Annotated in this window: 45 protein-coding genes, 7 pseudogenes and 1 riboswitch (1 of these 53 running past the window's edge); of the genes and pseudogenes, 18 read left to right on the top strand and 34 right to left on the bottom strand. The window is 61.7% G+C overall.

Annotated features, from left to right (window positions below; translation table 11 throughout):
- Positions 1–919, bottom strand: the 5' portion of a protein-coding gene (locus ACS4RR_RS04155) for a LacI family DNA-binding transcriptional regulator (protein WP_456190120.1). Its footprint begins 59 nt before the window's first position; the window shows 919 of its 978 coding nt (coding positions 1–919); its start codon is at positions 917–919; the stop codon falls past the left edge of the window.
- Positions 920–1,278: 359 nt separating this feature from the next.
- The gene (hemA, locus tag ACS4RR_RS04150; protein WP_260111079.1) at positions 1,279–2,493 is read right to left on the bottom strand and encodes a 5-aminolevulinate synthase; all 1,215 of its coding nucleotides are present in this window, start codon (positions 2,491–2,493) and stop codon (positions 1,279–1,281) included.
- A gap of 325 nt (positions 2,494–2,818) precedes the next feature.
- On the opposite strand from hemA, the gene ACS4RR_RS04145 reads away from it, so the two are divergent.
- From ACS4RR_RS04145 to ACS4RR_RS04130, 4 genes and pseudogenes are all read left to right on the top strand, one after another.
- Positions 2,819–3,076, top strand: a complete 258-nt coding sequence (locus ACS4RR_RS04145; RefSeq protein ID WP_017966299.1) for a YMGG-like glycine zipper-containing protein — start codon at positions 2,819–2,821, stop codon at positions 3,074–3,076.
- Between the two features lie 169 nt (positions 3,077–3,245).
- Positions 3,246–5,173, top strand: a pseudogene (locus ACS4RR_RS04140) (autotransporter assembly complex protein TamA).
- A gap of 67 nt (positions 5,174–5,240) precedes the next feature.
- A pseudogene (locus tag ACS4RR_RS04135) lies at positions 5,241–8,264 on the top strand (translocation/assembly module TamB domain-containing protein); the annotation flags it as partial.
- A 321-nt stretch (positions 8,265–8,585) separates the two neighbouring features.
- A pseudogene (locus ACS4RR_RS04130) lies at positions 8,586–12,305 on the top strand (translocation/assembly module TamB domain-containing protein); the annotation flags it as partial.
- A gap of 60 nt (positions 12,306–12,365) precedes the next feature.
- On the opposite strand, the gene ACS4RR_RS04125 reads toward ACS4RR_RS04130, so the two are convergent.
- Positions 12,366–12,803 carry an Lrp/AsnC family transcriptional regulator gene (locus ACS4RR_RS04125; RefSeq protein ID WP_222293001.1) on the bottom strand — a complete coding sequence of 146 codons (438 nt, stop codon included), beginning with the start codon at positions 12,801–12,803 and terminating at the stop codon, positions 12,366–12,368.
- 124 nt (positions 12,804–12,927) lie between these two features.
- Here ACS4RR_RS04125 and rocF point away from each other — a divergent pair, with 124 nt between their 5' ends.
- From rocF to ACS4RR_RS04110, 3 genes are all read left to right on the top strand, one after another.
- Positions 12,928–13,881: an arginase gene (gene rocF, locus ACS4RR_RS04120; RefSeq protein WP_456189730.1), complete on the top strand. Its 954-nt coding sequence runs from the start codon at positions 12,928–12,930 to the stop codon at positions 13,879–13,881.
- Positions 13,882–14,007: 126 nt separating this feature from the next.
- Positions 14,008–15,207: an ornithine--oxo-acid transaminase gene (gene rocD / locus ACS4RR_RS04115; protein WP_260109598.1), complete on the top strand. Its 1,200-nt coding sequence runs from the start codon at positions 14,008–14,010 to the stop codon at positions 15,205–15,207.
- A gap of 296 nt (positions 15,208–15,503) precedes the next feature.
- Positions 15,504–15,980, top strand: a complete 477-nt coding sequence (locus tag ACS4RR_RS04110; protein ID WP_003543427.1) for a chemotaxis protein CheW — start codon at positions 15,504–15,506, stop codon at positions 15,978–15,980.
- A 193-nt stretch (positions 15,981–16,173) separates the two neighbouring features.
- Here ACS4RR_RS04110 and ACS4RR_RS04105 read toward each other — a convergent pair whose 3' ends face one another.
- The 9 genes and pseudogenes from ACS4RR_RS04105 to soxR all read right to left on the bottom strand — a co-directional run bounded on the left by ACS4RR_RS04105 (position 16,174) and on the right by soxR (position 25,632).
- On the bottom strand, positions 16,174–16,410 hold the full coding sequence (locus ACS4RR_RS04105; RefSeq protein WP_017966293.1) for a formate dehydrogenase subunit delta: 237 nt from the start codon (positions 16,408–16,410) through the stop codon (positions 16,174–16,176).
- A complete protein-coding gene (gene fdhD / locus ACS4RR_RS04100; RefSeq protein ID WP_456190119.1) occupies positions 16,400–17,224 on the bottom strand; it encodes a formate dehydrogenase accessory sulfurtransferase FdhD in 825 nt (274 codons plus the stop codon). The genes ACS4RR_RS04105 and fdhD overlap by 11 nt, the downstream gene beginning before the upstream one ends.
- 274 nt (positions 17,225–17,498) lie before the next feature.
- A pseudogene (gene fdhF / locus ACS4RR_RS04095) lies at positions 17,499–20,377 on the bottom strand (formate dehydrogenase subunit alpha).
- A gap of 201 nt (positions 20,378–20,578) precedes the next feature.
- Positions 20,579–22,135 carry a formate dehydrogenase beta subunit gene (locus ACS4RR_RS04090; protein ID WP_260109600.1) on the bottom strand — a complete coding sequence of 519 codons (1,557 nt, stop codon included), beginning with the start codon at positions 22,133–22,135 and terminating at the stop codon, positions 20,579–20,581.
- Entirely contained in the window at positions 22,132–22,611 is a 480-nt protein-coding gene (locus ACS4RR_RS04085) for a formate dehydrogenase subunit gamma (RefSeq protein ID WP_162116838.1), read from the bottom strand. The genes ACS4RR_RS04090 and ACS4RR_RS04085 overlap by 4 nt, the downstream gene beginning before the upstream one ends.
- A 135-nt stretch (positions 22,612–22,746) precedes the next feature.
- On the bottom strand, positions 22,747–23,640 hold the full coding sequence (locus ACS4RR_RS04080; protein WP_162116839.1) for a LysR family transcriptional regulator: 894 nt from the start codon (positions 23,638–23,640) through the stop codon (positions 22,747–22,749).
- Positions 23,641–23,831: 191 nt separating this feature from the next.
- On the bottom strand, positions 23,832–24,173 hold the full coding sequence (locus tag ACS4RR_RS04075) for an ArsR/SmtB family transcription factor (protein WP_456189729.1): 342 nt from the start codon (positions 24,171–24,173) through the stop codon (positions 23,832–23,834).
- 103 nt (positions 24,174–24,276) lie between these two features.
- Positions 24,277–25,047, bottom strand: coding sequence for an SDR family NAD(P)-dependent oxidoreductase (locus ACS4RR_RS04070; RefSeq protein ID WP_260111082.1), 771 nt, complete (start codon positions 25,045–25,047; stop codon positions 24,277–24,279).
- A 120-nt stretch (positions 25,048–25,167) separates the two neighbouring features.
- On the bottom strand, positions 25,168–25,632 hold the full coding sequence (gene soxR, locus ACS4RR_RS04065) for a redox-sensitive transcriptional activator SoxR (RefSeq protein ID WP_260109602.1): 465 nt from the start codon (positions 25,630–25,632) through the stop codon (positions 25,168–25,170).
- An 83-nt stretch (positions 25,633–25,715) separates the two neighbouring features.
- On the opposite strand from soxR, the gene ACS4RR_RS04060 reads away from it, so the two are divergent.
- The 7 genes from ACS4RR_RS04060 to ACS4RR_RS04030 all read left to right on the top strand — a co-directional run bounded on the left by ACS4RR_RS04060 (position 25,716) and on the right by ACS4RR_RS04030 (position 32,276).
- Positions 25,716–26,312: an NADPH-dependent FMN reductase gene (locus ACS4RR_RS04060; RefSeq protein WP_260109603.1), complete on the top strand. Its 597-nt coding sequence runs from the start codon at positions 25,716–25,718 to the stop codon at positions 26,310–26,312.
- A gap of 244 nt (positions 26,313–26,556) precedes the next feature.
- Positions 26,557–26,670: riboswitch (TPP riboswitch) on the top strand.
- Positions 26,661–27,293, top strand: coding sequence for a YkoF family thiamine/hydroxymethylpyrimidine-binding protein (locus ACS4RR_RS04055; RefSeq protein ID WP_162116843.1), 633 nt, complete (start codon positions 26,661–26,663; stop codon positions 27,291–27,293). (Overlaps the previous riboswitch by 10 nt.)
- Positions 27,294–27,336: 43 nt before the next feature.
- Positions 27,337–28,143: an ABC transporter permease gene (locus ACS4RR_RS04050; protein ID WP_260109604.1), complete on the top strand. Its 807-nt coding sequence runs from the start codon at positions 27,337–27,339 to the stop codon at positions 28,141–28,143.
- A complete protein-coding gene (locus ACS4RR_RS04045) occupies positions 28,140–28,952 on the top strand; it encodes an ABC transporter ATP-binding protein (protein ID WP_260109605.1) in 813 nt (270 codons plus the stop codon). The genes ACS4RR_RS04050 and ACS4RR_RS04045 overlap by 4 nt, the downstream gene beginning before the upstream one ends.
- Positions 28,953–29,020: 68 nt before the next feature.
- The gene (locus tag ACS4RR_RS04040; protein ID WP_260109606.1) at positions 29,021–30,031 is read left to right on the top strand and encodes an ABC transporter substrate-binding protein; all 1,011 of its coding nucleotides are present in this window, start codon (positions 29,021–29,023) and stop codon (positions 30,029–30,031) included.
- 119 nt (positions 30,032–30,150) lie between these two features.
- Positions 30,151–31,371 carry an acyltransferase family protein gene (locus ACS4RR_RS04035; RefSeq protein WP_260109607.1) on the top strand — a complete coding sequence of 407 codons (1,221 nt, stop codon included), beginning with the start codon at positions 30,151–30,153 and terminating at the stop codon, positions 31,369–31,371.
- A gap of 167 nt (positions 31,372–31,538) precedes the next feature.
- On the top strand, positions 31,539–32,276 hold the full coding sequence (locus tag ACS4RR_RS04030; protein ID WP_222384465.1) for a sugar transferase: 738 nt from the start codon (positions 31,539–31,541) through the stop codon (positions 32,274–32,276).
- Positions 32,277–32,436: 160 nt separating this feature from the next.
- Here the strand turns inward: ACS4RR_RS04030 and ACS4RR_RS04025 are convergent, their stop codons facing one another.
- The 8 genes from ACS4RR_RS04025 to ACS4RR_RS03990 all read right to left on the bottom strand — a co-directional run bounded on the left by ACS4RR_RS04025 (position 32,437) and on the right by ACS4RR_RS03990 (position 40,492).
- A complete protein-coding gene (locus tag ACS4RR_RS04025) occupies positions 32,437–32,844 on the bottom strand; it encodes a F0F1 ATP synthase subunit epsilon (protein ID WP_168347700.1) in 408 nt (135 codons plus the stop codon).
- On the bottom strand, positions 32,844–33,083 hold the full coding sequence (locus tag ACS4RR_RS04020) for a hypothetical protein (RefSeq protein ID WP_260109608.1): 240 nt from the start codon (positions 33,081–33,083) through the stop codon (positions 32,844–32,846). The genes ACS4RR_RS04025 and ACS4RR_RS04020 overlap by 1 nt, the downstream gene beginning before the upstream one ends.
- Positions 33,083–34,519 (bottom strand): F0F1 ATP synthase subunit beta, encoded by a 1,437-nt coding sequence (gene atpD / locus ACS4RR_RS04015; RefSeq protein ID WP_222384463.1) that lies wholly within the window; start codon positions 34,517–34,519, stop codon positions 33,083–33,085. Before atpD ends, ACS4RR_RS04020 begins: the two co-directional genes overlap by 1 nt.
- A gap of 23 nt (positions 34,520–34,542) precedes the next feature.
- On the bottom strand, positions 34,543–35,427 hold the full coding sequence (locus ACS4RR_RS04010; RefSeq protein ID WP_260109609.1) for a F0F1 ATP synthase subunit gamma: 885 nt from the start codon (positions 35,425–35,427) through the stop codon (positions 34,543–34,545).
- Positions 35,428–35,455: 28 nt separating this feature from the next.
- Positions 35,456–36,985 (bottom strand): F0F1 ATP synthase subunit alpha, encoded by a 1,530-nt coding sequence (gene atpA, locus ACS4RR_RS04005; RefSeq protein WP_018482655.1) that lies wholly within the window; start codon positions 36,983–36,985, stop codon positions 35,456–35,458.
- Positions 36,985–37,551 (bottom strand): F0F1 ATP synthase subunit delta, encoded by a 567-nt coding sequence (locus ACS4RR_RS04000; protein WP_017966273.1) that lies wholly within the window; start codon positions 37,549–37,551, stop codon positions 36,985–36,987. The genes atpA and ACS4RR_RS04000 overlap by 1 nt, the downstream gene beginning before the upstream one ends.
- Positions 37,552–37,806: 255 nt before the next feature.
- Positions 37,807–38,196, bottom strand: a complete 390-nt coding sequence (locus tag ACS4RR_RS03995; RefSeq protein WP_222384461.1) for an AGROH133_08824 family phage infection protein — start codon at positions 38,194–38,196, stop codon at positions 37,807–37,809.
- A 79-nt stretch (positions 38,197–38,275) separates the two neighbouring features.
- Positions 38,276–40,492 carry a primosomal protein N' gene (locus ACS4RR_RS03990; RefSeq protein WP_260109610.1) on the bottom strand — a complete coding sequence of 739 codons (2,217 nt, stop codon included), beginning with the start codon at positions 40,490–40,492 and terminating at the stop codon, positions 38,276–38,278.
- Positions 40,493–40,680: 188 nt separating this feature from the next.
- Here ACS4RR_RS03990 and ACS4RR_RS03985 point away from each other — a divergent pair.
- Both ACS4RR_RS03985 and ACS4RR_RS03980 read left to right on the top strand, forming a co-directional pair.
- Positions 40,681–40,797, top strand: a pseudogene (locus ACS4RR_RS03985) (amidohydrolase family protein); the annotation flags it as partial.
- 14 nt (positions 40,798–40,811) lie between these two features.
- Positions 40,812–41,744, top strand: coding sequence for a dihydrodipicolinate synthase family protein (locus ACS4RR_RS03980; protein ID WP_017966269.1), 933 nt, complete (start codon positions 40,812–40,814; stop codon positions 41,742–41,744).
- On the opposite strand, the gene ACS4RR_RS03975 is transcribed toward ACS4RR_RS03980, so the two are convergent.
- On the bottom strand, positions 41,725–42,222 hold the full coding sequence (locus ACS4RR_RS03975) for a GNAT family N-acetyltransferase (RefSeq protein WP_260109611.1): 498 nt from the start codon (positions 42,220–42,222) through the stop codon (positions 41,725–41,727). The genes ACS4RR_RS03980 and ACS4RR_RS03975 overlap by 20 nt on opposite strands.
- 14 nt (positions 42,223–42,236) lie before the next feature.
- Positions 42,237–43,187 (bottom strand): lysophospholipid acyltransferase family protein, encoded by a 951-nt coding sequence (locus ACS4RR_RS03970; RefSeq protein ID WP_260109612.1) that lies wholly within the window; start codon positions 43,185–43,187, stop codon positions 42,237–42,239.
- Positions 43,188–43,326: 139 nt separating this feature from the next.
- Between ACS4RR_RS03970 and ACS4RR_RS03965 the strand changes: the two genes are divergently transcribed.
- Together ACS4RR_RS03965 and ACS4RR_RS03960 are read left to right on the top strand one after the other, a co-directional pair.
- Complete coding sequence (locus ACS4RR_RS03965) at positions 43,327–44,262, top strand: tyrosine recombinase XerC (RefSeq protein ID WP_222384458.1); 936 nt, start codon at positions 43,327–43,329, stop codon at positions 44,260–44,262.
- A 167-nt stretch (positions 44,263–44,429) separates the two neighbouring features.
- Positions 44,430–45,506 carry a TraB/GumN family protein gene (locus ACS4RR_RS03960; RefSeq protein ID WP_222384482.1) on the top strand — a complete coding sequence of 359 codons (1,077 nt, stop codon included), beginning with the start codon at positions 44,430–44,432 and terminating at the stop codon, positions 45,504–45,506.
- Between the two features lie 12 nt (positions 45,507–45,518).
- Here ACS4RR_RS03960 and ACS4RR_RS03955 read toward each other — a convergent pair whose 3' ends face one another.
- The 12 genes and pseudogenes from ACS4RR_RS03955 to mdh form a co-directional block, all read right to left on the bottom strand.
- Positions 45,519–46,019, bottom strand: coding sequence for a cytochrome b (locus tag ACS4RR_RS03955; protein ID WP_260109613.1), 501 nt, complete (start codon positions 46,017–46,019; stop codon positions 45,519–45,521).
- Positions 46,020–46,120: 101 nt separating this feature from the next.
- On the bottom strand, positions 46,121–47,527 hold the full coding sequence (lpdA, locus tag ACS4RR_RS03950; RefSeq protein WP_456189728.1) for a dihydrolipoyl dehydrogenase: 1,407 nt from the start codon (positions 47,525–47,527) through the stop codon (positions 46,121–46,123).
- Positions 47,528–47,625: 98 nt separating this feature from the next.
- Positions 47,626–48,378, bottom strand: a complete 753-nt coding sequence (locus ACS4RR_RS03945) for an SDR family oxidoreductase (protein ID WP_260109615.1) — start codon at positions 48,376–48,378, stop codon at positions 47,626–47,628.
- Complete coding sequence (locus ACS4RR_RS03940; protein ID WP_456189727.1) at positions 48,375–48,905, bottom strand: hypothetical protein; 531 nt, start codon at positions 48,903–48,905, stop codon at positions 48,375–48,377. Before ACS4RR_RS03940 ends, ACS4RR_RS03945 begins: the two co-directional genes overlap by 4 nt.
- Positions 48,905–49,081, bottom strand: a pseudogene (locus tag ACS4RR_RS03935) (DUF4241 domain-containing protein); the annotation flags it as partial. The pseudogene ACS4RR_RS03935 and the gene ACS4RR_RS03940, both read right to left, overlap by 1 nt.
- 197 nt (positions 49,082–49,278) lie before the next feature.
- Positions 49,279–50,544, bottom strand: coding sequence for a 2-oxoglutarate dehydrogenase complex dihydrolipoyllysine-residue succinyltransferase (gene odhB / locus ACS4RR_RS03930; protein ID WP_260109617.1), 1,266 nt, complete (start codon positions 50,542–50,544; stop codon positions 49,279–49,281).
- A gap of 39 nt (positions 50,545–50,583) precedes the next feature.
- Positions 50,584–50,892 (bottom strand): YciI family protein, encoded by a 309-nt coding sequence (locus ACS4RR_RS03925; RefSeq protein WP_017966258.1) that lies wholly within the window; start codon positions 50,890–50,892, stop codon positions 50,584–50,586.
- Positions 50,893–50,907: 15 nt separating this feature from the next.
- Positions 50,908–53,892, bottom strand: a complete 2,985-nt coding sequence (locus ACS4RR_RS03920; RefSeq protein ID WP_260109618.1) for a 2-oxoglutarate dehydrogenase E1 component — start codon at positions 53,890–53,892, stop codon at positions 50,908–50,910.
- A gap of 172 nt (positions 53,893–54,064) precedes the next feature.
- Positions 54,065–54,966: pseudogene (sucD, locus tag ACS4RR_RS03915) on the bottom strand (succinate--CoA ligase subunit alpha).
- A gap of 13 nt (positions 54,967–54,979) precedes the next feature.
- Positions 54,980–55,471: a DUF1579 family protein gene (locus ACS4RR_RS03910; protein WP_260109620.1), complete on the bottom strand. Its 492-nt coding sequence runs from the start codon at positions 55,469–55,471 to the stop codon at positions 54,980–54,982.
- A 6-nt stretch (positions 55,472–55,477) separates the two neighbouring features.
- Positions 55,478–56,671: an ADP-forming succinate--CoA ligase subunit beta gene (sucC, locus tag ACS4RR_RS03905; protein WP_260109621.1), complete on the bottom strand. Its 1,194-nt coding sequence runs from the start codon at positions 56,669–56,671 to the stop codon at positions 55,478–55,480.
- Between the two features lie 34 nt (positions 56,672–56,705).
- Positions 56,706–57,668, bottom strand: coding sequence for a malate dehydrogenase (gene mdh, locus ACS4RR_RS03900; RefSeq protein ID WP_003543522.1), 963 nt, complete (start codon positions 57,666–57,668; stop codon positions 56,706–56,708).
- Between the last annotated feature and the right edge of the window lie 3 nt (positions 57,669–57,671).

Raw genomic sequence — 57,671 nt, 5'->3', positions numbered from 1 at the left:
TCCTCACTCCCGGTTCGACAGGCCGTCCTTCCGCAAGCGCAAGCACCGTCAATCCGGCTTGCCGCCCGAGCTCCTTCAGTTCCATGTCCACCGTCGTCAACGGCGGCCGCGTCTGGGCCGCGACAATCTCCCAATTGTCGAAGCCGACGACCGAGACGTCCTGCGGCACCTTGACGCCGCGCTCGCGCAACGCATCCACAGCACCTCGGGCGATCTGATCATTGCCGCAGAAGAGCGCATCCGGTTTTTCTCCGGGTCTCTTCCAAAGCTGCTCGACTGCCTCATGGCCCCAGCTTTCCGACCAGACGCCGTAGAGCACCGGTTCGCGGTGACCTGCCACCTCGTGATAGGCGCCGGCACGCTCCCGCACCGAGAAGAACTCTTCCGGCCCGGTGATATGGGCAATCCGCCGCCGCCCGATGTTCGCGAGCCACTCGACGGCGAGCCTCGCACCCTGCTCGTCGTCCGAACGAAAAGTAACACTGTTCTGCGTCCCCTCCGTGAAGGCGTAGACGACAGGCACATGCAAATTCGACAGGTCGACAGGCAGGCGCCTGTCCAGCCGCTTGCCGGTTGCGATGATCCCATCGACCTGCTTGTCCAGCATCGCGTCGACATGGATCTGGGCGAGCGCCGGATCGTCTTCGATCGCGCACAGGAAGACCGAAACACCGTGATCGACGAGTGCGTCCGAAATGCCTGCCATGACAGGCAGCGTGAAACGGCCGTAAGTATCATTCGTCAGCAGTCCGATGGTGAAGCTGCGCTTGCTGAGAAGACCTCTGGCCAGCGCATTCGGCCGGTATCCAATTTCCGCGGCAATCCGTTTCACCCGTTCGCGCGTTTCCGAGCCCATCCGGCCGGTATCGTTGAGAGCTTTCGACGCCGTGGAGATGCTCACCGCGGCAGCCGCCGCCACCTCGTGGATGGTGATCCTGCCTCTTTTTCCTCCCGATATGTTCAGAACGTCCTCCTTCTGAAGTGATCTGAGAAAAGCTTTTACCAAACCTTATGTCAAGTGAGAAAAGGTTTTCTCATGCGGCACAAAGGCCGGATCGGCAATGCAGTTTGCGGGAAGGGCAAGCACAGGGAGAGTTCGACGCGCATCGATCAGGCCGATTGCGATGTGTCATCGGTGTTGAGACCAAGCACAGAGCGGATGATCTTGGGCGGGTAAGGGAGGTTTGCAGCAGCGCCTTGCGGGAGCAAGACCGATCGCTGTCAGAGCCTCCAGTGGAGGCCCTGAATTACGGTTCGAACCGAGCGATCATCGAAAAATCAGGCGACGTGCCTTGCGAGCGCGCAGCGCGACCAAAGCGAATGCAGCGCCTCGACCAGATGGGCGATATCGGCGTCGGAATGCAGCGGTGTCGGCGTGATGCGCAGCCGTTCGGTCTTCTTCGGCACGGTGGGATAGTTGATCGGCTGGACGTAAACGCCGCAATTGTCGAGCAGCAGGTCGGAGATCCACTTGCACTTGGCCGCATCGCCGACCAGCACCGGCACGATATGGCTCGGATTGGGCATATGCGGAATGCCGCGCTGGTCGAGCAGCGCCCGCAGCTTGCGGACACGGTCCTGATGGCGGGCGCGCTCGAACTGGCTGATCTTCAGGTGCTGGATCGAGGCGACGGCACCGGCGGCCAGCGCCGGCGGCAGCGCCGTGGTGAAGATGAAGCCCGACGCAAACGAGCGGATGAAATCGCAAAGCGCCGTCGACGCGGCGATATAGCCGCCCATCACCCCAAACGCCTTGCCGAGCGTGCCCTCGATCACGGTCAGCCGGTCCATCAGCCCGTCGCGCTCGGCAATGCCGCCGCCGCGCGGGCCGTACATGCCGACGCCATGCACTTCGTCGAGATAGGTCATCGCCCCGTATGTGTCGGCGAGGTCGCAGATTTCCTTGATCGGGGCGATATCGCCATCCATCGAATAGACGCTCTCGAAGGCGATCAGCTTCGGCGCCTTCGGATCGGCGGCCTTGAGCTTGGCTTCGAGATCGGCCACGTCATTGTGCTTCCAGATCACCTTGTCGCACTTGGCGTAGCGGATGCCCTCGATCATCGAGGCATGGTTCAATGCGTCGGAGAAGATGATCAGGCCGGGGATCTTGGCGCCGAGCGTGCCGAGCGCTGCCCAGTTGGAGACATAGCCCGACGTGAAGATCAGCGCGGCTTCCTTGCCGTGCAGATCGGCAAGCTCACGCTCGAGCATGACGTGATGGTGGTTGGTGCCAGAAATATTCCGGGTGCCTCCCGCACCCGCGCCACAGTGGTCGATGGCGTTCTTCATCGCCTCGATCACCTTCGGATGCTGGCCCATGCCGAGATAGTCGTTGGAGCACCAGACCGTGACCTCCTTTTGGCCATCCGCGGTGTGACGCGTCGCGCGCGGGAAATTGCCGCGGTGACGTTCGAGATCGGCAAAAACGCGGTAACGGCCTTCGCTATGAAGCCCGTCCAGCTCGTCTTTGAAAAACGCTTCGAAATCCATCATGTGCTCCAGTATCGCGCGGATGTTCTTGATGACTGGACGTCCGCGCGTCAATGCTTACCCTTTGCTTTAACATCAACTGCGGCAAAAGGCCCAGATTTTTGAATGATTCCAGATAAAAAATATGCGCGCCGCGATCAACGAAATTGATGCCGCAGAAGGCAGGGGAGCTTGCGCACCGTGCAAAAGGCGACCCGGCCCGATCGCAAAAAAATCAGCACACCGGATGGACAACCCTTTCTTCCGACATAGTTTTCGGTCTAGCCTGACAAAAAAATAGAAGGGACGGCCTTTGCCCGCTGGGCAACAACCTCGGAGAGAAAAGATGAAGAAAGCTGTCATACTCGCATTGGTCGGCCTGTCGATTGCAAGCTGCACGCCGACGCAGCAGGGCGCCGGCATCGGCGCTGCATCAGGCGCCGTCATCGGCGGTGCAGTCACCGGCAATGTTCGTGGCGCGGCAGTCGGCGCCGCGATCGGCGGCGTGTCCGGCGCCCTCATCGGCAGCGTCGCCGAACAGCCCGGCCAGTGCTACTATCGCGACCGCTACGGTCGCCGCTACATCGATAGTTGCCCTCGCTGAGAGCACCCTGAAATCGCTAAATCCAGGAAATCCCGGACACACGTCCGGGATTTTTTGTGCTAAATTAGTGCGTTGGCAATTTAAAATGGTACACCCCGCGCGATTTTATCGCTAAGCTGTTCACGGCTGGGCAACGAAGCTTCATCATAGGCGTAACCAAAAGCGGCGGATGCGGATTAGAGGGACAGGTCCGAAAACAAGTACTGCGTATCGGCGAACAGGCACCATGATGGTGGTCGCAGCGGCAGCTGCGTTCTCACCGGTCCTGATCGGCGACGCTTACGCCTTCAAGCTTTTCGGCATCACCATTTTCGGCAAAGAAGAAGACGAAGGCGAACAGGTGCCCGATCCGGTGCGCTACCACGTCGACCTTAAAGCCGATACCGCCGATCCCGACCTGAAAGAAGCGCTGGAAAACAGTTCCCGTCTCGTCAGCGACCAGAAGCAGCCGGTGTCCGGCGATCTCGGCATCGTCGTCAAGGCGCGCGACGACCGAGAGCGCCTGATCGCCACTCTCTATGAAAAGGCCCGTTATGGCGGCCTGGTGACGATCACCATCGACGGCAAGAATATCGACGACCTGCCACCCAATCCGACATTCGACCGGTCCGGCCCGATCCGCGTCACCGTCGACATTGCTCCCGGCCCGGTTTTCAAGGTCAGGAAGTTCAGTTCGGCGGCGATGCCGCAAACCATAATCCCGCCGATTACGATCTCGCCCCGGGCGCTGAGGCCGGCTCGCTCGCCATCATCAAGGCCGGCGACAAGATTGTCGAACAATTGAAGAGCGAAGGTCGGCCGTTTGCCAAGTTGACCGAACGCAAGGTCGTCGCCGATCACAACAGCGATACCGTCGATATCGTCCTTGCTGCCGAGGGCGGTCCCGTCGCCCCGATCGGCGATGTGGGCGTCACCGGCGAAAAGACCGTCAAGCCGACTTTCATCCAGCGTTATTCCCGGCTGAACAAGGGCGAAGCCTATTCCCCGGAAGCACTGAAGAAAGCCGGCGAGCGCCTTCGCGCCCTCGGCGTCTTTTCGAGCGTCACCATCCACCAAGGGGATGCATTGGCGCCTGACGGCACCTTGCCGATGACGATCGAGGTTTCCGAGGGCAAAAGGCGCTACTTCGGCGTCGGCGCGCAATATTCCACCACCGACGGCTTCGGTGTTCAGGGTTATTGGGGCCACCGCAACCTGTTCGGCGAAGCCGAAACGCTGAGGATCGAGGGATCGGTCTCCAGGCTTGGCGAAACGACGGATGTCGGCAGCCTCGACTATTCCGCCGGCATCCTCTTCACCAAGCCCGGCGCCTTCTTTCCTGCCGCCACCCTGAAGGCCGGCATCGTCGCCAAGACCGAAAATCCGGATGCCTATAACGCGACGCTCGTCACCGCCTCGCTCGGCCTTTCCTACGAGCTGACCGACCGGGACACCGTCTCGGCGAGCGGCGAGGTCAGCTGGGAGCGCGACGACGACGCCTTCGGCACGAACGACTATCTGACTTTTGCCTTGCCGATCAAATATGATCGCGATGCACGCGACGACAAGTTCAACCCGACAGAGGGCTATCGCGCGACATTCTCGGCAAAGCCTGGCTACGAAATCTTCAACGCCACGCCCTATGCGGCATTCGAGGGCTCGATTTCCGGCTATTTGCCGTTCGGCCAGGAAGACGGCCTGGTGCTTGCCGGCAAGGTTGCCGCCGGCGTCCTGATCGGCGGCGATAGCATTGGGGACATTCCCGCCACCCAGCGCTTCTTTGCCGGCGGCGGCGGTTCTGTGCGCGGATACAGCTATCAGGAAATCTCGCCTTATAACGACAATGGCGATGCCACCGGCGGCCGCTCTTATGTGACCGGTTCGCTGGAGGCCCGCATCAAGATCACCGATACGATCGGCATCGTGCCCTTCGTCGATGTCGGCACGGTATCGGACAGCACCTTTCCGGGTTTTTCCGATATCCGCGCCGGCGCCGGCGCCGGAATACGATATGCAACGCCTTTCGGCCCGCTGCGGCTTGATTTTGCCGTGCCGCTAAACAAGTACGAAGATGGCACAGATTACGGAATCTACGCCGGCATTGGCCAATCCTTCTAGGGTTGCCGATGCCGCTCGTGTTTTCCGATCTGTGAGCCGTCATGAAAACGGGGTAGTGTCCGCGCCGATGCAAACGCTGGCAAAAATCGTCAACTGGATCGTACGGCTCACCGGCTATGCCGTCGGTGCCACTTTGATTCTCGCCGTCGTAGCGCTGGCGATCTTCGGCTTCACCAGTTTTGGTGCTCGCATCGTCACCGAAAAGATAGCCTCCACGCTTTCCAACCGCGACATGACGATCGAGGTTCGCGAACCGCAAGGCCTTTTGACCGGCGGGCTGCGGGCCGCCGAGATTTCCATCTCCGACACCAGGGGCGTCTTTGCGGAAATTCATGGCGTCGCGATCGACTGGAATCCGCTTGCGCTGCTGACGGGAACTTTCCATGCCAAACGCTTCGAGATCGAAGCGATCAACGTGCTGCGCAAGCCGGTGCGCACCCTCCCCTCGCGGCCCGGAGCTGAAAATTCCGGCGGATTTAATCTTCCGATCAAGGTCGATATAGACCGTGTCGCGCTGCCCGATATCAAACTTGCCGCACCTGTTGCCGGCCGCGCCTTTGCGCTCGCCGCCGAGGGCAGCCTTTCGGCAAATGGCGATGGCGGCGAGGCCGTCGTCAATGTCAGCCGTCACGCGGTCCCGGATGCGCGGCTTGCCGCCGACATCGCCTTTGCGCCGGCCGAAAACCGGCTGCGGTTGAAGGCGCAACTGTCCGAGCCGAAGGGCGGGCTGCTGGCGGGCTTTCTCGGCTTGCCGGACAGCCCGGCCGTCAACATTGATCTCGACGGCCAGGGGCCGATATCCGATTGGAAAGGCAAAGTGCAGGCCGCCCTCGACGGGCAGCAGCGCGCCGCAATCGAGGCCCGGCATCAGATCACGGCAGACGGGCTGCACCATCTCGACCTCAAGGGTGGCGGTGACCTGAGCTCGCTGCTTCCATCGGCATTCCGGCCGCTTTTTGCCGGCCAGACCAATATCGATCTTGCCACGACCTTCGACAATCACGGCAAGATCGATATCCAGACCGGCAATATCGCCACCGGCAGCGTGGTGATCGCCGCCTCGGGCACCCTCGATCCGGCCGGCAATAACAGCCTGAACGCCAATCTGCTCGGCACGTCGGGGCCCGTCGATTTCCGCTGGCCGCTCGCCGAAGGCGAAGCGCGCTTCCTCATTTCTGGCCTCAACCTGGCACTGACAGGCGATGCGCAGGCGGCCCGGCTGAACGTCAGCGGCTCGCTCGACACCGCAACCCTCCCGCAGGCCAATATCGGCAATATCAAGCTGACCGCAAAGAGCGACGCCTTCAATCTCGCCGCCCGTTCCGGCAGCGTCCAGCTGCGCCTCGTTGCCGGCGACGTAACCTTCTCCGACCCGAACCTCAATCGCGCCGTCCAGGGCCCGGTCACGATCGCCTCGCCGCTGCAGATCTCGCCCAGTGGCATCGGCTTCAACGCCACCACCGTCGAAAGCGCCAATATCAACGGCGGCCTCAACGGCTCCTATCGGCTGGCAGACAAGGCGCTGACCGGCAACCTCAAGCTCACCATCGACCCGGCAGCCCTGCCGGCTGCGGTGACAAGCAGGTTCGACGGACCGATCTCGTTCGAAAGCCAGATGGTCGGCACCATCCCGTCAAAATTCGCGCTGTCCAACATCGTCCTGAAATCCGGCACGCTCGAAGCCGCCGGCAACGTCGCGCTCGACGGCGGGATGTTGAATGCCGATCTCTCCGGCCGGTTGCCTGACATCGGCAAGCTCATCCCCGGCGCCAGTGGTGGCGCGGGTTATGCATTGAGAGTTGGCGGTGAGCTCCCGGCAATCTCGGTGACGGCCAATCTGAAGGCCGCCAGCCTTGAAATGGCCGACCGCGTGCTCGGCAATCTGAATATCGACCTGTCAGGGCTCGCCGATCCCAAGGCGCCGCAGGGCAGGATCGCCGCCACCGGCACGATCGACGGCCAGCCGATCGGCATCAACGGTGACATCAGTTCGCGGGACGGCAAGACGAGTATTCCGGCTTTGACCGCTGATATCGGCGGCAACCGGCTGACCGGCAATGTGGAATTCTCGCCTTCCCTGGAGCCAACAGGCGCACTGACTTTCGATTTCCCCAATGTCGGCCTGCTTGCCGCACTCGGCGGACAGAAAGCCGACGGTGATCTCAAGGGGTCGCTTGGCGTGAGCAGCGATAGCGGCAGGATTGCGCTCAAGCTGCTTGCAACAGGCGGATCGATCCGCCGTGATACGCTTGCGATCACCAAGCCGGATATCGATGTCACGGTCAGCGATCTCAAAGCCCTTGCCGCAAAAGGTACGGTCAAGGCCGCGGAGGTGAGTGTCGGAACGAACAGGCTGGCCGGGTTTTCGCTCGATTTTACCAAGCAGCAAGACCATACCGACTTCCATCTCGATGCTGCCTATGACGGCAATCCCGTGCTGGCGGCCGGCAATATCGAGGCGGCGGCCGGTACGATGCAGCTGAACCTCGATCGCTTTTCGGCAAGCCCCCGCAATATCCCGATCGAGCTTGCCGCACCGACGCAGGTCACCATCGGCGGCGGTGCCGCCAGTCTGAACGGACTGACGCTGAAGACCGGCACCGGTTCGGTGACTGTCACCGGTTCCGCCGGTGAAACGCTGAAGCTCGATGCAGACATCCACGAGCTGCCGGCAGCGCTCGCCAACGGTTTCGTGCCCAACCTTTCAGCCGGCGGCACGATCTCCGGAACGATTGCCGTAACCGGAACGCCGGCAGCACCGGTCGCCGACTTCAAGCTCGACTGGAAGGATGCGACGACGGGCCAGATAAAGGGGGCGGGCCTGGCACCGCTCGGCATCACCGCCGGTGGCAAATTCGCCGACAACAAGCTCGATTTCGACACGACGATTGGCAGCAATGACGGACTGTCGCTGAAGGCAGCCGGCAATGTCGCGCTCGCCGACCCGAAGGCGCCGGTGCTTGATGTCAATGCCGATATCCTCAACCTGCCTGCCCGCATTGCCAATGGCTTCGTTCCCGATCTCGCCGCCGAAGGCACGATTACAGGAAAACTGGCCGCCTCCGGCTCGCTCGCTGCTCCCACCGCCAATTTCGATCTCGATTGGAAAAGTGCTGCGACCAGCCAGACGAAGCGTGCGGGCCTTGCCGACCTCGCCGTCAAGGCATCCGGAAAATTCGGCGACAACAAGCTCGATTTCAACACGGCGATTGGCGGTGCCAACAGTCTCTCGCTGAAGGCAAACGGCAATATCGCCATCACGGGTACGACGATCGGTAACGTCACGGTCGATGCCGCACTGGCGAATGTTCCGGCAAATATCGCAAACAGCTTCGTCCCCGATCTCGCCGCCGAAGGCGCGATCTCTGGAAAGATCTCCGCCAGCGGGTCGCTCTCCGCCCCGAGTGCCGATTTCGATCTCGATTGGAAAGACGCTGCGACGAGCCAGACGAAGCGTGCGGGCCTTGCAGCGCTCGGCGTGACCGCATCAGGAAAATTCACCGAAAACAAGCTCGATTTCGACACGGTGATCGTCGGCGCCAACAGCCTCTCCTTAAAGGCAACCGGCGATGTCGCCATCACGGGCACGACGATCGGCAATGTCACGGTCGACGCCGCACTGGCGAATGTTCCCGCAAATATCGCAAACAGCTTCGTCGCCGATCTCTCCGCCGAAGGCGCGATCTCAGGAAAGATCGCGGCCAGCGGGTCGCTCACCGCCCCGAATGCCGATTTCGATCTCAATTGGAAAGATGCTGCGACCAGCCACACGAAACGGGCTGGCCTTGTAGCGCTCGGCATGACCGCATCAGGAAAACTTGCGGATAATAAGCTCGATTTCAGCACGGTGATCGTCGGCGCCAACAGCCTCTCCTTAAAGGCAAACGGCAATGTCGCCATCACGGGCACGACAATCGGCAACGTGAAAGTCGATGCCGCGCTGGCCAATGTTCCCGCAAACATCGCAAACGACTTCGTCGCCGATCTCGCCGCCGAAGGCGCGATCTCGGGAACGGTCTCTGCCAGCGGCTCTCTTTCCGCCCCGACCGCCAATTTCGATCTGAATTGGAAGAATGCCGCGACGAGCCAGACGAAACGCGCCGGCCTTGCAGCGCTCGGCGTGACCGCATCGGGAAAACTTGCAGATAATAAGCTCGATTTCGACACGGTGATCGGCGGCGCCAACAGCCTCTCGCTGACGGCAAAGGGCAATGTCGCCATCACGGGCACGACAATCAGCGACGTCAAAGTCGACGCCGCGCTGGCCAATGTTCCCGCAAACATCGCAAACGACTTCGTCGCCGATCTCGCCGCCGAAGGCGCGATCTCAGGAAAGATCTCGGTCAGCGGGTCGCTCTCCGCCCCGAATGCCGATTTCGATCTCAATTGGAAAGATGCTGCGACGAGCCACACGAAACGGGCCGGCCTTGCAGCGCTCGGCGTGACCGCATCGGGAAAATTTGCGGAAAACAAGCTTGATTTCAACGCGGCAGTCAGCGGCGATAAAGACCTTTCACTAAAGGCCATCGGCAATGTCGCATTGGCTGGTACGGCGATCGACAGCATCAAGGTCGATGCCGAGATCGCCAAGCTTCCCGCCAGCCTCGCAAATGCCTTCGTTCCCGATCTCGCGGCCGGCGGCACGATTTCCGGCACCATGTCCGCCGCCGGAACATTCGCCGCACCGAAAGCCGACTTCAAGCTCGACTGGACCGACGCTGCGACCAGCCAGACCCGACTCGCGCACCTCTCCGGCCTGGCACTTGCCGCATCGGGACACTTTGCCGACAACCGGCTCGATTTCGATACCAATCTCGCCGGCCAGGGCGGCCTTTCGCTGAAGGCCGCCGGCAACGTTGCGATTTCAGGCACGTCGGTTCGCAACCTTGACGTCAAGGCCGATCTCGCCAACCTTCCGGCAGGCCTCGCCAACGGCTTCGTCCCGGGTCTTGCCGCAGAAGGCACCGTCTCGGGAACGGCATCGGCTTCTGGCACACTTCCAAAGCCGGCGGTCGATTTCAAGCTCGACTGGAAGAACGCCGCGACCGCCCAGACCAAGAGCAGCGGCCTTTTGGGCTTGAACGCTGCGGCATCCGGCAAGTTCGCCAATGACCGGGTCGATTTCGACGCTAATCTCGCCGGCAAGGACGGCGTGTTGGCCAAGGCAAAGGGCGGCGTCACGATCGCGGGAACCGCCATCCGGGACCTTTCGATCAATGCCGATATCCCGGCGCTGCCGGCAAATATCGCAAATGCCTTCGTTCCCGGCCTCGGTGCCGAAGGCACGCTTTCGGCAAGCGCCATAACGTCGGGAACGCCGGCCAATCCGATCGTCGACTTCAAGCTCGACTGGAAAGATGCCGCGACCAGCCACACCAAGGCTGCCGGCCTGTCCCGCCTCGCGCTGGCGGCAACGGGAAAATATGCCGGTGACAGGCTGGATTTCGACGCGAACCTGACTGGCGGCGGCGGCATGGCGCTGAAAGCAGCCGGCGATCTTTCGATCGCAGGCACGTCGATCCGCTCGGTCGACGTCACGGCGAACGCCACCAATGTTCCGGCCGGCATCGCCAACGGCTTCGTTCCCGGCCTTGCCGCCGAGGGCGCGGTCTCGGCGACCGTAAAGGCCACCGGCGCGCTATCGGCGCCGTCGGTCGATTTCAAGGTCGACTGGAAGAACGCAGGGACGAGCCAGACAAAAGGCGCCGGCCTTTCGCCGTTCACCATCGGTGCGTCAGGCAAACTTGCCGGAAACAAGCTGACGGTCGACACCAGCCTTGCCGGTGACGCCGGCATGTCGCTGAAGGGCGGCGGCAGTGTCGTGATCACAGGCAATCGCGCCATCGACATGCACTTCACAGGCAATCTTCCCTTTGCCGTGCTCGGCGCCCCGCTCGCGCAGCAGGGCCTCGTCGCGGACGGCGTCGCCACTGTCAATCTCCAGATTGGCGGAACGGCCGCAGCACCCGTCATCAATGGCACGGTCTCGACCAACGGCGCCAAGCTCGTCGACGTCCGGCGCAATCTGGCGGTCAACAATCTCGCGGCAACCGTAACCTTCAATGGCAGCCAGGCCGTAATATCGCGTCTCAGCGGCAACCTTGGCGGCGGCGGCACGATTTCTGCAAGCGGCACGATCGGCATCCAGCCGGCTGGCGGCTTTCCCGCCGACATTTCGATCAAGCTCGACAAGGCGGTCTACGTCGATGGAACGCTTGTCGTCTCGACCGTCAACGGCACGGTCGGCCTGCGCGGGCCGATCGCCAGTGCGACGCTGAGCGGCAAACTGCTGCTGGATAAGACCTCAATCACGGTCCCGGAAAAACTGCCGACCTCGCTGAGAGAAATCGACATCCGGCACAAGAATGCGCCGCGCGCCGTGCTTGCGCAGATGCGCGATAACGGCGAGCGCAAACCTGGGGAGAAATCCTCCGTGATCACGCTGGATCTCGAAATCGACGCGCCTTCGCATATCTTCGTTCGCGGCCGCGGCATCGACGCCGAACTCGGCGGCCAGGTGACGATCCGCGGAACGGCGGCTGCACCCATCGTGACCGGCGGTTTCACCATGCGCCGCGGCCGCCTGACCATTCTCAACCGCCGCCTGGACTTCTCTGACAAGAGCAGGATCACCTTTGCCGGCGACTTGACGCCGGCGCTCGATATGGAAGCGACATCGTCCTCCGGCACGACGACGCTGACCGTCGACGTCGCGGGCCTTGCCACCGATCCCGCAATCACTTTCTCCTCCTCGCCCGAGCTGCCGCAGGACGAGGTGCTGGCACAGCTGATCTTCGGCCAGTCGATGTCGAAGCTCTCGCCGGTGCAGATCGCTCAGCTCGCCGATGCCGTCAGTCAGCTGGCCGGCAACCGCTCCACCTCGCTTTTCGAAGGCCTACGCAATCAACTCGGCGTCGACGATTTCGACGTCAGCACCGATTCCAAGGGCCAGACGAGCGTCAGCGTCGGCCGCTATCTCAACGATCGCACCTATTTCGAATTGCAGCAGGGCGGTTCGGCCGGCGCCAAGGCGGTGATCAACCTCGATGTCGGCCGCGGCGTCAAGCTGCGCGGAGGGGCCGGTGGCAACGGTGAGGGCGAAGCCGGGATTGTCTACGAACGAGAATACTGATGCATCTCTCCCGAAGCTATGCAGCAGTTTGCGGACAGCATGCACAAGCTTTAAGCCGGCTTAGAAACCGGTTTTGCTTGTCTTGAGAAGGATGTTGGTCTCGGTCGAATTGATGCCGTTGATCAGCCGGATGCGGCGCAGCGTCTCGTCGAAGGCGGCAAGATCGCGATCCTCGAGCTCGGCGACGAAATCCCATTTGCCGTTGGTGCTGTGAAGCGCGCGCACCTGCGGCAGGCCCCTCAACTGATCGGCCACCCTGTCGGCGAGCTTGCCCAGCACCTCGATCATGACGATGGCGCGCACGCCGGCGGACCGCGTCTCATGGCCGGTGCGAATGGTGAAGCCGACAATGGTGCCGCTGGCGACCAGCCGGTCGATACGGGCGGCAACTGTCGCCCGCGATGCACCTGTCGTCGCGGCAAGCGACGAGACGGAAATCCGGGCGTTATGGCGAAGTGCACTGAGAAGTTCGGTGTCGAGATCGTCCACGCTGCCCACTTTGTCAAAATAGATTTATCAATCTGCGCAATCATAGTCCATTTCTGACGTTTTTCCATCTTTTTGCTACCAGCACTTTACCCCAATATCGGTCGAAACAGGCCACAACCACGGAGCCCTCGAAATGGATGCCCAATCGCGATCTGTCACCCTCATCGGCGCGCCGCTGGAAGAAGGCTCCGGCCGCAGAGGGGCTGCCATGGGCCCTTCCGCCCTGCGCATTGCCGGCGTCGACCAGACGTTGATCGAGCTTGGCCATGACGTCGCCGATATCGGTGATCTCAGGATCGTGCCGGCGATGGACCTGCCGAATCACCCGAAGGCTCACAATTTGAGGATTGTCGGCGCCTTCACCCGCGCGCTCGAAAGCAGCGTCCACGACGTGGCCGCCTCCGGCCGTTTTCCGCTAATTCTCGGCGGCGACCACAGCCTTTCTATGGGCACCGTCTCCGGCATGGCCCGCTATGCCGCCAGCAAAGGCCGCCCGCTCTTCGTGCTCTGGCTTGATGCCCATGCCGATTTCAATTCTCCGGCAACGTCGCCCTCCGGCAATATTCACGGCATGCCCGTCGCCTTCTTCTGCGGCGAGGCGGAGTTCGCCGAGATCCTGCCGAAGGACCGTCCGTTCGTCGATCCAAAGAACGTCTTCCAGGTCGGCATCCGTTCGGTTGATGCGCGCGAACGCGAGGAAATCCACGAACACGGCGTCAATGTCTTCGACATGCGCGCAATCGACGAGCAGGGCATCGGCGCCATCATGCGCGAGATCCTCGATGTCGTCACCAAGGCGAACGGCCTGCTGCATGTCAGCCTCGACCTCGATTTCCTCGATCCCGAGATTGCCCCCGGCGTCGGCACAACGGTGCCGGGCGGCGCGACCTTTCGCGAGGCGCATCTGGTGATGGAAATGCTTTCGGACAGCGGCCTCGTCTCGTCGCTCGATCTCGTCGAGCTCAATCCGTTTCTCGACGATCGCGGCAAGAGCGCCCGCATCCTGGTCGAGCTGACGGCAAGCCTGTTTGGCCGCCGCATCTTCGATCGTCCGACACGCGCCGCATATTGGGCAGGCGCCGCATAAAACAGGATGATTTTAGGCCGGGACGGCCTAAAATCTGAATCCTGTTCTAAATTAAATAGTTAGAGCATGATGCTGCCCGAAAACCGCTTACACTTTTCGGCATCATGCTCTGGAGGGAGAACGACCATGAATACTTCGGAAAAACTGATCGCCACGGAACAACGGCTCGGCGCCCATAACTACAAGCCGCTCGACGTGGTGCTGACGCGCGGCGAAGGTGTTTATGTCTGGGATACCGACGGCAACCGTTATCTCGATTGCCTCTCGGCCTATTCCGCCGTCAACCAAGGCCATTGCCATCCGAAGATCCTCGCCGCCATGGTCGAGCAGGCGGGCAGGCTGACGCTCACCTCTCGCGCCTTCCGCAACGATCAGCTCGCCTATCTCTACGAAGAGCTTGCGGCTCTCACCGGCTCACACAAGATCCTGCCGATGAATTCCGGCGCCGAGGCAGTGGAGACCGCCATCAAGGCGGTGCGCAAATGGGGATACGAGGTCAAGGGCGTGCCGGAAGGCAAGGCGGAGATCATCGTCTGCGCCGATAATTTCCATGGCCGGACGCTGAGCATCATCAGTTTCTCCACAGATCCCGAGGCCCGCACGGGCTTCGGCCCCTATACGCCAGGTTTCCGCACCATTCCCTTCGGCGACGCCGAGGCTTTCGAGGCAGCGATCAACGAAAATACGGTGGCCGCCCTGATCGAGCCGATCCAAGGCGAAGCCGGCGTCATCATCCCGCCGGCGGGTTATTTCACCCGCATCCGCGAGCTCTGCACGGCAAATAACGTCACCCTCATCCTCGACGAGATCCAGACCGGCCTCGGCCGTACCGGCAAGCTGCTGGCCGAGGAGCACGAAGGCATCGAGGCCGACGTGACGCTGATCGGCAAGGCGCTGTCCGGCGGCTTCTATCCCGTGTCGGCCGTGCTTTCGAATTCCGAAGTCTTGGGCGTACTGAAACCCGGCCAGCACGGCTCGACCTTCGGCGGCAATCCGCTCGCCTGCGCGGTGGCGCGTACCGCACTCAAGGTGCTGACGGAAGAGGGCATGATCGAGAACGCCGCTGTCATGGGCGACTACTTTATCGAAGGCCTCAGGTCGATCCGCTCGAACATCGTCAGGGACGTGCGCGGCCGCGGCCTGATGATGGCCATCGAGCTGGAACCCGAAGCCGGCGGCGCACGGCAATATTGCCATGCGCTGAAAGAGCGCGGCCTTCTCGCCAAGGACACCCACGATCATACGATTCGTCTCGCTCCGCCGCTGGTCATCACCAACGAGCAGGTGGATTGGGCCGTCTCGCAGATTGAAAAGACGATAGGCTGAGTAAATCGGCGCAATTCTTCTTCGCCATCCCGAAGAAGCCTGGAAGATCCTGAATGCCAAAAATCGGCTGGAACAGATCGACAGCAAAACCGCCTGGTTTTCATCCGAGATAAAAACCTTCGCAATCTCGTCGCCCGATTTAGATTTGGGCAACACTCTTTCGCTAATGTCGTCGATAACCGTAACGATGCTTCGCCGAGCGCAAAGCCATCGCGTGGTATGAAGGCAAAGCTTGTCCGCGCCAATGGTGGCGCATCCGCTTCTGCCCTAGCTTACGACAGTTGGGAAGAATTCTAATGGCCACGATCAATTCGACTAACTTCAGCGGCGATACGCTCGAAATTATTGCCTTCCGTCTGCATGATCAGGAATTCTGCGTCAAGACCACGACCATTCGCGAAATCCGCGGCTGGGCGCCGTCGACGCCGATCCCGCATGCACCGGCCGATGTCATCGGCGTCATGAACCTGCGCGGTTCGGTGATCCCGATCATCGATCTTGCTTTCAAGCTCGGCATGAAGAGCACGGTCGCCAATGAGCGCAGCGCCATCGTCGTCGCCGAAGTTCACAGCATGGTCATCGGCATGCTGGTCGACCGCGTCTCGGACATTCTCACCATCTCGTCCAGCCAGGTCCAGCCGGTGCCTGAAGTGACCGCCTCCTTCGACCGCGCTTATTGCGAAGGCATCATCGCCTCGGAAAATGGCATGATCTGCTTCCTGAACCTCGCCAAGATGTTCAAGGAAAACGAGACGGATGAACTGGCGGCCTGATTCGGACCATGCGATCGAGTATTAGAAAACCGCCCGCTTGAGGCGGTTTTTTATTGCGGCACCACAAGCAGCCTTCAGCAGCGACTATCATTTTCCGGGCTCTGATAGCCGAAGGTTAGCGATGCCTTCTCCGGAATTGCATGAAAACAAAGAGATCGAGCATTTCCGTGATTCGGAGAAAAACGGAAATGCTCTAGTGTATCACCGGCTCCGGTTTTCTAATCAGAGGAACGGCCTGAAGCACGAGCGCATCCAGGCCGTTCTCCTCATTCTCCAGAATTTCGAACAATTGCCGCCGCATGCGCGGGTCCCAGAATTTGTTGATATGGGTGGCGACCCCCTGCGCGGCCTCGCTTTGCGGCTGGCTCTTGAAGAAGGTGGCGATCTGGTTTGCCATATAGACGAGCTTGGTCTTGGTATCATGCGACATCGGCAATGCTTCCAGGCGAGATGCGGTGCGGGTGGGTGAAGATCTCGAAATCCTCGCCGCGCACCAGCGCAACGAGCGTCATGCCGGCTTCTTCGGCCGTGCGGATGGCGAGAGCCGTCGGCGCCGATATGGCGATGAGCACCGGGCTGCCGAGGATCGCCGCCTTCTGCACCATCTCGACGGAAAGCCGGCTGGTGACGACGACGGCGCCGTCCGCGCCTCTTTCACTGGCGCGGATGATGGCGCCGCAGAGCTTGTCCAGCGCATTGTGCCGGCCGACATCTTCGCGCACGGCAATCAGCCCGCTGCTGGGAAGATAGAACCCGGCGCCATGTACCGCCCGTGTCTCGCGATGCAGCGGCTGTGCCTCGTTCAGAAGCGAAACGGCGCGGACGATATCCGCATGCGACAGCGCCAGCGGCGATGTCGAAACGTCAGCCACCGGCCGCACCGCCTGTTCGATCGATTCGATGCCGCAGAGCCCGCAGCCGACCGGCCCTGCCATGCTGCGGCGCCGTGCCCGCAGCCGATCGGCGACATCGTCGACCAGGCTCACCTGCACATCGATCCCCTGCTCACCATCGACGACCTCGATGCCCGATATCTCCGCCGGCCCGGCAATGATCCCTTCGGTCAGGCTGAATCCGACGGCAAAATCCTCGAGATCCGCAGGCGTTGCCATCATCACCGCATGCGAACTGCCGCCGTAGGAAAAGGCGATCGGCACCTCTTCCGGCACGATCTGCGAACCGGTCTGCAGGATGCCGTTGCGGCGGGTGATTTCGGGGGCATGGGCAGTGACGGTGAATTTTATCATGCAGCGACAGGATGAAAGACACCCTCCTCCACAACTCGGCCTCTTGGGAAGACAACGTCAATCGCTTGCTCCCCCTTCTCCCCAGCGGGGAGAAGTGCCGAGCAAAGCGAGGCGATGAGGGGGGCGAGCGACGACAGGAGCGAGCGCACCGAGCGCAAGCGAGGGGCAACACCATTTGCCGCGCCGCCCCCCTCATCCGCCCTTCGGGCACCTTCTCCCCGCTGGGGAGAAGGGGGAGGCTCACCGACAACGCCGCCCCGCCCCCGCATCGTCACTCCGCTGCCTCGAGTTTGCCGGCGATGCGACGTGACTGACGCGCCTGCTCATCATATTCCAGCTGCCATTCACTCGGCCCGTTGGAGGGTGAGACCTGCACCGCCGTCACCTTGTATTCCGGGCAGTTCGTCGCCCAGTCGGAGAAATCGGTGGTGATGACGTTCGCCTGCGTATTGGGATGATGGAAGGTCGTATAGACGACACCCGGCGCGACGCGATCGGTAATCAGCGCCCTGAGCGTCGTATCGCCGGAGCGGCTGCCGAGCTTCACCCAGTCGCCGTCGCGAACGCCGCGCTGCTCGGCATCGTACGGATGGATTTCCAGCCGGTCTTCCGCATGCCAGACGACATTCTCGGTCCGCCGTGTCTGCGCCCCGACATTGTACTGGCTGAGGATGCGGCCGGTTGTCAGCAGCAGCGGGAAGCGCGGGCCGGTGCGCTCGTCGGTCGCCACATATTCGGTGCGGATGAACTTGCCCTTGCCGCGCACGAAGCCATTGACATGCATGATCGGCGAGCCGAGCGGGTTCTTCTCGTTGCAGGGCCACTGCACCGAGCCCATTTTGTCGAGATAGTCGTAGGAGACCATCGCAAAACTCGGCGTCGTCGCGGCGATCTCGTCCATGATCTCCGACGGATGGGTGTAATTCCAGTCGAGCCCCATCGCCTGGGCAAGCTTCTGCGTCACGTCCCAGTCGCCATAGCCGTTGCGCGGCGACATCACCTTGCGCACCCGGTTGATGCGGCGCTCGGCATTGGTGAAGGTGCCGTCCTTCTCGAGGAAGGTCGAGCCCGGCAGGAAGACATGGGCGTAATTGGCGGTCTCGTTGAGGAACAGGTCCTGCACGACGACGCATTCCATCGCCGCCAGCCCGGCCGCGACATGTTTGGTATCGGGATCAGACTGCAGGATATCTTCGCCTTGGATGTAGATGCCTTTGAAGGAGCCGTCGACTGCCGCATCCAGCATGTTCGGAATACGCAGGCCCGGCTCGTTGTTGAGCTTCACGCCCCAGAGCTTTTCGAAGATATCGCGCGTCGCATCGTCGGAAATGTGCCGGTAGCCCGGCAGTTCGTGCGGGAAGGAACCCATGTCGCAGGAACCCTGCACATTGTTCTGGCCGCGCAGCGGGTTCACGCCGACGCCGGGACGGCCGATATTGCCGGTCGCCATCGCCAGGTTGGCGATCGCGATGACCGTGGTCGAGCCCTGGCTGTGTTCGGTGACGCCGAGGCCGTAGTAGAGTGCGCCATTGCCGCCCTTGGCATAGAGTCTTGCCGCACCGCGCAGATCCGCCGCCGGCACGCCGGTGAAGATTTCCGTCTCTTCGGGACTGCGCTGCGGTTCAGCGACGAAGGCAGCCCAGTCCTCGAATTCCGACCAGTCGCAGCGCTCGCGGATGAACCTCTCGTCATAGAGCCCTTCGGTGACGATCACGTGCGCCAGCGCCGTCATGACCGCGACATTGGTGCCCGGCTTCAGCGGCAGGTGGTAGGAAGCCTCGATATGCGGCGACCGGACGATGTCGGTGCGGCGCGGGTCGATGACGATGAGCTTGGCCCCTTGGCGCAGCCGCTTTTTCAGCCGCGAGGCGAATACCGGATGGCCATCCGTCGGATTGGCGCCGATGATGACGACGACATCCGAATGTTCGATGCTGTCGAAATTCTGTGTGCCGGCCGAAGTTCCGAATGTCTGGCCGAGACCGTAGCCGGTCGGCGAATGGCAGACGCGGGCGCATGTGTCGACGTTGTTGTTGCCGAAGCCGGCGCGGACCAGCTTCTGCACCAGATAGGTTTCCTCATTGGTGCAGCGTGAGGAGGTGATGCCGCCGATCGCGTCGCGGCCATATTGATACTGGATGCGGCGGAACTCCGACGCCACATGCGCGAAGGCCTCGTCCCAGCTCACCTCCCGCCAGGGATCGCTGACCTTTTCACGGATCATCGGGTTGAGGATGCGATCCTTGTGGGTGGAATAGCCGTAGGCAAAGCGACCCTTGACGCAGGAATGCCCGCGATTGGCCTGGCCCTCCTTCCACGGCACCATGCGCACCAGTTCCTCGCCGCGCATCTCCGCCTTGAAGGAGCAGCCGACGCCGCAATAGGCGCAGGTGGTGATGGCCGAATGCTCCGGCTGACCGATCTCGATTACCGATTTCTCCGTCAGCGTCGCCGTCGGACAGGCCTGGACGCAGGCGCCGCAGGAAACGCATTCGGAATCCATGAAATTCTCATGCATGCCAGGTGACACGCGGGAGCCGAAACCACGCCCTTCGATCGTCAGCGCGAAAGTGCCCTGCACTTCCTCGCAGGCACGCACGCAAAGCGAACAGACGATGCATTTGGAGGGATCATAGGTGAAATAGGGATTGGATCGTCCTTCGGCATCCATTTCAGATTGATATCGCCGTTGTTGCGCGCGTTGACGTGATTGTCGCCCTCGTAGCCGTAGCGTACGTCGCGCAGGCCGACGGCGCCCGCCATGTCCTGCAATTGGCAATCGCCATTGGCAGCGCAGGTGAGACAGTCGAGCGGATGGTCGGAGATATAGAGTTCCATCACGCCGCGGCGGATATCCTTCAACCGCCCCGTCTGCGTGTGCACCACCATGTTTTCCGCCACCGGCGTCGTGCACGACGCAGGCGTTCCGGCCCGGCCCTCGATTTCGACGAGACAGAGGCGGCAGGAGCCGAAAGCGTCGACCATGTCGGTGGCGCAGAGCTTCGGCACCTCGATACCGGCCTCCATCGAGGCGCGCATGATGGAGGTGCCCTCCGGCACGCTGATCTGCTGTCCGTCGATGGTGAGCGTCACCATAGTTTCGGATTTCGAAGCGGGAGTGCCGTAGTCGATTTCATGGATGAGAGACATGGATTGCTCCTCCGATAGATTTCCTTGTCGGCCGCCTCGGGGCGTGCCCCTCATCCGCCTGCCGGCACCTTCTCCCCGCAAACGGGGAGAAGGGAACACGCCGCAACCTCTCCGTTCCCCGCCACGTCTCGTATGGCACGTCCCCTCTCCCCGCAAGCGGGGAGAGGGTTAGGGTGAGGGGCAAAGTTTTAAAAAACCCCGTCATTCCGCCGCCTCCACCAGAGGTGCCGGCGAAAAATCCTCCGGGAAATGCGTCATGGCGCTCATCACCGGATAGGGCGTGAACCCACCGAGCGCGCAGAGCGAGCCGAACTTCATCGTGTTACAGAGATCGGCAAGCAGCGCCCGGTTCTTCTCCGGCTCGATGCCGTGCGCGATCTTGTCGGCCGTCTCCACGCCGCGCGTCGAGCCGATGCGGCAGGGCGTGCACTTGCCGCAGCTTTCGACGGCGCAGAATTCCATCGCGAAACGCGCCTGTTTCAGCATATCGGCCGTGTCGTCGAAGACGACGATGCCAGCATGGCCGATCAGCCCGTCCTTGGCGGCGAAGGCTTCGTAATCGAACGGCGTGTCGAACAGCGCCCGCGGGAAATAGGCCCCGAGCGGTCCGCCGACCTGTACGGCTTTGACCGGTCGTCCCGTAGCCGTCCCCCCACCGATCCTGTCGACGATATCTCCGAGCGAAAGACCGAAGGCCGTCTCAAAGAGGCCGCCATATCGGACATTGCCGGCGATCTGCAGCGGAATCGTGCCGCGGGAGCGGCCCATGCCGAAATCCCGATAGAAGGCGGCGCCCTTATCCATGATCACGGGCACGGAGGCGAGCGAGATCACGTTGTTGATGACGGTCGGACAGTCGAACAGCCCCTTATGCGCCGGCAGCGGCGGCTTGGCGCGCACGACGCCGCGCTTGCCTTCGAGGCTGTTGAGCAAGGCTGTCTCCTCGCCGCAAACATAGGCGCCGGCGCCGGTGCGCACTTCGATATCGAAGGCGCGGCCCGAGCCGAGCACCGATGGCCCGAGAATGCCGGCCTGGCGCGCGATGCCGACGGCCTCGGTCATGACAGCGATCGCATGCGGATATTCCGAGCGCGTATAGACGAAACCCTTCGTTGCTCCGGTCGCAAGCCCCGATATCGCCATGCCCTCGAGCAACACGAAGGGATCGCCCTCCATGATCATCCGGTCGGCAAAGGTGCCGCTATCGCCCTCATCGGCGTTGCAAACGATGTATTTGCGTTCGCCGGCGGCGTCGAGAACGGTCTTCCACTTGATGCCGGTGGGGAAGCCGGCGCCGCCGCGTCCGCGCAGGCCGGAATCGGTGACTTCCTTGACGATATCGACTGGTATCATCGAAACGGCGCGGCGAAGGCCGGCAAGACCGCCATGCGCCTCGTAATCGCCAAGCGAAAGCGGATCGATGACGCCACACCGGGCGAAGGTCAGGCGGGTTTGTTCCTTGAGGAACGGGAGGTCTTCAACCTCCCCGAGACAGAGCCGATGCTCGCCTCCATCAATCATCGCGGCATCGAACAGATCGGGCACATCCTTCGACTTCACCGGTCCATAGCCGATGCGCTTGCCGGCAACCTCGACTTCGACCAGCGGCTCCAGCCAGAACATTCCGCGCGAGCCGTTGCGCACGATCTCGGCATCGAAGCCGCGGGCGGCGATCTCCTGGGCAATCGCCTTTGCCACCTTTTCGGCCCCGAGCGCCAGCGCTGCGGCATCGCGCGGAACATATATCCTGACCGTCATCGGCGCGCCTCCGCGACGAGTTCCACCGCCGTCTGATCGTCGACCCGGCCATAGACCTCGCCGTCGAGCATTGCCGACGGCCCGCAGGCGCAGAGCCCGAGACAGTAGACCGGCTCCAGCGTCACGGCGCCGTCGAGCGTCGTCTGATGAAAATCGATGCCGAGCAGTGTCTTGACGCGCTCGGCCAGCGCATCGCCGCCCATCGACTGACAGGCTTCGGCGCGACAGAGCTTCAGCACGTGCCGGCCGGCGGGATGATCGCGATAATCGTGATAGAAGGTCACCACGCCATGCACCTCGGCACGGGAGAGGTTCAATTCCTCCGCGATGACGGGCATGGCTTCCTGCGGCACATAACCGAATTCTTGCTGAACTTCATGCAGAATGGGAAGCAGCGGCCCTTCGAGAAAGCGAAGATCGGCGACAATGGCTCGGGTGCGCGCTGCAATATCGCCTTCGGCGATATGAATGGTCATAAGGCAGCCCTCCCAGCGGCTTGCTCGTTGCGAAACAGCGGGGCTCCCCCGGCCGAGTGCTATTCCGTAACCACCATCTCAGGGAAGCAGCCGGCGATCAATAAAGCTATCTCGTTGCTTGATAGGTTTTTTCTATCAAAGCTCTTCGTCTCGCACGAGTGCCCTCGCCTCGTACAGCAAGGCTGAGACAAGCGGCGTGAAGGGCTCACGATAAGGCGCAACAAGGCCGACCAGATGATGCGCCTCCGGCTCGACAATCGGGATCATGCGGATTTCCACTGGAAATCCGAAGGATTTTGCAACGTTGCGCGGCATGATGCTCGCCCAGCGTCCAGTCCTGACATGCGAGAACAACACGATCATCGAATTGGATTCGAGCGTCGGATGCGCTGTGGCGCCCGCTTCCGTCAAGTGGCGGTTGATGATGCGGCGGTTCTGCATGTCGGCAGTCAATAGGCAAAGCCGAAGATCGCCGATCTCTCGCCAGGTCACGCTGTCGCGGTCGGACAGCGGGCTGCCTGCAGCCGTGATCAGATTATAGCGCTCGGCATAGAGGGGAACGGTCGTGACGCGGCCGAGCGGCTCGTTTTCGAGATAGGTGATGCCGGCATCGATTTCGAGGTTTTCGAGCATGCTCAGCACCTGCAGCGAATTCCGCGAGACGATCGAGAAGGTCACGCCGGGATGCCTCTCCTGAAATGGCGTGGTGATGCGCGACAGCATGGCAAGCGCGGTCGGAATGGCGGCGAGGCGGATGTGGCCGGAAAGACCGCGGCGCGCAGCGCGCATCTCCTCGCGCATGGTGCGGGCATCGCCGACGATGCGTCGGGCCCATTCGAGCACGCGCTGCCCCTCAGGCGTCAGCCCCTGGAACCGCGAACCGCGCTGCACCAGCATGACGCCAAGCTGATCCTCGAGCTGCCGGATGGCAGCCGAAAGCGTCGGCTGCGAGATCCCGCACTCCTCCGCGGCGCGGCCAAAATGCTTTTCATTGGCAAGGGCGATGAAGAATTCCAGCTTGTCGATCATCCGGTCTCCCGATCCGGCATGACATCATCCGGGTCAGTTCATCTTTGACACAGCAGCGGTGCTCCGCAAGGCCGGTCTCTAGATCAGGGTGATTTTAGGCCCGATCGGCTTAAAATCTGAATCCTGATCTAATTCAAACAAATAGAGCATGATGTCGTCCGAAAACCGCGCACAGTTTTCGGCGTCAGGCTCTAACTGTTTTCTGCAGCCGGAAAAAGATCGAACAGCGATTCGAGGAAGCCAAGCACGTTGACATTGCCGATGCTGTAATAGACCAGCCGGCCCTGACGGCGCGTGTGGACCAGGCCTTCGAGCCTTAACCGCGCCAGTTGCTGCGAGACCATTGCCTGCTGTATGCCGAGGATATTTTCGATTTCACTCACCGTCCGCTCCTCGTTCGCCAGTATGCAGAGGATCAGAAGTCGCGTCTGGTGCGCTAGCGCTTTCAGCAGATCGCTCGCCTCGTCGGCTTTTCCAGCGAGTTTGTGCAATTCCTGGCCGGTGATCCCCGGCTCGGGTTTGGGCAACGGCATTCTGGATCTCGGAAGAGAGGCGATGAGGTAGATCAGCACAATAGCATATTCGCAAATGCGAATTGGTCAAAAGTGATGAAATGCCAAAAAAGGTCCAAGCAAATCAGCAGATAAGCTGACCGCCGTTGATTTCGATCACCTGTCCGGTGATGTAGCCCGAGAGCGAGGGAGCCGCCAGGAACAGATAGGCGGGAGCGCAGTCCTCCGGCGTGCCGAGCCGCTGCAGGGGGATGGATTTTCTCGTCTGCTCAAGCTTTTCGCGGGAGGAATACCGTTCATGGAAATCCGTCTCGATCGTTCCTGGCGACACGCAATTGACGCGGATTCCGTCCGGTGCGAGCTCACGGGCAAGCGCCTTGGAATAAGTCGCAACGAAGGCTTTCGAGGCCGAATAGATCGAAGAACCGGGGCTGCCGCCGGTCAGCGCCGAAATCGAAACCGTGTTGACGATGGCAGCGGCTTCAGCCGTCTTCAATGCCGGCAGCAGCGCCCGCGTCAGCGCCACCACCGATGTTTGGTTGAGCCGCACGACCGCCTCATATTCTGCGTCGGTGAGTGTGGCAGCGGGAAAACGGCCAAGCATGGTGCCGGCATTGTTGACGAGCACATCGACCTTGTCGAAGAAGGCGAGAGCATCTTCAGCAAATTGCGCTGCCCCGCCGGCCGCGGAGAAATCGGCGTGCAGCAGCAGCGCCCGTCTTTCCGATTCAGCCGTCAGCAGGAAATCCGGCAGGTCGCGTCCCGGCTTTCGCCCGGTATGGACGATCACCCTCGCACCGCAGTCCAGGAACTGCCGGGCCACCTCAAGGCCGATGCCGCGACCGGCGCCGGTAACGACCACATTGCGATTTTCGAATAGTCTGGGATGGAACACGAAGCCGTCCTCCTCGCGGACAGTGCCGCCGGTTGCGTCATTCGCCCTTAACATATGAGCGCGCCGACCGAAAGAAAGGCGCGCATCCATCTTTCCGGCAAGGCTTCCGGCGGAAGAGGGTTAGCTTTCGGCCTCCAGAAGCCGCGCGCCTGGCCCTTCCTTGCCCAGCCGGTCGCAGGGATTGCGCAACGGACAGCTTTCGATCGACAGGCAGCCGCAGCCGATGCAGCCGGTCAGACGGTCGCGCAGCAGGCTAAGCCGCCTGATTCGCGCGTCGAGATCATCCTTCCAACGCGCCGACAGCGTCTGCCAGTCGGCGACGGTCGGCGTGCGCCCCTGCGGCAGGGACGTGAACGCCGCCTGGATTTCCGAAAGCGGAATGCCGACACGCTGCGCCACCTTGATGATGCCGAGCCGGCGAAGCACGTCGCGCCCATAGCGCCGCTGATTGCCGCGGGAGCGGATGCTCGAGATCAGCCCCTTGGTCTCGTAGAAATGCAGCGCCGAGACGGCCAAGCCGCTGCGCTCCGCCACTTCGCCGACCGTCAGGAGCTTGCCGAGCGGCGCTGCAGAAATTGTATCCATCGCCTCTTGACCTCAATATTAGTTGAGGTTTTATAACCCTTGCTCCCGCAATCGTAAAGTCCAATCGCAACAAGGAGCGACGCATGCAAACACCCACCAGGCTGGCTGTCATCTATGGGAGCACGAGAGAGGGCCGCATCTGCGACCGGCTGGTCAAATGGCTGACGCAGGAACTCCTCCGCTTCCCGCAATTTTATATCGACATCATCGACCCATTGGATTTCGCGCTGCCGGCCAACCGTGACATGACGCACCCCGAAATCGACAGGCTCGCCGGACGACTTGGCATGGCCGACGCCTTCATCATCGTCACGCCGGAATACAACCACAGCTTCACCGCCTCGTTGAAGTCGATCATCGATTTCTTCTTCGAGCCCTGGCAGGGCAAGCCGGTCGCCTTCGTTTCCTATGGCGGCATATCCGGCGGCCTGCGCGCCGTCGAACAGCTGCGGCTCGTCTTTGCCGAACTCCACGCCGTCACGATCCGCGATTCGGTGAGCTTTGCCGCACCTTGGAACCGCTTCGACACGGACGGGCGGCTCGACAATCCCGCCGATGCACTGCGTTTGCTCGATCGGATGATGGCGAGGCTGGAATGGTGGACGCGGGCACTCGTCACTGCCCGTAGCGATCGTCCTTATGCCGGAATAGAGCGCCGCGTGTCTTTTCAGACGCGCTAAGGGCGCTCTATCACTTTGAATCTGCGCATGATCCTTTCCGAAAATCGATTCCGATTTTCGGGGTTATGCGCCAGCCGCCTGAGGCAGGAAGCTCCGGTTCCGTTCCCGGCAGGTACGGAACCATTGGGAACACCCGGGCAGGACCTCCGTCCGGGTGTTTTCCGTCACCTCGGCTTCGTTCCGACCGCGCGGACGGGTTCGCAATTTTGCTGTTGCGGGGAGAAAACCCCGGTGATAGTTTCCGCGCAAATAACAGGGGAGCTCCGTATCGCCGGGGCTGAGATGTGAGGCGCAAGCCTCTGGACCCTTCAAAGCTGATCTGGGTAATGCCAGCGGAGCGAGGTTCAGATGTTCTCAGGCGCACAAGTGTCACTCTATCCGATGTCCGGCAATTTCGTCGGCATCATTCTCGATGCCGTCAAGGCGCTCGATCCCTATCGCGACCGGCTGCGCATCGAGACCGATGACATCTCCACACTGCTGGTCGGCCCGCCTGACATCCTCTTCGCCGCCATGCACGATCTTTTCGTCGCCGCCGCAAGGACCGGCGAACATTGCGTGCTGTCCGCCGCCGTTTCACGCGGCTGCCCCGGCGAGCCCGACGACGCCATCTGCGGCGTCAACCCTTCCCCCGGTCAGGCGGAGCCGCTTGCCGAGCGCATAAGAGCCGCACTTGCCGCCGTTGACATCACCACGGAGAGCGGACAGCCGACCGCTGCGCAATTCTCGCTCTACGTCATGGGCACCGGTACCCATATGGACGAGATCTATGGCTGCATCGACTTCCTGAAGCGCTCCGGCACTTTCGACCGCGCCAAAAATTTCTGCACCAGGCTTTCCGGCGATGCCAGCGCGGTCTTCGCCACCATTCGCGAGGCCTTCTTTCGCTTCGGCGACCCCGAAGGGCATGTGACCCTCGACATCACGGTGTCGGCCAATACAGCGCCGCGCGTCTTTTCGGACGCGCAAAGGACGCTATAGCACCTTGAATTTGCTCCCGACGAAAGCTTGAAATCGAACGCTGATGACACTGTCAAACCCATCGGATTCGCGCCTTGCCGCGCTCAGCGCCGCTCTCTACCGGGGCATACCCGCCTTGCTTGCCGGTTGCGTTTTTTTGGCGGCGTGGGAACTCTATGTCGATCTTTCCGGCATCAAACCATCCATCCTGCCGGCGCCCTCGCGCATCGTCATCCAGGGCTGGCTGAACCGCGAGGCGCTGATCGCCAATACCTGGCCGACGCTCGGCGCGACACTCGGAGGTTTCGCCCTGTCGCTTGGCTTCGCCTTCGCCGCCTCGATCCTCATGGATTTCATGCCCTTCATGCGCCGGGCATTGCTGCCGATCTTCATCACCAGCCAGACCCTGCCGCTGGTGGCGATCGCGCCCCTCGTCGTCCTCTGGTTCGGCTTCGGCCTGTTGCCGAAGATCCTGCTGGTGGCGCTCGTCACCTTCTTCCCACTGCTCGTCGCCTTGCTGCAGGGTTATGAATCGACCGACCGTGACATCGCCGAATTGCTGAATTCGATGAAGGCGAGCCGCTGGCGCGTTTTCTGCCTGGCACGGCTCCCCTCCTCGCTGCCCTATTTCTTCGCCGGTCTGCGGATCTCGATCACTTATGCCGTGGTCGGCGCGATCTTTGCCGAATATGCCGGCGCCGCCCGCGGCCTCGGCATCTATATCCTCAATGCCAAGAACAATTTTCGCCCCGATCTCGTGCTCGCCGCCGTTATCGTCAGCGCCGTGCTGACACTCTGCCTCTTCGCAGCGACGCTGATCATCCAGCGCCTCGTCATGCCCTGGCAACCAGCCGGGGAGCGGCGGCGATGAGCGATAGAATGGTTGAACTCAGCAATATCTCGAAGTCCTTCGACGGCATGAAGGTGCTGGACGATATTTCGCTCGCTGTCGAGAGCGGCGAGTTCGTTTCGATCGTAGGCCCATCCGGCTCCGGAAAATCGACGGTCCTTCGATTGCTGACACAGGCGCTTCGGCCCGATTCCGGCACTATGCTCTTCAACGGCACGCCGCTGGAACAGGCGCCGCATTCCTTTGCGTTCATGCCGCAGCGCGATGCGCTGATGCCTTGGCGCCGGATCATCGACAATGCGGCACTCGGCCTTGAGGTGCACGGTATGAGCCGCCGCGCGGCCCGCGCCGCCATCGCGCCTCTGTTCGAGCGCTTCGGCCTCGCCGGCTTCGAGCATCGCTACCCCTCCGAACTGTCCGGCGGCATGCGCCAGCGCGCCGCGCTGCTGCGCACCGTCGTCCAGACCCAGGACATGCTGCTGCTCGACGAGCCTTTCGGCGCGCTGGACGCGCTGACACGCATGCAGATGCAGGAATGGCTGCAGGGCATGTGGACCGAACATCGCTGGACGGCGCTGCTGATCACCCACGACGTTCGCGAGGCCGTGTTCCTCTCCGACCGGATCTACGTACTTTCGGCCCGTCCGGCGCGTATCATCCGCGAATTCCGCGTTCCCCTGCCCCGTCCGAGAAGCATTGCCGATCTCGGCTCTCCGGCGGCCCAGGCGATCGAAACCGAAATCCTGCAAACCCTGCTTCATCCGCTGGAACAGGATGATTTTGGGCCGGTCGGCCTAAAATCTGAATCCTGTTCTAATTTAAAGAGTTAGAGCATGATGTCGTCCGAAAACCGCTCACACTTTTCGGCATCATGCTCTAGAGACCTGAGGAGGTCACCATGCTGCTTCTCACCCGTCGCCAGACGATCTTCGCCGCCATCGCGGCAAGCCTCGCCGGCCGCACCGCCTTCGCCCAATCGGCGCCCGCAAAGGTCCGCATGGCGCTCGACTGGACACCCAACACCAACCATATCGGCATCTATGTCGCCAAGGCGAAGGGCTTCTATGCCGATGCCGGCCTCGATGTCGAAATTCTTCCCTTCACCGATACCAGCGCCGGAACGCTGGTGTCCAACGGCGTTGCCGATTTCGGCATCAGCAGCGAGATCGAAACCCTCACGCAACGCGCTGGCGGCGGTGACGTGAAGATGGTCTACGGCGTCGTCCAGACGGAAACCGCACGCCTGATCTTCAAGGGCGGACGCGACGACATCAAGAGCCCGAAAGACCTCGACGGCAAGACCTATGGTGGCTTTGGCGGCACCTGGGAGAGCGCGCTGATTTCCGCGATGATCCGCAATGACGGCGGCAAAGGCGACGTCAAGACCGTCACCCTCGGCACCTCCGCTTACGAGGCGCTGGACAATGGCTCGATCGATTTCACGCTGGAGATCTACACCTGGGAAGGCATCGCCGCCGAACTGGAAAATCGGAAGATCGGCCGCTTCCACTATTCCGATTATGGCATTCCCGACGAGCAGACGACGGTCATCGTCTCCAGCGACGCCTATCTCTCCGCAAGTCGGGAGCACGCCCGCGCCTTCATCCAGGCGACACGAAAGGGTTATGCCTATTCGGTCGACCATCCCGACGAAGCCTGCGACCTGCTGATCGCTGGAAGCAACGGCGCGCTGATGAATACGGAACTGATAAAGGCTTCTCAGAAGGCATTGATCGAGGGGCACTTCCTAAAATCCGAGGCCGGTGTGATCGGTACGATCGACTCGGCAAAGGCCGACGCCATCGGCGGCTTCCTGGTCGAAAACGGCATTCTGGTCGATGCCAATGGCGCCGCACTCAAAGAGAAGCCGGATTTTTCCACCTATTATACCAATGAACTCCTCGCCTGAGCCCGCCCCGGCCTTGCCCGTCGCGGCTTTCCGCTGCAGAGTCCGAGACCCGGAGCATGATGTCATCCGAAAACCACTCACACTTTTCGGCATCATGCTCTGGGCAGGGCGGGAACAAGATGCGACAACAGGAGAGACTGGCCGGAGCGGACTTTCTGCGCGCGACGGCCTGTCTGCTGGTGCTCGCCCACCACCTCACGCTGCGGCTGGATATGCGCAGAATTCCCGACGAGTTGGCACCGACTGCACATATCCTCCGCTTCGGCAATTTCGGCGTCGCCATCTTCTTCGTGCTCAGCGGCTTTCTTCTTGCCCATCCCTTCTGGCGCGCGCTCGACGCCGGAAGCGCCATGCCGAGCCTCCGGCATTACGCGATCCGCAGGGCGGCGCGCATCGCTCCGGGCTTCTGGTTCGCCGCCACCATCGGCTTCGCCCTCAGCCTGACGCTGCTTGCCTTGCCGCTGACGCCGGAGCTTGTGCTCCGCTACGTCTCCGGGCTGCTGTTCATGAGCCAGTGGCATTGGCGCACCTTGTTTCCTGTCGAAGCCGACGGCCCGCTCTGGTCTATTCCCTTCGAGGTCACCAGCTATGTGCTCCTGCCGGTCTGCTTCCTCCTGCTGTTTCGTTTGCCCGTCCTGAGGCAGCGCCCGTTGCTTGCCCGCTTCGCCTGGCTTTGCGTCATCACCACCGTACTTCTCGCCCATGTGCTGATCCTGATCTTGCTTCCGCTCGACGACATCGGACGCGGCTGGCAGTACGGCCTGCAGGGCGGGGCGAAGGAATGGATGCCGAGATATAATCCGATCGGCTTCTTTGCCGTCTTCGCGCTCGGCGCGCTTGCCGCGGGCATCGAGGTCATGCTGCCAACAAGGCGCTCCTCCTGGTTCGATGTTGCATCGCTCCTGGCCCTCGCCGTTGCCGGCTACCGCCTCGTGATATCGCCCGGCGGCTCCGCCGAAGCTTACGGCTGGCTCGAAATCCCCTACGGTTTTCCGCTCTTTCCGCTGGCGGTCGCAACGGCGCTCGTTTCGCTCAGCCACTCGCAACACCTGGGCAGGCTGCTCGACAACGCTCCCGTCCGCTACATCGCAAAGATCTCCTTCGGCATCTATATCTGGCAGGAGATCATCCTGATATTGATCCAGAGGCTCGACTCAGGCTCGTTTGGCGTCTCCTCGGAGAATGTCGTTATCGGCTGGCTGCAATCTTGCGGGCTGGCGGCGGCGCTCATCCTTCTGGTCGCGAGCCTCAGCTACTTCCTGCTGGAAAAGCCGGCGATCGATTTCGGAAACCGGCTGACATCGGGTCAACCCATTCGGGCTACTCCTTTCAAAGTATAAATTTCCCGCAATCGCAACTACAGGCATTAAGGTTAACGCGAAATACTCCCATTTTTGGCGTCTTTAGGGTTATCAAATTTTTATTTATACCGATGACAAACGATACGTGACCCTGTATCTGTCTCACTGTTGTTCAGTACCGCATCTAAACTTCTGGACCTTGCGTAATGAATGCTTTTACTTCGAAGACGAATTCACGCTTCGATCCGTCTCAGCGTCAGGACAAAACCAAGATCCTGGTTATAGCGAACTCCAACATTCGCCAGCCGGATAGCTTTTCCCCTGTCGAAAGAAAAATGGCGGTGCGGCTGGGTGTGAAGCGGTTGATCGACATCGTCGCCTCCGTCAGCGCCCTCATGGTGCTGGCGCCGCTTTTTCTGGCAATCGCGCTTTTCATCAAATTCGACGATGGCGGTCCGGTGTTTTTTCGCCAGATCCGCTGGGGGATGAACGGCCGCAAGATCACGGTTTTCAAGTTCCGGTCGATGCGCGCCGAAGCTTGTGATCCGAGCGGGGTTCAACAGACGGTCAAGGGCGACAGCCGGGTGACCGGCATCGGCGCGGTGCTCCGCAAGACCAATATCGACGAGCTGCCGCAGCTTTTCAACGTCCTCAGGGGTGAGATGTCGCTGGTCGGCCCGCGCTGCCACGCCATCAACATGCGGGCAGCCGGCAAGCTCTACGAGGAACTGGTGCCGGACTACCATCAGCGCCACATCATGCGCCCCGGCATCACCGGTCTTGCGCAGACACGCGGTTGGCGGGGCCCGACGACGCGACCGCTGGAAGCCCGCGCCCGCATTGCCTGCGATATCTATTATGTCAGGAATTTCAGCCTGCTGCTCGACCTGAAGATACTGCTCCGGACAGTCGCCATCGAGCTGCGCGGCGGCACGGGCTTCTGAGAATGTTCCCGCATCACCGCCAGCAGTAGGCGGTCCTACAGCGCTGCGCGTCTTCATTTCAGCTCGGCCGACAGCCCGGTTTTTCCGCACACCGACAGATGACGGCAGAAACAAAAAAGCGGCCGTCGCGGCCGCTTTTCATGGATCTTACCGATTGTAGTCAATCCTGTTCAACGACACCGCGCAGATGCGTCATTTCCATGATGAAGTGCTCGAGCTTCGACTTGTGCTCATGCAGTTCGGCATGTTCGAGTTCCTCGCGGGCAGCCTCGATGCGGCGCGTCAGCTCGTCCTTCTGGAGTTCCTCGACCGGAACCGCGGATTCGGCAAGCAATGTACAGCCAGTCGGCAGGATATCGGCAAAACCGCCGAACACGACGTAATTCTGCTTCTTGCCGGAGGCCGAACGTACGCTCACGACGCCCGGCTTGATCGTCGTCATCGTCGGTGCATGGTTTGCCATGACCGTCATCTCGCCTTCAGTCGCAGGGATAACGACCTCGGTCACCATCTCCGACAGCAGCAGGCGCTCCGGCGAAACGAGCTCAAAGTTGAAATTGTCAGCCATCAGTGACTTACCTTCTCGGCTATGGCTTTCGCATCTTGCAATTTAGTCCCGCAGAACGGGCAGTGCATTATCGCTTGGTCGAGATAACCGAGCCCTTCCTCGCTTCGAACCAGACCCACCACCATCATCAGCACGCCGTTATCGGCGCGATAGACGGTCGGCGCGGCTGGTTCCGGAAGATCCGCCACGACCCCCTTCAGGAAGTCGCAGCAGAATATCTCGCCCAGCGCGTCGCTCATTAAGCAGCTGCGAGCTTCTTGGCCTTTTCGACCGCTTCTTCCATCGAGCCGACCATGTAGAAGGCAGCTTCCGGCAGGTGATCGTATTCGCCGTTGACGAGGCCCTTGAAGCCCTTGATCGTGTCTTCCAGAGCAACCAGCTTACCCGGCGAACCTGTGAAGACTTCGGCGACGAAGAACGGCTGCGACAGGAAACGCTCGATCTTGCGGGCGCGGGCGACAGCAATCTTGTCCTCTTCGGACAGTTCGTCCATGCCAAGGATGGCGATGATGTCCTGCAGGGCCTTGTAGCGCTGCAGCGTCGACTGGACCTTGCGGGCGACGTCGTAATGTTCTTCACCGACGACCAGCGGATCGAGCATGCGCGACGTGGAGTCGAGCGGATCGACGGCCGGGTAGATACCCTTTTCAGCGATCGAGCGCGACAGAACCGTCGTTGCGTCAAGGTGGGCGAACGAAGTTGCCGGCGCCGGGTCGGTCAAGTCGTCGGCCGGAACGTAAATGGCCTGGACCGAGGTGATCGAGCCAGTCGTCGTCGTGGTGATGCGCTCCTGCATCTGGCCCATGTCAGTTGCCAGCGTCGGCTGATAACCGACGGCCGACGGGATGCGGCCCAGCAAAGCCGACACTTCGGAACCTGCCTGCGTGAAGCGGAAGATGTTGTCGACGAAGAACAGAACGTCCTGGCCCTGGTCGCGGAAGTGCTCGGCGACCGTCAGGCCGGTCAGGGCGACGCGGGCGCGGGCGCCCGGCGGTTCGTTCATCTGACCGTAAACAAGTGCCGCCTTCGAGCCTTCGCCGCCGCCATGCTTGTTGACGTTCGATTCGATCATTTCATAGTAGAGGTCGTTGCCTTCGCGGGTGCGTTCACCGACGCCCGCAAAAACCGAATAACCACCATGCGCCTTGGCGACGTTGTTGATCAGTTCCATGATCAGAACGGTCTTGCCGACGCCGGCGCCACCAAAGAGGCCGATCTTGCCACCACGTGCATAAGGAGCGAGAAGATCGACGACCTTGATGCCGGTGACGAGGATCTGCCCCTCCGTCGACTGCTCGACATAGGTTGGCGCATCCTGGTGGATGGCGCGCTTGTGGGCAGTGACCAGCGGACCTGCTTCGTCGACCGGCTCGCCGATGACGTTCATGATGCGGCCAAGCGTCTCGTTACCGACCGGAACCATGATCGGAGCGCCGGTGTCGCCGACTTCCTGGCCGCGCACGAGACCGTCTGTCGAGTCCATCGCGATAGTACGGACGATGTTTTCGCCAAGGTGCTGCGCAACTTCGAGAACCAGGCGGATGCCGTTGTTGGTGGTTTCCAGCGCGTTCAGGATCTTCGGCAGTTCGCCTTCGAAAGCAACGTCGACGACGGCGCCGATAACCTGGGTGACTCTGCCGACAGAGCCGATCTTGGGGGTAGCTGCCTCAGCCATTTTCTGACCCTCTTTTCCTAGCCTCAGAGCGCTTCCGCGCCCGAAATGATTTCAATGAGTTCCTTGGTGATCTGCGCCTGACGCTGGCGGTTGTAGCTCAGCGTCAACTTGTTGATCATCTCACCGGCATTACGCGTTGCGTTGTCCATAGCGCTCATCTTGGCGCCCATCTCGCCTGCGACGTTCTCGAGGAGCGCGCGGAAGACCTGGACGGAGATGTTGCGCGGGATCAGATCTTCGAGGATCGAAGCCGGATCCGGCTCATATTCATAGACGGCGCCCGCATGGGCGGCATCCTCGGTCTGCACAGCCCCCGTCGAAGCAGGGATGAGCTGCTGCGTCGTCGGAATCTGGCTGATCACCGACTTGAACTCGGAATAAAACAGCGTGCAGACGTCGAACTCGCCGGCAGCATACATATCGATGATGCGTTTGCCGATCTGATCGGCATTCTCGAAGCCGATGCGCTTGACCTCGCGCAACTCCTTGCGCTCGATGATCAGCGACGCGTATTCGCGGCGAAGGATGTCGTAACCCTTCTTGCCGACAGTGAAGATTTTCACCGTCTTGCCCTCGGCAACCAGCCTGCGCACATGTTCGCGCGCGAAGCGCGCAATCTGCGAGTTGAAGCCGCCGCAGAGACCACGTTCTGCCGTGCACACCACCAGCAGATGAACCTGGTCCTGGCCGGTGCCTGTCATCAGCGCCGGTGCGCCATCGGCATCGGTGACGGCCTTGGCAATGTTCGCCAGAACCGCACCCATGCGCTCCGAATAGGGCCGGGCGGCCTCAGCCGCCTCCTGCGCACGCCGAAGCTTCGCCGCGGCGACCATTTTCATCGCCTTGGTGATCTTCTGCGTCGCCTTGACGGAGGCAATCCGGTTTTTCAGATCCTTAAGTGAAGGCATCCGTTATCTGTCCTAACTTAGGGCCCGATTACGAGAAAGACTTTGCGAAGCTATCGAGAGCAGCGGTGAGCTTGCCCCTGGTATCATCGCTGACTACCTTTTCCGTGCGGATCGCGTCGAGGATGGCAGAGCCTTCCGAACGCAGGTACGAGAGGAAGCCCTGCTCGAACTTGCCAACCGAAGCGACCGGCAGCTTGTCGAGATAGCCGTTGACGCCTGCAAAGATCACGGCGACCTGTTCTTCCGTCTTCAGCGGCGAGAACTGCGGCTGCTTCAGGAGTTCGGTCAGGCGTGCGCCGCGGTTCAGCAGGCGCTGCGTCGCAGCGTCGAGGTCCGAACCGAACTGGGCGAAGGCGGCCATTTCGCGATACTGGGCAAGTTCGCCCTTGATCGAGCCGGCGACCTGCTTCATCGCCTTGATCTGCGCCGCCGAGCCGACGCGGGAAACCGACAGGCCGACGTTCACGGCCGGACGGACACCCTGGTAGAACAGGTCGGTTTCAAGGAAGATCTGGCCGTCAGTGATCGAGATCACATTGGTCGGAATGAAGGCCGACACGTCGTTGCCCTGCGTTTCGATGACCGGCAGAGCGGTCAGCGAACCGGCGCCCTGGTCGTCGTTCATCTTCGCAGCACGCTCGAGCAGGCGCGAGTGCAGGTAGAAAACATCGCCCGGATAGGCTTCGCGGCCCGGCGGGCGGCGCAGCAACAACGACATCTGGCGGTAGGACACCGCCTGCTTGGACAGGTCGTCGTAACCGATGAGCGCATGCATTCCGTTATCGCGGAAATATTCGCCCATGGCGCAGCCGGCAAACGGAGCCAGGTACTGCAACGGCGCCGGATCGGAAGCAGTGGCGGCGACGATGATCGAATATTTCAGTGCGCCGCGCTCTTCGAGCACCTTGACGAACTGAGCGACGGTCGAGCGCTTCTGGCCGACGGCGACGTAGACGCAGTAAAGCTTTTCACCTTCCGGACCGTTGTCGTGAATGGCCTTCTGATTGAGGAAGGCATCGAGAAGGATCGCGGTCTTGCCGGTCTGGCGGTCGCCGATAACCAGCTCGCGTTGGCCGCGGCCGATCGGAATCAGCGCATCGATGGCCTTGAGGCCGGTCGACATCGGCTCATGAACCGATTTGCGCGGAATGATGCCGGGAGCCTTGATGTCGACGCGCGAACGGCGCGTCGCGTTGATCGGGCCCTTGCCGTCGATCGGATTGCCGAGCGCGTCGACGACGCGGCCGAGCAGCTCTGGGCCGACCGGAACGTCGACGATGGCGCCGGTCCGCTTGACGGTGTCGCCTTCCTTGATGTCGCGGTCGGCACCGAAGATGACGACGCCGACATTGTCGGCTTCAAGGTTCAGCGCCATGCCGCGGATGCCGCCTGGGAACTCAACCATTTCACCGGCCTGGACATTGTCCAGACCATAGACACGAGCGATACCGTCACCGACGGAGAGAACCTGGCCGACTTCCGAGACTTCTGCCTCTTTGCCGAAATTTTTAATCTGGTCTTTGAGAATTGCGGAAATTTCCGCGGCGCGGATATCCATCAGCCAACCTCTTTCAATGCGAGCTTAAGGGTAGAGAGTTTGGTACGAAGAGACGTATCAATCTGACGGGACCCGACCTTCACGATCAGACCACCAAGAATTGACGGATCAACCGTGACGGCAATCGTCACGTCTTTGCCGGTAACGCTCTTGAGTGCCACCTTCAATTCGGTTTCTTGCGCTTGCGAAAGCGCATGTGCCGAGGTGACCTCGGCGGAGATTTCACCGCGATGGTTCGCGGCGATGATGCGGAAGGCCTTGATCATGCCCGGCAGGGCGAACAGGCGGCGGTTGCGCGCCACGACCTTCAGGAAATTGGCGAAGAAACCGCTGATGCCGGCCTTCTCGCTGATGGCGACGATCGCCTTCAGCTGATCTTCGGCTGAAAAAACCGGGCTTGCGACGAAGCGCTTCAGGTCGGCGCTCTCATCCAGCATCGCCTGGAAACGGTCAAGATCGGCGGTGACGCTGTCGACGGCGCCCTGCTCGAGCGCCAGTTCGAAAAGCGAAGAGGCATAGCGTTCTGCAACACCAGAAGTAAGCTGGGACGTGTCTGCCACTGGCACAAATTTCCCTGATTTCAACCCAAAATCCGGCTCTCGGCGGGCGCCGAACCTATGATCTTGAATTCGTTTTGATTTCCCCCAGAAATCACAAGAGAAGCCTCTTGCTTCTTCCGAAATTCGGGGTCCGTCTAACATAGGATGTTCGGACTCGCAACACGCGTAACGCCCGAATACGCCTTTCATATGAATTTCTGTCCGCAAAATTGCGCAATGGCCTGGAAGCAGGCAAAAGAAGCCGTCTGTCGGCAGCCAGACTTATGTCTGGGTGAAGCCGAAGACGTAGAGCAGCGGTAGCACGGCCAAGGCGATCTGTACAACCAGAAGTAAATAGTTGACGAGATTACTCCCCTTATCCGACAGGATCGAGATGATACGCGCAAAGGCCGCCATCGCGAAGGAGGCGCCGAGCGCCATGTAGATCCAATCCTGGGCGAGCATGATCGCCGACAGCCCGAAACCGAGATAGAAACCACCCATCGAGCGCCCCTCGCCGAAGCCTTCCGGCCGCCCCTCCTGCGCCTGCAGACCGAGAAGACGGAAAGTATGGCCCGGCGCGAACATCATGATGAAGCCGGCGAGGGCCGTGAAAGCGGCGGAGCAAAAGGCAAGCTGCTCGCCAAGCTCGGTCGGAAAGTAAAACTCCATGCGTCAGCCCCAAATCACCCGGATGAATCGGTGTTTTATGACATGCGCCGAAAACGGAGGGAATGGCGGCGCCATTCATTTAGAGAAAACTCTGCGGATCGATATCCAGCTGCACCTGCACCGATCCGCGCTCCTTGGGCGATTGCAACAGCAGTGCCCGCAGGAATCCCTGCATGTCAGAGTTTCGCCGGCCGTGCACCAGAAGGCGGAAACGGTGGCGGCCGCGCACCAGCGCGAGCGGCGCTTCGGCCGGGCCGAGGACCGAGATGCCCGACACCTGCGGGGCGGCGTTGCGCATGCCACGCGCATGGTTTTCGGCGTCGTGGCGAGTTTCGGCCGAAACGATGATCGACGCCAGCCTGCCGAACGGCGGCAACAGGGCACGTTCGCGCTCGGTGATCTCGCGCTCGTAGAAGGCGTCGGAATCGCCGGAGACGATTGCCTGCATGACAGGATGCTGCGGCTGGTAGGTCTGCAGCAGCCCATGGCTCTTGAGGCCGGTGCGCCCGGCCCGGCCCGTCACCTGCGACAAGAGCTGGAAGGTGCGTTCGGCCGCGCGCGGGTCGCCATTGGCAAGGCCGAGATCGGCATCGACGATGCCGACCAGCGTCATCAGTGGAAAATTATGCCCCTTGGCCACGAGCTGAGTGCCGATGACGATATCGGCTTCGCCCTTGGCGATCGCTTCCAGCTCCAGCCGCAGCCGCTTCACCCCGCCCATGATATCGGAGGAGAGAACGATCGTCCGCGCCTCAGGGAAATGCCGTTCCACCTCCTCGGCGATGCGCTCGACGCCTGGCCCGCAGGCGACGAGATGGTCGAGCGTGCCGCACTCCGGGCAGGCCTCCGGCGTGCGCTCGGCATGGCCGCATTGATGGCATTGCAGCTGCTTGCGGAAACGATGCTCCACCAGCCAGCTCGAACATTGCGGGCATTGGAACCGATGGCCGCAGACCCGGCAGAGCGTCAGCGGCGCATAACCGCGCCGGTTGAGAAAGAGCAGCGCCTGTTCGCGCTTTTCCACCGTCTTGCCGATCGCCCGGATCAGCACTGGCGACAGGAAGCCGCCCCGCTCCGGCGTGTGTCTGCGCATATCGATGAGATGCAGGTCCGGCATTGCCGCATCGCCGAAACGCGTCGGCAGGTGGACGGTGCTGTAGCGCCCGCTCTGGCCGTTGACCTGGCTTTCGACCGACGGCGTCGCCGACACCAGAATGACCGGAAAATCGCCGATGCGGCCGCGCACGACAGCCATATCGCGAGCATTGTAGAAGACGCGATCCTCCTGCTTGTAAGCGGGATCGTGTTCCTCGTCGACGATGATCAGGCCGAGATCCTCGAAGGGCAGGAAGAGCGCCGAGCGCGCGCCCGCCACCACCCGCACTTCGCCGGTCACCGCCTGGCGCCAGACTTTCTCGCGCATGCGCGGCGCGAGATCGGAATGCCATTCGGCCGGCTTTGCCCCGAAGCGGTTCTGGAAGCGCTCCATGAAACTGGCCGTCAGCGCGATCTCCGGCAGCAGGATCAGCACCTGCTTGCCGCGTTTCAGCGTCTCGGCAATCGCCTCGAAATAAACCTCGGTCTTGCCGGAGCCGGTCACCCCGTCGATCAGCGACACCGAAAATTCGCCCTTTTGGACGTCGGCGACGATCTCCTCGGCCGCTTGCCTTTGCGGCCCTTCGAGACGTGCGGCGGTAAAATCCGGATCCGGCATCGCAACGACCGGCGGCGGCGGCAGGAAGATCGTCTCGAAGATGCCGAGCGTGATCAGCCCGTCGACGACGCTCGTCGAGACCCCCGCCGCATGGGCAAGGCCGCTGCGTGTCCAGGAAAAGCCGTCGGAGGCCGTATCGAGCACCCGGGCCCGCGCCGGCGTCATCCGCTCCGGTTCGCCGCCGACGAGCTTCAATCCTTCTACCATCGGTTCCGGTTCGAAGGCGTTCGGTGCCCGCAGCGCCATGCGGGCGACGAGGCCGGGCGGCGAGAGCGTATAGGTCGCCACCCAATCGATGAAATCCCGCATCTCCCTGGCAAGCGGCGGGCAGTCGAAGACATGGCTGATCGGCCGAAGCTTCTTCGGATCGACGCCGTCCTCGACGCCGTCCCAGACGACGCCGATCACCTGCCGCGGCCCGAGCGGTACCTGCACGACCGAGCCGGGCTCGACCGCCATGCCATCCGGCACCGAATAGGAATAGGGTTTCGGCGCCGGCATCGGCACCAGCACCGGAACCGTTCGGTTCGCGGGCGGTGCCTCGAAAAGCGCGCCAAAGAGATCGGACGAATCTGTGCTCATCGCGTGGGACCATGCCCGCAAATCGATGGAATTGGAACCGTAAAGACGAAGCGATGGGTTCCGCGTCATAGCGACGATTTAAAGATCCGAGCCCGGCTATAATGCAGCGAATTTGTCTCAGCTCTGTAGGTCAAGCCCTTGTGCATGATCACCCCGCGGTTGCAATTGGAGTATGCGGTCGCATGGGGGACGGCATGCCCGATGACGCCGAGTTGATCGAGACCATGCTGGCCGCCATCGACGATCGGGCGATCGCCGAAAAGATTTTTGTTCGAAATGCCGAAGCGCTGTTCTTCGGCCGCTGAATTGGAGAGCACCAATGGCCAGACTGACTGAAGATGCCAAGGGCGTCTATGTGATCGCCGTAACCCCCTTCACCGATGACGGCGCGCTCGATCTCGCCAGTATCGACAGCATGGTCGATTTTTACGAAGGCGCCGGCGTCACCGGCCTGACGGTGCTTGGCCAGCTCGGAGAAGCCCCGAAGCTGACCGCCGAGGAATCGCGGATAGTCGTCGAACGGGTGCTGAAGCGACTCGACGGCCGCCTCCCCGTCATCGTCGGCGTTTCGGCGCCAGGGCTTGCGCCGATGCGCGAACTCGCCGAAGCCGTCATGGGTGAGGGTGCGGCCGGCGTTATGGTCGCGCCGCCCTGGACCGTCAAGACCGACGATCAGGCTTTCGCCTTCTACCAGTCGGTCGGCGAGGCCCTCGGCGATACGCCCTTCGTGCTGCAGGATTATCCGCTCACCACCAATGTGACGATCGCGCCCAAGGTCATCGAGCGCATCGTCAACGAGGTGCACAATTGCGTCATGCTTAAGCATGAGGATTGGCCGGGTCTGTCGAAGATCTCGGCACTTCGCGCCGCCAGCGACAGGGGCGCCATGCGACGCATCTCGATCCTCTGCGGCAATGGCGGGCTTTTCCTGCCCGAAGAGATGGGCCGGGGCGCCGATGGCGCCATGACCGGCTTTTGTTATCCGGAGATGATGGTTGGCGTCGTCGAGGCCTATGCCGCCGGAAATCCCGATCGCGCCCATGCGATCTTCGATGCCTATCTGCCGCTCGCCCGCTACGAACAGCAGCAGGGCATCGGTCTCGCCTCGCGCAAATATGTGCTTGCCAAGCGCGGCGTGATCAAGTCCGCCACCCTGCGCAAGCCAGGCGCCAAGCTCTCGGCGCTCGATATTGCCGATGTCGAGCGCTTGCTGGCGCGCCAGGCCATCCGCCTCAAGGAAATCGGGGCGTGAAGCACCGGCTCAAATTCGAAGCCGCTGGATCATCGCTATGGCGCTGCAGCGCGAGCAGATGGCTATGTCCATCTCGTCCGTGGGGCTGAAACCCGAGCGCCTCCCAGAACCTCGCCGCAGCATCGTTTCCCGCATGAACGGTGACGATGCTGCAGCAGGAACGCGCATGGTCGAGCAGAGCTAGGGCAAGCATCCGGCCGATGCCGCGCCTGCGCATTGCAGGACGAATGTAGAAACGCCGCATCCGCAGCGCCTCTGACATGGCGGATTCGACGGTCATGCCGCCGATGCCGACGAGCACCTCATCGATATAAGCGCCAAGCAGCCTTTCGCCGTGATGTTCGAACTTGATATCGCCGATCGACCATTCGTAGATAAGGCGGGCGACATGGCGATAGCCTTCCCGCCGGGCCTCGCTTTCGAGATCTGCGATCTCCTGCGGTAGCCGATCGCGGAGCCTGCGGATATCGATCGTCATGGCAATGCCGGTGGTTAGATTGCAGGAACCGGAATCTCGTGGCGCGGCGCCGCAGCCGGCAGGCCGACCGGCACGAAACTCGCGTCACCATCTCTAGCCATGTCGTGCACCGTATGTTTCTCCAGCGCCTTCGTCACCTCGTTGAGGTCGCCGTCCAGATGTTCGGCCGGAATGAGATTGCCGATGACGAAATCGAAGCGGTCGCCGCATTTGTTCAGCAGTTCGTGAAAGACCGTCATGTCGCGAAGCTCCGTCGACCACTTCGCCAGCCAGTAGAACAGCCCCGAATTGCGCGCCATCATATGGACGGGAAGGATCGGCAGATTGTATTTGCGCGCCAGCCCGACGGCCGAGGTCTTCCACGGACGTTCATTCAGCCGGCCATTCGCCCAATAGGCGATGCGTCCTGAGGGAAAGAGCACTGTCGCCTTGCCTTCCTTCACCGCATGGTTGGTCAGCTGCAGCGTTTCGCGCGCTTTCAGCTTGCTCTTATGCTCCTCCCGCCATTCGACGGGAATGATCATCTCGGCAAACCGCGGATTGACGCGGATGGCATCGCGATTGGCAAAGAACATCATGTCCGGCCGGCGCGCTTTCAACAGATCGAACACGGCAACGCCGTCGGCGATGCCGGTCGGATGGTTGCTGACGAGGATGAAGCCGCCGGTATCGGGAATGCGTTCGCCGTTGGTGATGCCGATGTCGAGTTTCAGCATGTCGCTCATATATTCGAACGACTGGAAGCCCGGCATTTTGGCGACCGCATTGGCGAATTCGAGCGCCTTGTTGTAGCGCAGCAGCGTGTAGAGGAACGGCCGCATGACCGGCCAGAGCGGATTTTTCACGATCCTCTGGCCGCGTTCGGCAATCAGCGTATCGACGATATGACCGGGCTTTCCCTGTGAAACGAGAGCGATCGCTTCCGCGAGCTGTCCGAAAGCCGTCATGGAATCGCGCCGTGCCATGAAAGATCCTGTTTATGGGGTATAAGCTATCGCAGTACAATATGATCGAAGGATGACAAAGGCTTGGCCGGCATTAGCAATTCCATAACTGTTCCTGCTCCAAATTGGCGGACTTGAAGGCAAAATCAAGGCCCGCAACGTGAACGAACTGCTTGTTATCGCCGATCAGCGCCTGATGGCGGAACGGGCCGCGTGGCTCGAAAACCTCGCCAGGGAGCGCCGTCTTTCCGAGCATACTCTCGACGCCTACGAGCGCGATACCCGCCAGTTTCTGACCTTTCTGACCGGCCATCTCGCCGGCCCGGCGACGCTCGGCGATATCAGGGAGTTACGCCCCGCCGATTTCCGCGCCTTCCTGGCGGCCCGGCGCAAGCAGGGCTCCGGCGCCCGATCGCTTGGCCGCAATCTCGCCGGTCTTCGCTCACTGCTGCGCCATCTCGAAAAGAGAGGCCTGGTCAACGCCGCCGGTGCTGCCGCGGTGCGCTCGCCGAAACAACCGAAATCGCTGCCCAAGCCGCTGTCGGACACCCAGGCGATCACCGTCGTCAGCGACGACGCCCAGCTCCATGACGAACCCTGGATTGCGGCCCGCGATGCGGCGGTCATGACGCTGCTCTACGGCTGCGGCCTGCGCATCTCCGAGGCGCTGGATCTTACGCCCGCCGACCTGCAGAAGGGCGCGACGACCCTGCGCATCACCGGCAAGGGCAACAAGACGCGGCTGGTGCCGCTGCTCTCCGTGGTTTTCGACGCCGTCGAGAAATACCGCACGCTCTGCCCATATCATCTCGAAAGCGGCGAGCCGCTGTTTCGCGGCGCTCGCGGCGGCAAGCTGCAAGCGGCAATCATCCAGCGGACCATGCAGAAGATGCGCAGCGCCTTCGGCCTGCCGGAAACGGCGACACCGCATGCCCTGCGCCACTCCTTCGCCACCCATCTGCTGGCCGGCGGCGGTGATCTGCGCACCATCCAGGAATTGCTCGGCCATGCCAGCCTTTCCACAACACAGGTCTATACCGGCGTCGATGCATCGCGGCTGCTCGAGGTGTATGATCGGGCGCATCCGCGCGCCTAACGCATCGGAGAAACAGGACGCGTAGATTGAAAGTGTTAAAGCGCATGGCATCGATCCAACTGAATGTGAGGCGCTTTAAGCTTTCGTTAAGGCCTTCTCTTAAAGGAATATGCGCAAGCCGGGCGTAGAGCATGAAACGCACAAGGCATGTGATCGGAACACCCATCATGACGACATCAATCGGCCGCCGGACGTCTTACCTCGCAGTGCCGGCCAATCTGTTGCTCTGGCTGATTGCGGCCTTTCACATGCTGCTTCTTGCCGCCCTGTTTGCCGCCTTCCTGACGGCAAGGCCGGCGGCGGCCGAAGATGTCGCCTGCACCGGCCGCAACCTGATGGTCGAACTGCAGCAGAGCGACCCTGCCCGCTATGCCGAGGCGCTGAAGGAAGCCGAAGCCACGCCGAACGGCAAGGGCATCTTCTGGAAGATCGAGAAGCCGGGACTTGCACCCTCGTGGCTGCTCGGCAGCATGCATGTCACCGATCCGCGCGTGCTTGCCCTGCCGCCGCGCGCCCAGGCAGCCCATGACGCCGCCGACACCATCATCATCGAATCCGACGAGATCCTCGATGAGCGGAAGGCGACCGCCGCCCTGCTCGCAAAGCCAGAGCTGACGATGTTCATCGACGGCACGACGATCGATAAGCTGCTCTCTCCCGAGGACTACAAGCGCCTCGAGACCGGCCTCAAACAGCGCGGCATCCCGATCAGCGCCGTTTCCCGGATGCGGCCCTGGATGATTTCCAGCGCCGTCGCGCTTCCGGCCTGCGAAATCGCCCGTAAGGCGAAAGGCGGGCAGTTCCTCGACCAGAAGATCGCAACCGACGCCGTTGCTCAGGGCAAGCAGGTCAAGGGGCTGGAGACGCTTGCCGAACAGATCCAGGCCATGGCCGATCTGCCGGTCGAATTCCATCTGAAATCGCTGATCGAGACGCTGGAACTCGGCGACAAGATGAGCGATGTCGTCGAGACGATGACCGACCTCTACCTCTCCGGCGATATCGGCATGACCATGCCGATGCTGAAAACCGTGACACCGGAGGAGGAAGGCGAAAACAGCGATTATGCCGCCTTCGAACAGCGCGTCATCCTCGACCGCAACAAGGTGATGGCCGAGCGCGCCGCGCCCATTCTCGACGGCGGCAACGTCTTCATGGCCGTCGGCGCCCTGCACCTGCCGGGCAAGGAAGGCGTTATCGAGCTGCTGCGCCAGCAGGGCTTCACCGTGACCGCGGTAAACTGAGCCCGTCGGCGCTCAGCCGAGCGTCATGCGGCGCAGAACATTGCTTTTCCAATAGAACTGATGGACGAGGGCGCCGGCGACATGCGCCGCGATCAGCGCCCAGAGAATGATTTTCAGCACATCCGCGTGGAACGAACCGGCGGCATCGATACCGAAATAGTAGGCGGCGATGCCGGAAAGCGGCATCGCGAAGATCAGGATGTAAAGGCCGGCATGGGCAAGCCTTGCTGCAAGACGGAAGATCGCCGGCTCCTGCGCGATCTCATCCGGAACGCCCTTGGTAAAACGCAGCCCGAGCCTGAGCGCAGCAAGCACCAGAATGGCGATGCCGACATAGGCATGGATATTTGCCGATGAAATCTGCTCGGGCGTCGGCACCTGGCCCCTGCGCATGAGGCGATGCCAGATATTCATGCCATCGGGAAACAGCAGGTTGAAGAAGATCAGCAGCGCTATGGCCCAGTGAAGAAAACGCTGGCTCAGGCTGTAACTCATGATGGCCGGCTGCTGCATTTCTGGACCTTCAAGGATGCTGAACTCAACGATACGCAACAACTAAAACAGCCGCCTGCCTTCCGGCAAGCGGCCATATGCTTTGTTACGAATATGTAAGATTACATATGGATCGGCTTGAAGAAGGTTGCGAGCGCAGCCTCTTTTACCGCTTCCGACATTGTCGGATGCGCGTGGCAGGTACGGCCCAGATCTTCCGACGAACCGCCGAACTCCATCAGCACGGCGATCTCGTGGATCATCTCGCCGGCGCCGAAGCCGACGACATGGCCGCCGAGCACCCGGTCGGTTTCCTTGTCAGCAAGGATCTTGACGAAGCCGTCCGTTGCCAGCATCGCGCGCGCCCGGCCGTTCGCCGTGAAAGGGAACTTGCCGACCTTGTAGGCGACGCCTGCCGCCTTCAGCTCTTCCTCGGTCTTGCCGACGGAAGCGATTTCCGGCTGGGTGTAGACGACGCTCGGAATGACCTCGTAGTTCACATGGCCGTGCTGTCCGGCGAGGATTTCGGCAAGCGCCACGCCCTCGTCTTCCGCCTTGTGCGCCAGCATCGGACCCTTGACCACATCGCCGATCGCATAGATGCCTGCGACATTGGTCTTGAAGTGACCGTCGATCTCGACACGGCCGCGGTTGTCGAGCGTCACACCGGCTTCTTCGAGGCCAAGACCGGCCGTATAGGGGTTGCGGCCGGTGGCGATCAGCACGACCTCGGCGTCGAGCGTCACCTTGTCGCCGCCCTTGACGGGCTCGAAAGTGACCTTGGCGCCCTTGTCGCCCTTTTCGACGCCGGTAACCTTGGCGCTGAGATTGAATTCGATGCCCTGCTTGGCCAGCATGCGCTGGAATTGCTTGGAGACTTCGCCGTCCATGCCGCCAAGGATGGTGTCGAGATATTCGACGACGGTGACTTTGGCGCCGAGGCGCGACCAGACGGAACCGAGCTCGAGGCCGATGACGCCGCCGCCGACGACGATCAGCGTTTCCGGCACCTTCTCCAGTGCGATGCCGCCGGTGGACGAGATGATGGTCTTTTCGTCGATCTCGACCTGCACGCCGGGAATGCCGGCGACGTCGGAGCCGGTGGCGATGACGATGTTCTTGCTTTCGATCTCCTGCACCTTGCCGTCGTCGGCGGTGACGGAGACCTTGCCGGCCGAGACGATCTTGCCGGCACCTTGGAAGGCATCGATCTTGTTCTTCTTGAAGAGGAAGGCGACGCCGTCGACATTCGACTTCACCGTCGCATCCTTGTGGGCCATCATATTGCCGAGATTGAGCGTCGGCGCCGGGACGTCGATACCGAGTGCGCTCATCCCGTGGCCGGCCTGATGGAACATTTCGGAGGCATGCAGCAGCGCCTTCGACGGAATGCAGCCGACGTTCAGGCAGGTGCCACCATAGGTCGCCCGCTTTTCAACGACGGCGACCTTGAGGCCAAGCTGGGCCGCCTTGACGGCACAGACATAGCCACCCGGGCCGGTTCCGATAATGATCACATCGTAGGACATTGCTTCTTTCCCTTTGGATTTTTCGTTTAATCGGCCGCGTGCGACATCAGGCCGAGGAACTCGAGAATATATTGCAGGCTGTTTTTCGCCCAGTCGTTCTAGCGGCCGCCGCTCACATTGAGGATCGCGCCGGTGATATAGGAGGCCGAAGGCGACAGAAGATAGAGGATCGCATCGGCCACCTCCTCGGGCGTGCCCGCGCGCTGCATCGGGATCGACGGCGCCAGCTCTCGCGGCCGATCCGGCAGGCCGCCGGAGGCATGAAGGTCGGTTTCGATGACGCCGGGCCTTATCGCATTCACCCGGATACCCTCGGCTGCGACCTCGCGGGCCAGCCCGACGGTGAACGTATCGATCGCCGCCTTCGAGGCGGCATAATCGACATACTGCGTCGCCGAACCGAGGACCGCCGCCATCGAAGAGATGTTGACGATCGCCCCGCCCTTCCCGCCATGCCGGCTCGACATGCGACGTATGGCCTCTGCGGCGCAGAGGATCGACCCGGTCACATTGACGCGCAGCATGCGCTCGATCCGCTCTACCGACATCTCGTCGACGCGTTTGGGATAATCGACGATGCCTGCATTGTTGACGAGCCCGTCGAGCCGGCCGAAATGCTGGTCGACCGCCGTAAACATCGAGACAATATCCGCAGCCTTGCCGACATCGCCCTGGATCGCCACGGCCTCGCCGCCATCCTCGACAATCGCAGCCACGACGGCATCCGCGGCTTGAGGGTTGGCGGCGTAGTTCACCGCGACACGCCAGCCCTGGCGCGCGGCGAGCCGTGAAGCCGCGGCGCCGATACCCCGGCTTCCGCCGGTAATGAGAACCACAGGTGCATCGCTCATGTCGCACACTCCTTAAATGTCAGCACGTCCCAGGGTGCCACCACGGCCTTGCCCTCGCCCCAAGCGCTGGATTCGCGGATGGCGGGACCAAGGCCGGGAAGCACGAGCTTCTCGGCTGCCTCAGCACCATCCGGTTGCAGATTGTCCATCTCGCCATCGGCATCCATGCCATAGACGGCGCCCTGCCACACCGTGCAGGCATCGAGATCGGCGCCGGTCGCATCCCCCTCGGGGCAGTTGAACATCAGGATGCCGATGGCGCGCACCGGGTCTTCCGAGGGCATGACATAACCGTCCATCACGACGGATGTTTTGAGCGCGCTGACCTTGAACTGGTTGCTGGCGGCGGCCGATGGAGAATTCAGCGGCGCAAAGCGCAATTCATAGGCACCGTCACGATCGGCATAGACCGCCCGTTCCTGCTTGCATGCCGCACCGAACGTGGACGCCGGAACGCCGAAAAATGCAACGGCTGCGATTGCAGCCACGCCTCTCCGTCTCGTCGAGATCACGATCCTTCCGCTCATTACAGCTTCGGCTCCTTCCGCCCGTCGGCATTCCCGACGCTGAAATCCGTCAGCAACACCAGCGTGTGGCCATCCTTGTCTAGTCCCCAGAAGACCGGATAAAAACCGTCGCCCCAGCCGCTCCAGAACGCCGCGACATTGCCTTTCTTGCCCGCGACCGGCCGATGCAGCGGATAAAGCAGCCGATGCGGAGACTGGGACATGCGCGGCGGCAGCGCAAAGAAGAAGGCGCGCCGCTCGCATGATCCGGTTCCGCATCGAAAGCGCTCCCCTTGAGCAATTCCAGCAAAAGTGTGCAGCGGTTTTGCGTTCGGAATTGCGTGAAAACAAATAGTTAGAGTATTTCCGTGATTCGAAGAAAAACGGAAATACTCTAGAGATCGAGAACCAGACGTTCCGGATCTTCCAGGCTTTCCTTGACGCGCACGAGGAAGGTGACCGCTTCCTTGCCGTCGACGATGCGGTGATCGTAGGACAGCGCCAGATACATCATCGGGCGAATGACCACCTGGCCGCCGATCGCAACCGGCCGCTCCTGGATCTTGTGCATGCCGAGAATGCCGGACTGCGGCGCGTTGAGGATCGGCGAAGACATCAGCGAACCGTAGACGCCGCCATTGGTGATGGTGAAGGTGCCGCCCTGCATGTCGGCCATGGACAGCGAGCCATCACGGGCCGCCTTGGCAAGACGGCCGAGCTCCTTCTCGATTTCGGCGATCGACATCTGGTCGGCGTCACGGATGACAGGAACGACGAGACCTTTGTCCGTGCCGACGGCCATGCCGACATGGCAGTAGTTCTTGTAGATGACGTCGGTGCCGTCGATTTCGGCGTTGACAGCCGGCAATTCCTTCAATGCATGCGTCACCGCCTTGGTGAAGAAGCCCATGAAGCCGAGCTTGACGCCATGCTTCTTCTCGAAAATGTCCTTGTACTTGTTACGCAGATCCATGACTGCCTTCATGTCCACCTCGTTGTAGGTGGTCAGCATGGCGGCGGTGTTCTGCGCGTCCTTGAGGCGCTTGGCGATCGTCTGCCGCAGGCGCGTCATCTTCACGCGCTCTTCGCGCGAGGCATCCTCGACCGTCGATGGGCCGCGCGCGGCGGCAGGCGTTGCCGCGGGTGCGGCCGCCGGAGCGGAAATGCCCTTGGCGACGGCGGCGATGACGTCGCCCTTCAGCACCTGGCCGCGCTTGCCGCTACCGTCGATCTGATCAGCGGAAAGATTGTTTTCGGCAAGCATCTTCGAAGCCGCCGGGGCCGGCGGCATGGTGGAGACGGAGGCGCTCGACGACGACGCAGCAGCGGCGGCAACTGGCGCTGGCTGGGCAGCCGCCGCCGGGGCTGGCCGGGCAGGCGCGGCGGCCGGTGCAGCAGCAGCCGGCGCGGCCGCGGCGGCAGCACCTTCGGCGATCTGGCCGAGCAGCGCGCCGAGGCCGACGGTCTCGCCGGCAGCAACGACGATTTCCGAAAGCGTGCCGGAGGCCGGTGCCGGAACTTCGATGGTCACCTTGTCGGTTTCAAGCTCGAGAATCGGCTCGTCGGCCTTGATGGCGTCGCCGACCTTCTTGAACCAGGTGCCGACGGTTGCCTCGCTGACGGATTCACCGAGAGTTGGAACGCGGATTTCTGTGGCCATTGTTCAGATCCTGATTTCGTGTGTTTTCGTTTATGCGTTTCAGACGGCGGGCGGCCGCGAGATGATCGAGGGCATCGGCAGGATATCGAAGCGGAAACCGAAACCGGAAGCGATGATAGGATCGCCGTCGGCAAGAAGCTGTGCCGCTGCTTGATCCTCGACTTCGACGATCGCCATGCCCCAGGCGCCTTCACCCTCGAAGACCGGGCCGACGACGATTGCCGATCCCGCAAGGGCGTTCCGATGCCAGTATTCGGCATGGCGTTTCATCGCCGCCATTTCCTCCCCGGTCCCGTCATGCGGGAAAGTGGGGCGCGGCGGCTGTAATCTCAGAAAGAAATAAGCCATTGCGCCCCCCTTGTTTTAACCGCCCAATGCATCCTCGAGGAATGCGGCGAGCTGCGACAGATGCTTGGACATCAGGCCCGTCGCCGGCGAGGCGGCGGCCGGACGGCCGGTATAGCGGACGCGCTGGTACTTCGCGTCGATATGGGCGAGCACCCATTCGAGGAAGGGGTCGATGAACGACCATGCGCCCATGTTCTTCGGCTCTTCCTGGCACCAGACCATCTCGGCATTGCGGAAGCGCGACAGCTCGTTGATCAGCGCCTTTGCTGGGAACGGATAGAGCTGCTCGACGCGTAAGAGATAGACGTCGTCGATGCCGCGCTTTTCACGCTCTTCGAGAAGATCGTAATAGACCTTGCCGGAGCACATGACGACGCGGCGGATCTTGTTGTCCTTCTGCAGCTTGATCGGGCCGTCCTTGATCACTTCGGCATCGTCCCAGAGCAGGCGATGGAAGGCAGATTCGCCGGCCATTTCGGCAAGCGTCGAGACCGCCCGCTTGTGGCGCAGCAGCGACTTCGGCGTCATCAGGATCAGCGGCTTGCGGAAGTCGCGCTTCAGCTGCCGGCGCAGGATGTGGAAGTAGTTCGCCGGCGTCGTGACGTTGGCGACCTGCATGTTGTCTTCGGCGCAAAGCTGCAGGAAACGCTCGAGGCGGGCCGAGGAGTGTTCAGGACCCTGACCTTCATAGCCGTGCGGCAGCAGGCAGACGAGGCCCGACATGCGCAGCCACTTGCGTTCGCCCGACGAGATGAACTGGTCGAAGACTACCTGCGCACCGTTGGCGAAATCGCCGAACTGGGCTTCCCAGAGGGTCAGCGCATTCGGACGCGCGAGCGAGTAGCCGTATTCGAAACCGAGCACGGCCTCTTCCGAAAGCATCGAATTGATGACTTCGTAGCGCCCCTGCGTCGGCGAAAGATTGGCGAGCGGGATGTAGCGCTCTTCGGTTTCCTGATCGTAGAGAACGGAGTGGCGCTGCGAGAAGGTGCCGCGCTCACAATCCTGACCGGAGAGGCGGATCTTGCTGCCTTCGACGCAGAGCGCACCGAAGGACAGCGCTTCAGCCATCGCCCAGTCGATACCCTCGCCGGTGGCGATCATATTGGCGCGGTTTTCCATGAAGCGCTGGATCGTCCGGTGCGCATTGAAGCCCGCCGGGATCTCCGAGAGCTTGCGGCCGACCTCCTTCAGCGTCTTCATCGGCACGGCGGTCTTGCCGCGGCGCTGCTCGTCGGCATTGTCGGCCGTGCGCAGGCCCGACCACTCACCATCAAGCCAGTCGGCCTTGTTCGGCTTGTACTGCTGGCCGGCCTCGAATTCCTGTTCGAGATGGAGGCGCCAATCGGCCTTCATCTTCTCGACTTCGCCGTCCGTGAGCAGACCCTCGGCGACGAGGCGGGCCGCATAGAGCTGCAGCACGGTCTTATGGGCGCGGATCACCTTGTACATCTTCGGCTGCGTGAAGGACGGTTCGTCGCCTTCATTGTGGCCGTAGCGGCGGTAGCAGAAAAGGTCGAGCACAACGGGCTTGTGGAACTTCATGCGGAATTCGGTGGCGATCTTGGCCCCATAGACCACCGCTTCCGGATCGTCGCCGTTGACGTGCAGGATCGGCGCCTCGATCATCTTGGCGACGTCGGACGGATAAGGCGACGAGCGCGAGAAGGCCGGGTTGGTAGTGAAGCCGATCTGGTTATTGATGATCACATGCATGGTGCCGGCGACGCGGTGACCGCGCAGACCGGAAAGGCCGAGGATTTCGGCAATGACACCCTGGCCGGCAAAGGCCGCGTCGCCATGGATCAGCAGCGGCAGCACCTTGGCGCGTTCGGAAAGCGGGATGATGTCGCCGTCCCAGACGGTGGCGTTCATATCCTGCTTGGCGCGGGCCTTGCCCATGACGACGGGATCGACGATTTCGAGATGCGACGGGTTCGCCGTCAGCGAAACGTGGATCTTGTTGCCGTCGAATTCGCGGTCGGAGGAGGCGCCGAGATGGTACTTGACGTCGCCCGAGCCCTCGACTTCGTCGGGAGCGGCCGAGCCGCCCTTGAACTCGTGGAAGATCGCCCGGTGCGGCTTGCCCATGACCTGGGAGAGCACGTTCAGGCGGCCGCGATGGGCCATGCCGAACACGGCTTCCTTGAGGCCGAGATGACCGCCGCGCTTGAGGATCTGCTCCAGCGCCGGGATCAGCGATTCGCCGCCGTCGAGGCCGAAACGCTTCGTGCCCTTGAACTTGACGTCGAGGAACTGTTCGTAGCCTTCGGCTTCGACGAGCTTGGCAAGGATCGCCTTCTTGCCTTCCGGCGTGAAGGCCACACCCTTGTCCGGTCCTTCGATGCGCTCCTGGATCCAGGCCTTTTCTTCCGGGTTGGAGATATGCATGAATTCGACGCCAAGCGTCGAGCAATAGGTGCGCTCGAGGATTTCGATCATCTCGCGGATGGTCGCGTATTCCAAGCCGAGCACGTTGTCGATGAAGATCTTGCGATCGTAATCGGCGGCCGTGAAACCGTAATTCTCCGGCGAAAGTTCGTGATAGTCGTCAACGGGAGCGGCGATGCCGAGCGGGTCGAGCTTGGCATGCAGGTGGCCACGCATGCGGTAAGCGCGGATCATCATGATCGCGCGCACGGAATCGCGCGTCGCCTGCAGCACCTCGGTGCTATCGGCAGGCTTGCCCTGAGCTTCGGCCTTGGCCTTGACCTTGGTCTCGATCACCTTCTCGACGATGCCCCAGTCGCCATCGAGAGCCGATACCAGATCGCCGCCGGCCGGAATCGGCCAGTTCTTCTTGCGCCAGGAAGCGCCCTTAGCCGCCCTCTTCACATCGCTGGGATCCTCCTCCAGCGCCTTGAAGAAGGACCGCCACTGATCGTCGACCGATGCCGGGTCCTCTTCATATCGCGCATAAAGCTGCTCGATATAGGCAGCGTTGGCGCCATCCAGAAACGAGGTGATCTGAAACTGCTCGTTGGCTTCTTGCCGTGCCATGGTGATATGCGGACGCTTCCGTCCGCCTCCTGACTTTGATGAATTTGCCGGCTTGATGGCCGGCTGCCGCATTCCGATTGCCGCCTGTCCGCGGCGCATCTGCTGGTTTCGTATTGTCGAGGCCGGGCGGAAGGCGCAGATGCCGTTCCTCCGCCCGGTCTATATAGGTGGCTTAGCCCTTGAGGACTTCAACCAGCGTCTTGCCTAGGCGGGCCGGGGATGGCGACACCTTGATGCCTGCCGATTCCATCGCTGCGATCTTCGATTCCGCATCGCCCTTGCCGCCGGAAACCACAGCGCCGGCATGGCCCATGGTGCGGCCCTTCGGGGCCGTACGCCCGGCAATGAAGCCAGCCATCGGCTTCTTGCGGCCCTTCTTGGCTTCGTCCTTGAGGAACTGCGCTGCGTCTTCTTCAGCCGCACCGCCGATTTCGCCGATCATGATGATCGAGTGGGTGGCTTCGTCGGCCAGGAACATTTCCAGGACGTCGATGAACTCGGTGCCCTTGACCGGGTCGCCGCCGATGCCGACGGCCGTCGTCTGGCCGAGACCTTCATTGGAGGTCTGGAACACGGCTTCATAGGTCAGCGTGCCCGAGCGGGAAACGATACCGACCGAACCCTTGCGGAAGATCGAGCCCGGCATGATGCCGATCTTGCATTCTTCCGGCGTCAGGATGCCCGGGCAGTTGGGGCCGAGCAGGCGCGACTTGGAGCGGTCGAGGCGAGCCTTGACCCGCACCATGTCCATGACCGGAATACCTTCGGTGATGCAGGTGATGAACGGGATCTCGGCGTCGATCGCCTCGATAATCGCGTCGGCGGCTCCTGCCGGCGGAACATAGATGACGGTCGCGTTGGCGCCGGTCTTTTCCTTGCCTTCGGCAACGGTTGCGAAGATCGGCAGGTTTTCGCCCTTGCGCCGGTCCAGGTTTCGCCGCCCTTCTTCGGGTGGATACCGCCGACCATCTGGGTGCCGTAATAAGCGAGCGCCTGTTCGGTGTGGAACGTGCCGGTCTTGCCGGTTAGGCCCTGAACGAGAACCTTGGTGTCTTTGTTGACGAGAATGGACATGCGAGGCCTTTGTTTAGGAGAGGTTGGAAGACGTGGAGGACGCGCGACGATAGACGCCGCTGACGACCTCCTGCCAAGTATCGCTGCCTGCAGGCGAAAAGCTGACGCCCATCCGGTAGCAGTCTTCATTTTCAAATGTGAATACGGTGCGCTGGCTGCCGCGCGGCGAAGTCTTCATCAGCACAAGCTCATTGCCGTTCCACTCGCCGGACGCCGGCACGGGCGGCGCAAAACCTGCGGTGTCGAACTGATAGAGTTTATAGGTCTGGTCCGAAGCATCGAAGCCGAAAACATTTCGCGCCTCGAACGAAACAGTACCATCGCGCGTCTGGCGATAGCGCTGCTCGAGAAAGAACCCTCCGAACAACGCCTCACCGGAAAAGTCAGCACTGGCCTTGCCTTCACTCGTCCACGCCGACGCCGCGACACGCTCGTCCCCTTCCCATACGCCGGCGAAGGCGTTGAGGCGGAAATGAGCAGCGGAGGGCGTGGACTGGAAGGTCATGATCTCTCAGCCGTTGATCGCCGCGACGATCTTCTTGGCTGCATCGTCCAAGTCGTCAGCCGCCGTGATCGCCAGACCCGACTCGTTCAGGATCTTCTTGCCGAGTTCGACATTGGTGCCTTCAAGGCGCACGACGAGCGGAACCTTGAGGCCGACTTCCTTGACCGCGGCAATCACGCCCTCGGCAATGACATCGCACTTCATGATGCCGCCGAAGATGTTGACGAGAATGCCTTCGACCTTGGGGTCTGCGGTAATGATCTTGAAAGCCGCAGCAACCTTCTCCTTGCCGGCACCGCCGCCGACGTCGCAGAAGTTAGCCGGCTCCTTGCCGTAGAGCTTGATGATGTCCATCGTCGCCATGGCAAGGCCTGCGCCGTTGACCATGCAGCCGATATTGCCGTCGAGCGCGACATAGGCGAGGTCCCACTTCGAGGCCTCGATTTCCTTGGCGTCTTCTTCGGTCTCGTCGCGCAGCGCCTTGACGTCGTCGTGACGGAAGAGCGCATTGCCGTCGAAAGACATCTTGGCATCGAGGACGCGCAGATGGCCATCCTTCATGACGATCAGGGGGTTGATCTCCAGGAGAGCCATGTCCTTCTCGCCGAAGGCCTTGTAGAGCGCCGGGAAAAGCGCCTTGGCGTCTTCGGCGGCAGCGCCGTCGAGCTGGAGAGCCTTGGAGATTGCAACAACGTCGGCCGCCGTCACGCCGGCTTCCGGATCGATGGCGATCGTCTGGATCTTTTCGGGCGTATCGTGGGCGACAGCTTCGATATCCATGCCGCCTTCGGTGGAGACCACGAAAGCCACGCGACCGACCGAGCGGTCGACCAGCAGCGAGCAATAAAGCTCGCGAGCGATGTCGGCGCCGTCTTCGATGTAAAGGCGGTTGACCTGCTTGCCGGCTTCGCCGGTCTGGGCAGTCACCAGCGTGTTGCCTAGCATTTCCTTGGCATGGGCGACGACTTCGTCGATCGACTTGGCGAGACGCACGCCGCCCTTGGCTTCCGGCGACAGCTCCTTGAACTTGCCCTTGCCGCGGCCGCCGGCATGGATCTGGCTCTTGACCACGTAAAGCGGACCGGGAAGCGACTTGGCGGCAGCTTCGGCTTCTTCAACGTTGAGAATAGCCACACCCTCGGCAACCGGGGCGCCATAGCCCTTCAGCAGAGCCTTGGCCTGATATTCATGAATGTTCATGGGTGTATCCCTATTTCGATTACTTCAGCGCCAATCACTTCAGGGCAGGCGCGATGTTGATGCAGGCTTCGCAGAGACCGGCGACGGCGCCGACGGACTTGTCGAAGGCTTCCTTCTCGGTCTTGTTGAGATCGATCTCGATGATGCGCTCGACGCCGCCGGCGCCGATGACGGTGGGAACGCCGACATACATGTCCTTGACGCCGTACTGACCGGAGAGGTGGGCAGCGCAGGGCAGAACGCGCTTCTTGTCCTTGAGGTAGGATTCGGCCATCTCGATCGCCGAGGCGGCCGGCGCGTAATAGGCCGAGCCGGTCTTCAGCAGGCCGACGATTTCAGCGCCGCCGTCACGGGTGCGCTGGATGATCTCTTCGAGCCGCTCCTTGGTGACCCAGCCCATGGTGACGAGGTCGGTGAGCGGAATGCCGCCGACCGTCGAGTAGCGGGCGAGCGGCACCATCGTGTCGCCGTGGCCGCCGAGCACGAAAGCCGTGACGTCCTGGACGGATACGTTGAATTCCTTGGCGAGGAAGAGGCGGAAGCGCGAGGAGTCGAGAACGCCGGCCATGCCGACGACCTTGTTGGCGGGAAGGCCGGAAAACTTCTGCAGCGCCCAGACCATGGCGTCGAGCGGGTTGGTGATGCAGATCACGAAAGCGTTCGGGGCATATTTCTTGATGCCGGCGCCGACCTGCTCCATGACCTTGAGGTTGATGCCGAGAAGATCGTCGCGGCTCATGCCGGGCTTGCGGGCGACGCCTGCCGTGACGATGCAGACGTCAGCGCCCTCGATCGCGGAATAGTCGCTGGCACCCGTCAGATTGACGTCGAAGCCTTCGACCGGCGACGACTGGGAGATATCGAGACCCTTGCCCTGCGGAATGCCGTCTGCGATGTCGAAGAGGACGATGTCGCCCAGTTCCTTCAGGCCGGCGAGGTGTGCCAGCGTGCCACCAATCATGCCAGAACCAATGAGTGCGATCTTGTTACGCGCCATTTT

Origin of the sequence: Rhizobium zaerense (assembly GCF_051810725.1) — a bacterium.
Classification (GTDB): Bacteria; Pseudomonadota; Alphaproteobacteria; order Rhizobiales; family Rhizobiaceae; genus Rhizobium; species Rhizobium leguminosarum_I.
Note: the sequence above shows the minus strand (reverse complement) of the source record. Positions and strands in the feature narration are given on the sequence as shown.

Coding starts and splice junctions, on each gene's coding strand:
- ACS4RR_RS03990 (WP_260109610.1), bottom strand. CDS start 40,492: ATGAGCACAGATTCGTCCGATCTCTTTGGCGCGCTTTTCGAGGCACCG.
- ACS4RR_RS04055 (WP_162116843.1), top strand. CDS start 26,661: ATGTTCTCAGGCGCACAAGTGTCACTCTATCCGATGTCCGGCAATTTC.
- ACS4RR_RS04010 (WP_260109609.1), bottom strand. CDS start 35,427: ATGCCTTCACTTAAGGATCTGAAAAACCGGATTGCCTCCGTCAAGGCG.
- odhB (WP_260109617.1), bottom strand. CDS start 50,544: ATGGCCACAGAAATCCGCGTTCCAACTCTCGGTGAATCCGTCAGCGAG.
- ACS4RR_RS04145 (WP_017966299.1), top strand. CDS start 2,819: ATGAAGAAAGCTGTCATACTCGCATTGGTCGGCCTGTCGATTGCAAGC.
- ACS4RR_RS04030 (WP_222384465.1), top strand. CDS start 31,539: ATGAATGCTTTTACTTCGAAGACGAATTCACGCTTCGATCCGTCTCAG.
- ACS4RR_RS03995 (WP_222384461.1), bottom strand. CDS start 38,196: ATGGAGTTTTACTTTCCGACCGAGCTTGGCGAGCAGCTTGCCTTTTGC.
- ACS4RR_RS03970 (WP_260109612.1), bottom strand. CDS start 43,187: ATGGCACGGCGCGATTCCATGACGGCTTTCGGACAGCTCGCGGAAGCG.
- ACS4RR_RS04040 (WP_260109606.1), top strand. CDS start 29,021: ATGCTGCTTCTCACCCGTCGCCAGACGATCTTCGCCGCCATCGCGGCA.
- ACS4RR_RS04085 (WP_162116838.1), bottom strand. CDS start 22,611: ATGACCATTCATATCGCCGAAGGCGATATTGCAGCGCGCACCCGAGCC.
- ACS4RR_RS03960 (WP_222384482.1), top strand. CDS start 44,430: ATGACGACATCAATCGGCCGCCGGACGTCTTACCTCGCAGTGCCGGCC.
- lpdA (WP_456189728.1), bottom strand. CDS start 47,527: ATGTCCTACGATGTGATCATTATCGGAACCGGCCCGGGTGGCTATGTC.
- ACS4RR_RS03910 (WP_260109620.1), bottom strand. CDS start 55,471: ATGACCTTCCAGTCCACGCCCTCCGCTGCTCATTTCCGCCTCAACGCC.
- hemA (WP_260111079.1), bottom strand. CDS start 2,493: ATGGATTTCGAAGCGTTTTTCAAAGACGAGCTGGACGGGCTTCATAGC.
- atpD (WP_222384463.1), bottom strand. CDS start 34,519: ATGGCTGAGGCAGCTACCCCCAAGATCGGCTCTGTCGGCAGAGTCACC.
- ACS4RR_RS04045 (WP_260109605.1), top strand. CDS start 28,140: ATGAGCGATAGAATGGTTGAACTCAGCAATATCTCGAAGTCCTTCGAC.
- ACS4RR_RS04080 (WP_162116839.1), bottom strand. CDS start 23,640: ATGATCGACAAGCTGGAATTCTTCATCGCCCTTGCCAATGAAAAGCAT.
- ACS4RR_RS04020 (WP_260109608.1), bottom strand. CDS start 33,083: ATGAGCGACGCGCTGGGCGAGATATTCTGCTGCGACTTCCTGAAGGGG.
- ACS4RR_RS03920 (WP_260109618.1), bottom strand. CDS start 53,892: ATGGCACGGCAAGAAGCCAACGAGCAGTTTCAGATCACCTCGTTTCTG.
- mdh (WP_003543522.1), bottom strand. CDS start 57,668: ATGGCGCGTAACAAGATCGCACTCATTGGTTCTGGCATGATTGGTGGC.
- ACS4RR_RS03940 (WP_456189727.1), bottom strand. CDS start 48,905: ATGAGCGGAAGGATCGTGATCTCGACGAGACGGAGAGGCGTGGCTGCA.
- soxR (WP_260109602.1), bottom strand. CDS start 25,632: ATGGATACAATTTCTGCAGCGCCGCTCGGCAAGCTCCTGACGGTCGGC.
- ACS4RR_RS04110 (WP_003543427.1), top strand. CDS start 15,504: ATGGCCACGATCAATTCGACTAACTTCAGCGGCGATACGCTCGAAATT.
- ACS4RR_RS04090 (WP_260109600.1), bottom strand. CDS start 22,135: ATGACGGTCAGGATATATGTTCCGCGCGATGCCGCAGCGCTGGCGCTC.
- ACS4RR_RS04050 (WP_260109604.1), top strand. CDS start 27,337: ATGACACTGTCAAACCCATCGGATTCGCGCCTTGCCGCGCTCAGCGCC.
- ACS4RR_RS04035 (WP_260109607.1), top strand. CDS start 30,151: ATGCGACAACAGGAGAGACTGGCCGGAGCGGACTTTCTGCGCGCGACG.
- ACS4RR_RS03955 (WP_260109613.1), bottom strand. CDS start 46,019: ATGCAGCAGCCGGCCATCATGAGTTACAGCCTGAGCCAGCGTTTTCTT.
- rocD (WP_260109598.1), top strand. CDS start 14,008: ATGAATACTTCGGAAAAACTGATCGCCACGGAACAACGGCTCGGCGCC.
- ACS4RR_RS04075 (WP_456189729.1), bottom strand. CDS start 24,173: ATGCCGTTGCCCAAACCCGAGCCGGGGATCACCGGCCAGGAATTGCAC.
- ACS4RR_RS03975 (WP_260109611.1), bottom strand. CDS start 42,222: ATGACGATCGATATCCGCAGGCTCCGCGATCGGCTACCGCAGGAGATC.
- ACS4RR_RS03925 (WP_017966258.1), bottom strand. CDS start 50,892: ATGGCTTATTTCTTTCTGAGATTACAGCCGCCGCGCCCCACTTTCCCG.
- ACS4RR_RS03945 (WP_260109615.1), bottom strand. CDS start 48,378: ATGAGCGATGCACCTGTGGTTCTCATTACCGGCGGAAGCCGGGGTATC.
- rocF (WP_456189730.1), top strand. CDS start 12,928: ATGGATGCCCAATCGCGATCTGTCACCCTCATCGGCGCGCCGCTGGAA.
- sucC (WP_260109621.1), bottom strand. CDS start 56,671: ATGAACATTCATGAATATCAGGCCAAGGCTCTGCTGAAGGGCTATGGC.
- ACS4RR_RS03980 (WP_017966269.1), top strand. CDS start 40,812: ATGGCCAGACTGACTGAAGATGCCAAGGGCGTCTATGTGATCGCCGTA.
- ACS4RR_RS04025 (WP_168347700.1), bottom strand. CDS start 32,844: ATGGCTGACAATTTCAACTTTGAGCTCGTTTCGCCGGAGCGCCTGCTG.
- ACS4RR_RS04060 (WP_260109603.1), top strand. CDS start 25,716: ATGCAAACACCCACCAGGCTGGCTGTCATCTATGGGAGCACGAGAGAG.
- atpA (WP_018482655.1), bottom strand. CDS start 36,985: ATGGATATCCGCGCCGCGGAAATTTCCGCAATTCTCAAAGACCAGATT.
- ACS4RR_RS04105 (WP_017966293.1), bottom strand. CDS start 16,410: ATGTCGCATGATACCAAGACCAAGCTCGTCTATATGGCAAACCAGATC.